Raw genomic sequence first — 56,581 nt, 5'->3', positions numbered from 1 at the left:
ACGCTGGCCAAGGCCGCATCCATTCCGGCGGCGGCAATGACGATTGGATGTGTTCGTATCTCTTCCAATCGTTCGGTGAGGCGCCAGAGACCGGCGACACCGACGTCGGTAATCACCGTCGCCCCGACGCCAGCATGACGGAGGGTTCGTTCTGCTTCCCGCGCGACGCCGGCATCGGAGGTGCCGGCGGCGACGATTGCTATGCCCCCTCGTTGTTCGATTGGTTTTAACGGTCCGAAAAACCCGGTGCGTGAAACCGCGCAGTAGTCAATTGCATCGCGGTTCGCGGCGGAGAGACCTTCCAGCTTTTCCACCGTCAGCCGCGTCAGCAGCAAGCCGGCACCGCGCGCTTTCGCCAATTCGAGGATGGCGCCAATCTGCTCCACGGATTTCCCGGCGCAGAAGATCGCTTCATCGAGGCCGATGCGATTGGTCCGGTCGAAATCAAGAACAGTTTCCGTTGTCATGATGTGCCGGTCCGCAGGAAGGCGCTGCCGTTCCGGTAGGGCGCAAAGGCAACAGATTTTCCGGCCAGATTGAGGGGCAAGAACGACATGATCGACGTCTCCAGCACTGTGCGGTCAGCCACCGTCAGCGATTGCAAGCTTGCTGCGTCAAGTTCGACGACCACCCCACTGCTGCGAACCCGGCAGCGCACTGTCCGTGGCCGGAGTTTCTCGGCGAGGAATGTCTCCACCGAATGGATAAAACCCAGTGTTTCCGGTTCGATCCGAATAGAAGTTTCCACACGGCTGGAAAGACAAGGCGAAGAGGCAAGCTCTGCGACATCGCCAAGTCCAAGTCCGCGCGCGAGTTGACGGACATCGTCCTTGTCCATTCCAGCTTCGACATAAGGGTGTCGCACTCCATGATCACGCGCCGCATCAAGGCCGGGACGATATTCGCCCAGATCATCGACATTGGCGCCGGACACGATCTGCCGGCTCGAATATCGGGCGATCGTGCCATAGAGATTGCCCTTGCAGAAAAAGCAGCGGTTGACCGGGTTGCTGCGATAGTTGGCGTCGGCGAATTCGCCCGCATCCACTACCTGAAGGTCCCAGTTTTCCCTGACTGCCCAATCCCGCACCCTTTGCGTGGCTTCGGGTGGCACCGCGGGCGAAGCAGCGTGAACCATATTCACGCCGTCACGTCCGCTCAGGCGATGTGCGGCCGCTGCGAGTGTCATTGAATCGACCCCGCCACTGACGGCGACGGTCAGCGGGCTTAACCTGACCAGTATGTCTTCAAGCGTCTTCTTCACGATTTCATTCCCGTCTTTGCCGCCGCTTCCGCCGCTTGTCTGCGTCTTTGCCTCGTCGCTGCATTGGCCGTATCGCCAACATCACTGGCCTCCGCTTTCGCGGTTTGTCCGCTCGGCCGCTTCACCAGCTTGACACGCATGGGACCGAACTCCACCTTTGTATCAACGATTTTGCGCGGCAAGATCGCGCGGTCGACAATAGCGTGACGAATGCCGATTGTCGTGGTTTCGTCGAAGGCCAAAGCTGCGACCTGCGCGACCGCCTCGGGCCTTGCCAGAATGCGCACGCCGGTCATCATCCGTCCCTTCTTGCCGAAGACAGGTGTCTGGACCACATCGAGCACATCCTTATGGGCTCGCAAGTTTTCGATCCCCTGGGCGAGATCCTCGCCGGTCTGGTCATCGATTTCAAACTGAAGAACCGCGACCCGATCGCTCCCGGCAACATCCGTTGCGAGGGACTCGAAACAAATCACACGCACGCAATTGCTTATTCCCGGCAGTTTGCGCGTGCCAAAGCCAAACCCCGATGCGACAAGCCGCCGTGGTTGCGGCGATATCGTCTCCTGCTTGCAAAGATAGCGCAGGATCGCCGCCCCGGTGGGTGTTACCCGTTCGCCGGGGATTCCATCATCTATGGTTGGCAGGCCCTCGAGCAGCAGAGCGGCTGCCGGTGCCGGCACCGGCAGGATGCCATGTGCAGTGCGCACTCTGCCTGAACCGAGTGGAGCGGCGCTCGACGTCCAGCGGGTCGCTTTCAACCGGGCGATGAGATAGGCAGCGGCGACGATATCGGCGATGGAATCCCATGCGCCGACTTCGTGAAACTCCACGGCTCCGGCGGCAGTGCCGTGCACGCGCGCCTCGGCATCTGCCAATAGCGAGAATACGCCGATGGCATGGCGGGTGGTTTCTGCGTCAAGCGATGAAGCTGATAACGCCGCCCGAATGTCGCGCCATGCCGTATGGTGATGGTGTCCGTGGGTTGTATCGGGATCTGACCGTTCGACGAGGAAGCGGCGGCCCGTCAAAATGCCATCGTCATGGCTGACGATCCTGCACGAAACACCCTGCAGCATCGGGGCATATGACAGTGCACTCAACAGGCCCGTCTCCAGATCAGGTCGCAGATCAAGGATGGCAGCAACGAACATGTCACCTGCGATGCCGCCAACAAGATCGAGATGCAGTTCCATGAACTTCTGAATTCCTGTCAATCGGCAGATGGTGCCGGGCCGGTCAGCGATACGCCATTGAGGCCTGCTACCACATCGGATAATGCGGGCACGAATTCCTCGCCGTGCCCGGTTGCAACAGCCGTCGCGAAGCAATTGCGCACAGCCGCGCCGATGGGATTGGCGATCGAAGCCGATTGCGCGAAGGAGGCGAGATAGGACATGTCCTTAAGTGCATTGACGATGGCAAAGCGTTGCGCGTTCTCATTGCGGTTGAGGACGAATTCAAAGAAGGCCTGATAGAACCCGCAATCCATCCTCGAACCGCGGATGACGCTGTCGAAAACTTGAGGCGTCAACCCGGCTTTTGCGCCAAGCGCAAGCGCTTCCGAATAGATCGTGGCATAGCCCATGGAAAGGAAGTTGTTGAGAAGCTTCATCGTGTGGCCGCTTCCCGTCGGGCCCGTGTGTATGATGCGCGCGGCGAATGCCTCGAGGATTGGCCTTGCCCGCGCCACCGTTTCTGCGGATCCGCCCAGCATCACGTCAAGCGCACCTTCCGCTGCTTCTTTCGGCGTGCGAGCCAGCGGTGCATCGATGAGGATGCTGCCTTGAGCAGCCAGTTCCGTTGCCAGTTGCGCGGTTATAGCGGGATTGGAGGTCGAGCAATCGATGATAAACAGCGCTTTAGCTGCTGCGAGCAATCCGTCCGCGCCCTTGAGAACCTGTTCGACCTGGGGCGAACCTGTAACGCAGAGAATGACGACATCCGATGCAAGCGCGAGGTCCCTCGGCGTCGCAGCCTCGGTCGCCCCGCCCTTGACCAGCCGCTCAAGTGCCTCGCGGCTGCGATGCGCGAAAACCGTGAGCGGCCAGCCCTTCGCAAGCAGGTTAGCGGCCATGCCCGACCCCATGTTACCCAGCCCAATGAAACCGATCCTGTCTTTCATACTGTCCTCCCAGGGACGGTGATCCTGTGGACCACGCCCGTTTTGCTTTTTTCCGTTCGTTGCGATAGCAACATTGTGATGAGATCTTTCAATGCGATTCCCAACGAAGGTCGTTTCACACGATGAAGGAGCAGGAAACCACGCTGTTCAATACGATCCAGCAAACGCCCAATCTGCGCAGCGGGTTGGTGGATACGCTGATCACACAGATTGAATCGGGCGACCTTGCACCTGGCCAGCGTCTGCCGACCGAACAGGCGATCATGACCGCGACCGGTGTCAGCCGCACAGTTGTGCGCGAGGCTCTGGCTTCGCTGCGTGCCAAAGGCCTTATCACCACCAGGCAAGGTCTTGGGGCGTTTGTTTCGGACGATCCGACCCCCAGATCCTTTTCCATCATACCGACGGACCTTGAATCGATCGACGATGTGCTCCGCATCCTCGAACTGCGCATGGGTATCGAGGTCGAGGCTGCGGGACTTGCTGCGCGGCGTCGCACGCAAAACGATGTGGAGCGGATGGCGTCGAGACTTGATGCTCTTGAGAAATCCATCCAGGCCGGTTGTCCGGGCGCTGAAGAGGATTTCGCCTTCCACCGTGCTATCCTTGTCGCAACCCAGAACTCTTACTATGCCCGGCTTTTCGACACGTTCGGCAGTGCCATGGTCCCGCGCCAATGGGTCAGGTTCGACACGATGGACACTGCGGAACGGCAAAAACACGTCGCCCGAATGCAGCGCGAACACCGCGCGATCCTGTCGGCGATCCGCGACCAGGATGAACGCGCTGCTCAAAAAGCCGTTCGAACGCATCTGACCAAAAGCTCCGCCCGCTTCGTCGAACTGCGTGACCGCGCCCGAAGAGGCAAAAGCTGAACGGTCAGGCGGCGAAACGCGGAACGACATAGGGGCCCTCCGGGATGATCGCGACCGCTGTATCGCCGCTATGGGCGATGCTTCTTTCGATGGCCTTGCCGATATCGTCAATCATGTGAACGCCTGTCAGCGTCCGGTCATCACCGGACAATCCGGTGGAATAGAGTTCGACACGCCCGAGCCGCATCGGCTTCAACTGCATCTCGGTCTGCCACTCGTCGATTTCGGCAAGGTTTTTCGCAGTCAACGTCGCAAGAAAGCGCTCGGGTCCAAGATCGACAAGGCGTGCCTGGGCTTGGCGAAACTCGGCCGAGCCAAATCCTTCCGAACACGCCGAGGCGATGATCAGCGTGCCGCCCGGTTCAAGAATATCGAGCGGTGTCACCATGCCCTTGATCGTCTGGTAATAGGTCTTGTCGAGCGGATAGCCGGCCGATGACGTGACGATTGTCGAGAATTTCCTCGGCGACGCAATTTGCGTAACCTCACTGACAAACGCCACGGCCGCTGCGTGGCTCGCTATGATCTCGCCAAAGCTGACGCACACCAGATCGCGATCTTCATCAAGGACTGTGTTGAGGCCATAGACATCGCCGAGCATCCGGACGATTTCCAGCTGCTCTTCGTGCAGGGGATTGCCGATCAGATTACACTGGACCGCGAGCGGATCTTCCATGAACCGGGCCGAATGGAACGTGCGGATGGTTTCATGATGTGCAACGCCCGGCGCAATCACTTTTCGTCCGCCAGACCAGCCGGCCATGAAATGCGGCTCAACCAGTCCAGTGGCAATGCGCAGGTCAGCTTCCACAAAGCGCCGGTCCAGCTTGACCGGAGTTCCCCGCGTCACCGTCGGCCCGAGGTCGATATGATCTTCCTCGTTGCGGGCATAGTGATTTTCCACCCGTGCGTTTTCGAGCACCCAGGGATCACCGACAAGTTCGGCAAGCTCATCGCCAAGATTGGGCCTGTGCAAGCCGGTTGCGATGAGAACAACAATCTTGTCACGGGGAATCCCCGCTTCGACCATGGTTTCGATCATCGGGCGCAGAAACAGCCGATTTGGCACGGGGCGGGTGATATCACAGATGAGAATGCATGCGCTTTTGCGTCCGCGTGCAAGTTCGGCCAGCGGTGGCGATCCGATCGGCTCGTTCAGAGCCGCTGTAATGGCGGCCGGCTGATCGGCAATCTTCGGCAAGGCTTGTTTGCGGATGATCGTCGGTCTCGCGATCCCCGGCAGCCTTAGGGACAGGTGGCCCCGACCGAAAGATATGGAGATTGTCTCATCCGTCATTTTCCTACCCCGCGACGCCGCCAAGATAAAGTTCGCGCATCAGTGACATATCTCTGAGCTCCTCGATCGGACCCGATGTGGCGATACGTCCGTTCTGCATCAGATACCCGCGGCTTGCAACCGAAAGTGCAAGGCCCGCATTCTGTTCAACCAGCAAAACCGAAGCGCCGAAGCGTTCGCCTATATCGAGGATAATCCCCTGGATTTCCTTGACCAGGAGCGGTGAAAGACCGAGCGATGGCTCGTCGAGCAGCAGGATACGCGGCCGTGCCATAAGACCACGGGCGATTGCCAGCATCTGCTGCTGGCCACCGCTGAGCGACCCACCCTTGTCGCGGCGCTTGACCGCGAGGATGGGAAAGAATGATTCCATGGTTTTGACATCCGCATCGATCGCGTCCCCGTCCCGGCGCGTATAGGCTCCGAGCCGGAGATTTTCTTCGACGGTCATATCGGTAAAGATGCGGCGGCCTTCGGGGACGAGCACCATGCCGCGTTTTGCCATAACATCGGGCGCCTGTCCGGTGACATCAGCACCGTCGAAAATGACCGAGCCACTGCGGGGTTTCACCAGACCGGCGAGTGTGCGCAACAGTGTCGACTTGCCCGCACCATTCGGACCGAGAACCGTAACAATTTCCCGCGTCGCCAGGGTCAGCGAAACGCCGCGATTGACGATCGTAGGGCCGTAGCCTGTGGTTATGTCGGAGATGGTGAGCAGCATTACAGCGCCCCTCCAAGATAGACTTCAAGCACTTTGGGATCGTTCAGCACATCCGCGGTGGGCCCGTCGGCAATCTTTGAACCGAAGTCCAATACGGCGAGGCGTCGGCACAGCATCTGCATCAGTTTCATGTCGTGATCGATGACGCAAACGCTTATGCCATGCTCCGGAAACTGTTCAACCAGGTGCACCAGCGTGGTTGTCTCGCGATCGTTCAATCCCGCTGCCGGCTCGTCCAGCAGTATGAGCGACGGCCGGGTTGCCAGCGCCAAAGCCAGACCCAGCAGACGAAGGCGTCCGAACGGCAATATGCCGGCTTTTTCTCCGGACAATCCTGACAGGCCGACGAATTCGAGAAGACTTGCCGGCGTCGTCCACGGACGGTTTGTAAGCGTATTGCTGCAATGCTCCGTCGCGATCTGGACGTTTTCAAAAACGCTCAAGCCCGGAAACGCCATGGCTTGCTGAAAAGTATAGGCGATGCCGGCGCGCGATACGGCATTTGCGGGGATTCCGGTGATGTCCCGGCCACGCCATGAAACCGTGCCGGCAGTTGGCCTGTGTACCCCTGTCACGGAGTTGAACAGCGTCGTCTTGCCCGAGCCATTCGGCCCCACGACACCGAGGATCTCTCCCTCGTTGACGGTCAGGTCCACGCCGGCGAGCGCCGTAACGCCGCCGAACTGCTTGCGCAGACCTTTGATATCGAGCAGCGCAGCCATTATTTGCCCTCCCGCTCGACGGCAGGCTCGCTTGGTTGAGCGGCACGGCGGTCGAACATCTTGTGCCAGCCAGCAATAATTCCGGCGATCAGACCATTGGGAAGAAGCAGAATCACCGCGATCAGGCAGACACCGTAGAGAATGCGCGACTGTACGGGATCAAGGTTGAGCAGTTCCGGCAGGAATGCGACAAGTATTCCGCCAGCGAGAGGTCCGAGCAAAAGCCGCGCCCCGCCTATCATCACCATCAGCGCGAGATAGATGCTTGGGAAAGACGAGAACTGGCTCGGAGAAATATGCCGCAGGAAATAGGCGAGAAGAACACCTGATACGCCAGCAAATACACCGCTGACAATGAAGGCTCCGATCTTGTGGCGGCCGACATTGATGCCAAGTGAAGCTGCGAGTTTTTCGTTCTCGCGGATCGCACGAAGGGTCCGGCCGTAGCGGGAGTTGATGATGGCCCAGCTGGCAATGGCACTCAACGCCACGAAAAACACCACCGTCAGATAGTAATGCGTTAGCACGTCGATCGACAAACCGAACAAGGCGACGGGCTGCTGCACATCAAGTCCGGACGCTGCCCCGGTATAGTCGCCGCCATTGGTCAGGATAATGGCCAGCAACTGCCCGAAAGCAAACGTCATGATGACGAAATGGTGGCCGCTGACGCGGAGCGAGGGGATGCCGATCAGTGCCGCCACGATGGCTGCCATGATCCCTGCCAGCGGGATGGAGAGCCAGAACCCTATGTTGAAATCGCGTGCGAGAATTGCGGCCGTATAGGCGCCAATTCCCACCAATGCGGCATGGCCCATCGAGAGTATACCGGTTTGGCCGAAGAGCACAGACAGACCGTAAAGCGCGATAACATTGATGCCGGCGGAGATGGCCAACGAGACAAAGCGGTTGCTCGGCGATAAAAGCGGTACCAGTGCCAACAGCACCAGCAGAATGAGGACTGGCAGAAGCGAGCGGAATGAATGGCTTGCGGGCATCACGGGTAACACTCTTCTATATATCGCGTTCATGCCATCTTCGGGCCGCTGGTCCCGCCAAAGAGACCATTTGGGCGGAAGAGCAAGACGAGAATCATCAGCCCAAACGAATACGCGTCGGTCCACTCAGAGAAGCCGTAACCGGCGCTCAGACCTTCGACGATGCCAAGAATGAGACCGGCGACGACCGCTCCCGTGAGATTCCCGAGGCCGCCCATAAGAGCCACGGCAAACCCCTTCATCACCATCGTTCCGCCGGTGAAGGGCGTGATCGGAAACAGTGCAATGAGGAGACCGCCGCCAAGACCGGCAAGCGCACTTCCGAGAACGAAAACACCGGTGATGTAGCGGCGAACCGGAATTCCCATCAACGCAGCCGTATCGCGGTCTTCGACGCTGGCCCGAAGGGCTCGGCCATAGCGGCTTCTGGTTACGGCAACGAATGTCATGGCGACGACTGCGGCGGTTATGAAGATCACCATGACACGCACGGACGCTATACGTACGCCGCCCATTTCCCATATCGTGTTGAGAGGCCGCGGAATGCTTTTCTGATTGGCGTTCCAGAAGAAGATGACGATGTGCTGCAACACAATAATCAGACCGAGCGAAACGATGAATCCATTTGTCGGCCGCTCAAGCGTAAAGCGGAAAAGACCGCGCTCCAAAGCAAAGCCCATCACTGCCACCACGATCATCGCAAGGAGGATTGCCAGCCAGAAGCTGATGCCGTTGGCGACCGCCAGCCAAGTCACGATGCTGCCGACCATCAGGAATTCGCCATGGGCAAAATTGATGATGCCCGTCAGGCCGAAGATCAGGGTGACACCGACGGCGATCAGCGTAATTACGCTGGCGATCGAGAGACCGTTGAGAATTTGTTGCAGGAGTATGTCCACAGTGGCTTCCGGTTCAGACCATCATTCGGATAGCGTTCCGGCCGCCCCGAAGGACGACCGGAGGTCCTTGGGGGGACTATTGTTTTGGCGCGTCAGCTGGTGGTTCCTGCATGGCGCAGGTGATATCGCCACCCGGTGCTGCTGCGCAAACTTCGGTCGCGTGGGTTACCTGATGCGTCGCGTTGAAGGCGAGGTCGTCGGAAACCACACCCTTGTGATGCAATGTTTTCAGCGCCTCAACCGTCTTGTCAGGATCGAGGGAACCAGCCTTTTCCCATGCTTCGGCAAGGAAATGCACATAATCGTAATAGAGCAGCGACACGGACGACGTCACACCCTTCGGTGCACCGGCCGCAAAATACGCGTCAAAGTATGCCTTGGCCTTCGGGTTGGATGACTCGCCCCAGCAGACTGGCACGCAGCTCATCGCTACGGGAACATCGGCCGACAACCCCTGCTCCTTCCAGATGCCGGGGTCGACACCGAAGAGAAAATAGCTCGGTGCAACACCGAGTTCCAGCGCCTGTGGAAGTGCAGTCAGCGTCGAGTCGCCATTGTACCAGAAATGGACGACGTCGGGCTTCAGGCTCTTGGCGCGCGTAAGAAAGGGCGAAAAATCCGTCGTGTCCGGAGGATAGAATATGATGTCCGGAACTTCCTGGCCTTCGGATTTCAATGCGGCGAGATAATAGGACGACAGGAATTGCCCGGTCGCATCGTTGCCGACAATCAGCACTGATTTTTTGAGCGGGTGACCGACAAGCGGCTCCAGCAGCTTGAGCACACCACGCGCGGTCGATCCGCTGCGCTGAAACTCCTGAGGCTCGGTCTGGAAGAGATAGTGATCTTCCCCGCCGCTGGCGACAGAACTATCTGTCAGCACTTTGGCAAGCGTACTGTTGCCGGCGAAATGCAGGACCTTGGCCGGTTGCGTGATCTTGGCCATGGCCAGGGTGAAGTCGTGCGTTTCCGATCCGAAGATGGCTGCGACTTTCTCGTCACGCACGAGTTCTTGCGTTGCCGCGATTGCCGTCGAGATATCAGTGCGGTCATCGCGCTTCAGCAGTTCGAGTTTGTAGGTCTTGTCGCCGACCTTGATACCGCCCTCGTCATTGATTTCCTTTACCGCAAGACCGACGCCCGCAGGCAGCGTGTGACCGGCGGAAACGAATGCTCCCGACTCTGCGGCGACCACGCCGATCTTGATTGTATCTGCCGCATCCTGGGCCAGCGCCGGGTATGCCACAGCGCCGAGGAACAGCGCCACAACAGCACCCCTCAATAGAACCGATTTCATGATACAGATCCTCCCGATCCATGCATTGCATTCTTACCGGGTTGTCGTACAACCATGTTCTCTGTTAATCTTGCAATCGCGAATTGTCAAGTCGTAGCGGAGCGAACGACCTGAAAAAGCGCGCCAAAGGTCAACTGACCAAATCCTCAGAGGATATGGTTCTGGCCGAAGAAGATGGGGGCTAGGTGGAACGAATGGACCTCCAGATGGGGATGTCAGGTTCCAGGTTAACGTAAAAGCCGAAGTACTTGACCAAGATACTCCTTATAGCAGCTCGAGCCGATGATAATCAGCCCGGCAACCAACGCCTTGTTAGGCAAAATCAGATCAGATCACCGGGTGTGCCAAGGATCAAAATATCCGCATCCATGATCTGTTTTCTTAAGGCGGGCCAATCATCGCCGTCGCCCTCATCAGATGTCACGCCAGGCTTGATGTTCAGTTGAGCCAACCGGACGCTCGACGTGGTGATATCCAATCCTTTGAAAGCTTCAATGACCAGATCAAGCATCCGTTGGTGGAAGATTCGCCGCTGGCCTTCAGGGTACAATTTATCGCTAGAACATTCAGGGGCATGTCGTTCCTATGAGCGTTGAGGGTTCGTCTGACGTTTGCCCAAGGAACTGTTGCGCATTAGGAAAAGTTCCACGTGGCCTCAATGTGACATCTTTTGCCTACGGAGTTTTCAAGGTCGATAGAAACGAGCAATGAGGCCCCCAATTTCTCCCACTTTGGAGCACGCAATCTCTCTTGCTGCGAGCGCTGATGCTGGTTACCTCGCGCCAAACGACAAACCCTATCTTCCCTTGCAAGTCATGCACTATTGGTTGAGTGGACATTCACGGCCGACAGAGATTGACGTCGTCGCGAGCCCGGACTCACTGATCCAAAATTTAGGTCCAGTGCGATTCCCCTGGCAAGTTTGGTTTTGGTCGCAGTTCCACGTTCCCCGACACGAGGCCTGCGTGTCACCCGGCCAGTGACAATCATCTCAAGTGGATCCGCATTCCGGTAAAGAATTATTTTGGCAAGCTTTTTTGAAACATCTCAACTGCAAGGTTCACTTTGTTGGAGAGTGTGGCGCTCTTTCGCACGGGGTCCGGTGTCGTTTTGGTTACCGCGCCGTCAGACCCCACCCCTTGACAAAACATAACATTCCCAGGTGCCTACTTGCCCATACGCTCAATGCTATCGCACCGGCCTGTTCTTACATCACGGGATATACGTTAGGGCGTTAGACTCCCACCTGATATTAATGGTGGGCAGGATCTCCCAAAAAAGCTGGCGTGGGCCCGTACATCAACGCGGAACGCGTCTTTGAATTTTCATCATTTGTCATGAAACAAGCCCGAGGTGTCCGGGGCTTAACCTTGGCGGGGCAGATTGCCCGATTAAGGCATGGCGACTTTCTCTCAGGATTTTGAAATGGGTTCGAGCCCTTGCTGCCCACCCAGAATGGAACACATCGTTTGCGATCTGGTTGTGTAATAAAGCTCAAGAATGGAGGGATGGCTGTGAATCCCACGGGCAAAGTTTCAGGTACAGGTACTCTGTTTGATAACGATACCGAAACGCTGGTATCGTATGCATTTGATGATCAGGGTGACGCCATCAAGCGGCGAAGCCCGATTGGCACTATTGAAAATATTGCGCCGGAGACACTATTGAAGTTTGAAAATGCTTCGTGCATCTCGCTGAGGCTGGAAAATGGTGACGTCCTCCAAATAAGCCTGGTAGGACCCGGATCTGATGGGACCGTCAAATTCACGGTTAGAGATTCGCAAGAAGCATAGTATTTATGAAGCAATGTAAGAATATTCAAGCCCGCGTTCGCGGAACCCACGGGGTACTCACGGACGCTGCCAATCTACAGATCGGGCGGCGTTGCCTCGCCCCGCGTCGGCCGCTCGTCGCCAAAACAGTCGTCTCCAAACATCGGTTGCTACCTGCGAAGAGCCGCGGCCACAGCCCAGGGCAACGACCGTTTGGCCGAAGACATGTCGCCCGCGGATCGCCATGCCGTATGCTAGTCCCCATATGGGTTCTTCAAATTGCAAATGACAGCGGCACCGATAAACTCTGGTCAGTTTCGCAGCTTGCAAAGCGCGTGGTCGAGCCCAAAACGTCGACCGGGCAATTAGCTTACGCGGTCTATCGGAGGTTTTTTTGACTGTTTTGGGTGCCTGCCAGCTCATCGCTTCCACCATTGCTTTTTTACTGGCCGCAACTACTGCGAAAAGTTGGGCGCTTTCTCCCACGTCGGGAAAGCTGATAGTCACCCTTGCCCTTTATTCTTTGGGAAATCTCATCATGCTGCGATTGGTCCGCGACTTTGGAATGGCGTCGGCGTTTAGTTTGTCAGCTGTCATTCAACTTCTCGCGGTCAATGTCATTGCGTTGACAGTTTTCGGCGAACGTCTTTCTACGGTCCAGACGGCAGGTATCGTTCTTGCGATCCTGGCCGTCGGCTTGATGACGCTCGGCCCCACTGGAAAATAAACTCTGGCCACTGGTTATGGCCAAAGTATTTTTAAAGACAACAAGCGGCGACCGAAAATCGTCCCATTATATTTATCGCAATCATCGCAAATCGCTGACAACGCCAGGCGTGCCGCCACGCTTGGTGGCGGCATGGGCAAGCGCAACACTTTGTGTCGTGCCCGACGTATCGTGGAGGAAACTACGGTTTGGACGTTGCGAACAAAGAACCAGTTCTGCAGGGCTGATCGAAGGAGGCTCGCTGACGACGGAACCCTGAGCGCCGGCCGCATTATGCGGGTTCGCTCGAGTCTAAAGGACTTGACGCCAGCCATGACGGAACTGCCTGATAAAAATATGGCGGCTGATTTCTCAGCCGATATGGCTGCACGTCGTTGGACCATTCGACTTCATATTCAAGAAGAAGGGCCCGATAGACAGGGCCCTTTTCCTCATTTCATTTTGACGTTAGGTTCACGCGACCAAATTCGCAAATTTCCGAGAAGTTCGATAAACGAGGCAACATCCTTTGGCGCAGCTAGCAGGATAACGCCCTCATCGAGACCTTCGAAAATGCCGGCCTTTTCAAATAACGGTAGGGCAGCGGCGGTGTAGGCAATGAACTTACAGTGAGCAAAAGCGTCCGCCACAAAATCCCGCGCCGTCGACTCTTTCAGCAGGTCAATCATGCCGCTTTCCGAGGGTAAAACGGCAACTGCATCATAAAGCACGGAAGGACCACCATCGATCATCTGGTGACCTTCGACGAACGAGCCGTCTGACGCTTGAGCGCCGCCAATTGTCGGAGTAATAATCTCGAAAGTCGCTTTCTCTGCGAGCAAGGCCTTTTGAAGTGTTAGAACCAGCTTGGCATCAAACCCATCCGTCAACAAAATGCCGAGCTTCCTGCCCTCAAAGCGTTGCGGACCTTTCTTGATTATGCTGAGTGCGGGTGATGGAGCAAGGTCGTGCCTTGTAGGAACAGCGGCGTCAGCCGGCGACGGCAATTCTTTCAGGCCTAGCCCTCGAGCGACTTTCCCCGCCAAGGTATCGTCAATGTTCAAAAGATGCGAAACGACGCGTTCACGAATAACCGGCGTTTTGACTTTACTGAGCTCAAACGTCAGTGCTGCCGCGATATGCTTTTGTTCCGGCAACGTCTGGGAGATGTAAAACTGGCGGGCCTGACTGTAATGATCTGCAAAGGATTCAGCCCGCAGCCGAACTTTTTGACCAGATTCAGCATCGGCAAATGCCCGGAAGCCCTTGTCCGGCGATTCTCTCGGACCTTCTCCCCATGAGTTAGGCTGGTAGTTCACCCGGCCGATAGGGTTGCGCATGGCCATATGTCCATCTTGCTGGAAATTGGCGAACGGACATTTGGGGGCATTGATGGGGATATGGGTGAAATTGGGTCCTCCGAGCCGTTTCAGCTGCGTGTCGAGATATGAGAAGTTACGCCCCTGAAGCAGTGGATCGTTTGAAAAGTCGATACCCGGTGGTACGTTTTGGGTCATGAACGCGACCTGTTCCGTCTCGGCAAAGAAGTTGTCGGGCATGCGGTCAAGAACAAGCCGTCCAACAGGGATCGGCGGCAGGATTTCTTCGGGGATGATCTTGGTTGCGTCCAGGATGTCGAAGTCGAAATTGTCGGCGAATTCTTGATCGAACAATTGCACCTGCAATTCCCATTCGGGAAATGCGCCTGATTTGATCGATTCCCAAAGGTCGCGGCGATGGAAATCCGGGTCAGCGCCATTGATCTTGACAGCTTCATTCCACCCGACTGATTGGAGGCCCAGTTTCGGCTTCCAGTGGAATTTCACGAAGGTGGATTCGTCCTGATTGTTGACGAAGCGAAATGTGTGAACACCGAAACCTTCCATGAAACGAAACGAGCGCGGGATGGCCCGATCCGACATGACCCACATGATCATGTGCATGCTTTCCGGGGTCAGGCTGATGAAGTCCCAGAAGTTGTCATGTGCCGATTGTGCCTGCGGAAAAGCCCGGTCAGGCTCCTGTTTGACAGCATGGATTATGTCTGGAAACTTTATGGCGTCCTGAATGAAAAAGACCGGGATATTGTTGCCGACGAGGTCCCAGTTCCCCTCCTGAGTGTAGAGCTTGACGGCAAATCCTCTCACGTCCCGTGCCAGATCGAACGAGCCTTTGTTTCCGGCAACTGTTGAAAACCGCACAAATGCCGGGGTTCTCTGGCCGGCTTTTTGAAACAGATCCGCCCGCGTATATTTTGCAAGAGATTCGTAAGTCTCGAAGAAACCATGGGCTCCGTACCCACGAGCATGCACAACCCGTTCCGGAATTCGTTCGTGGTCGAAGTGAAATATTTTCTCGCGAAAATGGAAATCCTCAAGAACCGTAGGGCCCCTTGCGCCAATCTTCAAGGAGTTTTGATCATCTGCAACTGGACCGCCCTGAGCGGTCGTTAATATGGGTGTGGTGCCTTCAGCAACCTGATGCAGTTCGCCACCATTGCCGCGGCGTAATTTCTGATCGTGCATTGTTGCTTCATCAGTAAGTTTTTTTGGTGTTTCAGACATGGTCTAGTCCTCTTAGGGAGAGTGCATGGGTGATCCAAGTGGATTATCTTTTCTTGTTTTTGCCTCCTCCAGCAGCATCGGAGATGGCGTCGAGATCGGCGTCGGTCTGCATTTCTTCCTGCAAGGTGGCATCGAACAGGTCGACGGCATCAGTTAGCCCCAGCGACGTTGCCAGCTTCTTGAGTGCTTTGTATTTGACGATCTCGTAATGCTCGACCGCTTGGGCACCGGCGATCAAACCAAGGTCAAGTGCCGGACTATCCGCATACTCCGCGATGATTTGCTCGCCCTCTTCGATGATGGCATCTATGGCAGGGCAAGTCTTGCCCTTTGCCGGTTTCCCCAAGGCATCGAACACTTGTTCCAAACGTTGGATATGTGTCCTGGTCTGTTCGAGATGTTTTTCGAAAGTGCCCTTGAGACTTGCCGCCTTCGCCACGGCCGTCATTTTTGGCAGAGCGGCAACGATCTTGTTCTCACCATAGTAAATATCTTTCAAACCATCATAGAAGAGGTCTTCGACAGTTCTGATTTGCATGAGGATGCTCCTTGTCAATAGTGCAAACCTAACTTGCCGCCGCCGAAGATGTTCCCCTGTCGTCTTGATTTAGCGTGATTTTCAGGTGTTGAGCGACCGGGGCCTCTTAAATGCATTTAAAATAAACCTGGCCGTGACCGATTTCGCCCATCCAGCTCGCGGTGAGACAACACCTGGTTCAGCAGTATCATTGCCTCCCGAGCAGCGGCACGGAATGGGGCGCGCGAATGTTCGAGCATCGGAGGCAGCTCAAGTGACGAATAACCAAATTGCCATCGCATCTTCGTACTCCGGCCCGCCTTTGTCAGGCCAGTGGTTAAGCATCAAGAACAAGGCTTCTAGTGGATCCTCAATGTTGCATTCACCGCCGTCCGATCGGACAGTGACTGGGATTTGCCACAACAAATTTTCCGCTTCGTCGACCAACGTCGTCCCCCGCAGTTAAGCCGAAACATCATTTAGAGATGGGCAACGGTTTTACGACGAGGTCTGCCTCTATTTTCTTCCTGTTGCCATCGTACTTAGCTATCAACTTCTCGGCGTCTCGTTGAGCATGAGGGACTTGAGATAATCGACTTCATCCTTCTCACCAGCGGCGACTCTCGCGGTCTGTCGATCTTCGTATTGACTTATCGTCAGCCATAATTTTCCTCCAACTTTCACCAAGCCACCAACCAGCGAGGCCCGCCACGTTACAGTCAGGGGAGACAGGGCTGCGACGGGCCTCTGTCGGTAAGGTGTCAATGCTTCCGACTACCCCACAAACTTCAGTCACAGGGAATTGTTCCGCGGTCTTTTTGCGTTTTCTCGGTACCAATCAAGGGTGCGACGTTGGTGGTTTCAGATATGCAGCACTACTACGATCTGCTCCTTGTTACGGGACGGTTGTTGCTTCTCGTATTGATGCTCTCGGTGCCAAGGCGCGATGGTGGCCGTGCCTCACCTGAAGTCCCCCTCGGCATTTCTCAAATGCATCGAATTTGGTCGAATAGACGGTTTTGGCGTCTCAACTCCTCGGCGAGAGGAACATACTCCTCGCGGCGGCCGTTATCCGGAAGGGTTGACAGAAGACCATTTCGGCACATGCGATCATCATCCCAGCCAAGATGGTCAAGGATAGGATAAAGGCAAATACCTTCCAACGGCACACCAGCAGACATAGCAATGCGGGCTTCCGAGCAGACATGTCGTAACCATGCCGGCCGCGCTTCGTCCTCGATCCCGGTCTCTGCTATAAAAATCGGCTTTCCATACCGGGTGAATGTATCCAGCAACATTGAATTCAAGGGTCTGTATCGCGGATCGTCTGAGCTGAGAGCGCCGCCTTCGAAAACCCACTGATTGTGTCGATAGTAATTCACCCCAATGATATCGAGAAAGCTTTGCTGGCCGCCAAGTTGGGGCCAACTGGTCCCACATATCATGTCCCAGGCTTCGAACTGTGCCCGGCGGTGACCTTCTGCAGCATCACGTTCCCATGGCCGAGCCGGGTCCACCACGACGTTGATGATCGGATCGCAATGGACAAAACGGGCGCGAGGATCGATGTCGAGAATGGCATTCATAGCTGCAATCGACGATCGCACCAGTTGGACCTTCAGTTCTAAACCTCGGTCGTGGGCAAATGGATTTAAATAGGCAACGTCGCCGCCGCCCCACGCCATGAAGGAAATTTCGTTTATCGGAGCATAAAACGGGATATCGTCACTATATTCCTTTACTGTTTTGGCAGCCGCAGCGGCGAATAATGCAAATCGCGTCACGAATTCCGGTTTCCAGATATCGAGGCCGCTCGGCCAACCGTAATGCAACAGGTCCCAAATGACTTGGGTTCCAGCCTCCCGGGCGGCTTGCAGCATCGGGAGGAAACTATCCCAGTTGTACTTCCCGGTGCCACGGTCGATCAAATGCCAGCGAATACCATCACGAACCGTCGATATGGAATGCTCATTCAATTGCGAATAATCAGCTAGTGTAGAAATATCGTGTTTCGTCGAAGCGAGTATGTCGAGGCGGCGTCCAGAGGTCAATTGGTGGGTGGAGCATTCAAACCCGCCTTGAAAGAAGGACTGGAATAGACCTGCGGGCGACATCATATCCGCTGCGTTGGGCTCAGTATTTTCAAGAAACAATCCTTCTCCCAAGCGTCAATGCGAGCTGGTCAGCGTTTGCTGAAAAAGTTTTGAGACACCCGCTCATGATCGAGAAGCCACTTTCTCATCGCTCGTGACAGCCTGCAAGCGGCGATAGGTAGCCAAGGCTTGGCCGACAACCTGATCCATATTATAGTATTTATACGTGCCAAGACGCCCGACGAAAGTGACATTGGGACTTGCATTGGCAAGTTGCTCGTACCGCTTGAAAAGGGCCTGATTTTCCGGACGCGGGATCGGATAGTAAGGGTCTCCCTCTGCGCAAGCAAACTCATAGCTCACGCTGGTTTTCGGGTGAACTTGTCCGGTAAGGTGTTTGTACTCTGTAATCCGGGTATACGGAATTTCTTCTGATGGATAGTTTATCACGCCCACAGGTTGGACGCGTCGCTTATCGTGCGTTTCATGTTGAAACTGCAAGCTTCGATAGGGCAGCGCTCCAAACCTGTAACCGTAATATTCATCGATTGGCCCGGTAAAAATCGTATGAGCTGCCTTATAGTCTTTACGCACATCAGAAAACTCTGCCTCCAGCAGGATATCTATATTGTCATGGTCAAGAATATTTTCAAACATTCGCGTATAGCCATGGAGGGGCATGGCCTGGATACTGTCCTGAAAATAACGGTCGTCAGTGTCTGTGCGTGTCGGAATCCGCGCAGTGACGGATTTATCGAGCTCGGAGGGGTCGAGACCCCACTGCTTGCGGGTGTATCCCTCGAAAAAAGCACGATAAAGGTCACTACCGACAGTGGCGACAACGACATCTTTTGACGAAATGATCGCCTCCAGGTTTTCCGCGCGACTGGCCAGAAAAGCCGCGGCTTGTACGTCATTGCGAAGGTCAAGTCCATAAAGTCCATTGAGCGTGGTGCGATTGATCGGGATCGGAAGCAGGGTTCCCGCCACATCCGCAAGAACGCGATGTTCGTAAGAACGCCAAGCGGTAAACCTGGAAAGATAAGAAAAAATTGCGTCGCTGTTAGTATGAAATATGTGCGGGCCGTATTTGTGGACAAGGATGCCACTAGCATCGTGGAAATCGTAAGCATTGCCACCTATATGAGGGCGACGATCGCAAAGCAGCACGCGTTTTCCACCATCAGAGGCCAGTCGCTCCGCCAGCACCGAGCCGGCAAAGCCAGCGCCGACAATGAGATAGTCGTACCGCTTCCCGGAACTGTTGCGATGACTGAGCGGCGAATGGGAATGATCTTGTCCAGATTGCGCTCTGCGAACCATTGCGGCATCGAGATGCGCGTTCATACGGTTGAAAGTTTCATCCCAGGTACAGGACGCGAGGACTTCATCAACCCCCGCCAACCAAGGACCATCCGACTTTTTGAGTAAAAGCGCCCTCTCACAGAGCTCGATAAATTCCTGACTATCTTCGGCGATGAATACGCCTTTGACTCCACCATAATGACGAACCACATCCTTGATTGGCGTCGAGACTACGGGTCGCCCCGCGGCAAGGTACTCAGGCGTTTTTGTTGGGCTTATGAAACGCGTCGCGTCGTTCAATGCAAACGGCATGATCGCCACGTCCCACCCGGCGAGATGGGCGGGAAGGTCCGCATAGGGGACCTGGCCAACGTAGTGGATATTGGGGGCACGCGGCAAATCACTTCGGGAGATTTTCACAACTGGCCCAATCAAGACAACAGACCATTCCGGTCGAGCCGCCGCCGTCGCCGCGATCAACGCCAAATCCAGGCGTTCGTCGATAACTCCATAGTAACCCAAGGTAGGACGGCCCATGGTTGTTGCGCCAGCAGGTTGAGAACGTCCGCTGCGGGCAATGCGAAAGTGCTCGATGTCAACGCCAGAAGGAAAAGGATGGATGTTATCGTGGAGAAGCCGCTTTGCTTCGAACAGACTGTATCCACCTGTGAATACGACATCTGCCCTTCTTATTAATTCAGTTTCCAAAGAATGCAGACGCGCCGGCGCGCCTAGAAAATTCGCCAATTCGTCCATGCAGTCATAAATCACCAGTTCAGCGTCGATCCCCCCTGCAAAATCGTACATCATCGGCGTGTAAAACCAGAAGGTTGGATTTTTGCCCCCGCTCAAGTCAATCAATTGGCGCACGAGTTCCTCCAACGCATCCCGGGTGCGGGTATCGGAAAATGAATGGGGAATGCGGGGGCGGATGCATTTGACACCGGACCCCTTAAACGCGTGGAATTCGAGGTAGGCCGCGTGGTGATCGGTGCGGATCATTTCTTCAAAGAAGAATACTTGCCTATTGATTGCAAACCGCTCCATGAGATGCTGGGGGCGTTGATAGACAAAGTCCCATCTGAGGTGAGAAAAACATATGATTGGGCCGTGCTCGTCGACGCTGTTGTGCTGAAATATAGTGGCGTTCTCGCGTATGTTCATCAGGACTCCTAATGGTAGGTTTGTCCTTCGAACCGCTGGCTACCAACTAGGTTCCTTAAACAGGGCTAAGTGTACCATACCGCACAATAATTTAGCCCGTACGATTTGGATATAGTGTCGAGCGGTTCTGCGTCAGGCCCATGATGAGGCCGACCAGCCGAGCGGACAATGGGAAGCTCGTTCCTATCGAGTTCGGTCACGCGGAAGACGCCACCGATTGGGCGCGCTATCATGCGGTCTAATGGGCCCGTTTTTGGCTCGGACTCGCGAAGCTCGACCTGTTATCGGTGGACATAGAGAACATTCTACTTCGGATATGCGGAGGCAGATTTTTGCGCTTAAGGCAAGCGCCCACCCATAGCTTTCTCCATCCTGCCTCGAACTTCCGGCGCTGCGTGGATCACGTGCTAAAAATCGTCGAGCTATCTCCAACTCTCCGTCTTACAAATGCCCCCTGCGCCGCATCGCCATTTGGACGATGTGAAGCTCTTGCGCTGTTGCGACGCTGCTTCAACGGCGCTTTATTGTGTAGGATCGAGCTCGTTTGCGTCCAGTGCTCATGTCGCGCGTGGCTACGCGTTTTACTTCTTCATCCTCGGTATCAGACATCGGTCGGTCGATGTCTTCCCCTGCTTCGTCACCTGATGAACTCGCGACACCCTCCACGGTAGAAACCTGCGGATCGCCGGTTCGGTCGTACTGCGACGGGGGCAAGTCTTCCGACGCTGTTGGCGACCAGCCTTCCGAACGCCACGACTGGGCTCTTTCGTCGATGTCGACGCTGCCCTCGTCATCGAGAATGTCAAGGGCTTTGTCGGCCAGTTCGCCGCTCACATCCGTGACTGTGACCAAAAACCCGCCGCGGCGAACGCCCTCGAAGTACGCGTCCCTGTCCTCGGCGGGAAAAAAGAAATCGCCAATAGATTCCCAAAAGCCCATACGGCGCTCGTCGGACGTTGCATTGGGATCCAGGGTGTCGTCGCCTTCGACAAGACGAACTTTATCGTGATCGATTCCGGCATCCACCAACCGCAATATGGCTCGTTCCGCCATTTCGCGATCTTCGTAAAACGCCGTCAATGTATTGGAAGCACTTGGGTCATGATCCGCGCTTGAGACTTCGTTATAACTGGACATTTTGCAGCCTCCGATTGTTTGATCTCACTCTCATGGCCGCCGTTCTGGATGTGACGTATAAACGCAACGGCACGTTCCGAAAGTCGGTCTTGCGCTGCTAACAAACGGCTTCTCAAATGGTTCCCAGAGCCGCAACATTGGAGACTTTCCTGGACTGTCCCGAGCCACATAACTGCCCAAGGCGGAATGTTCAGTGGCATGATCACCCAAATTTGCCTTCGAGATGGGTGGATTGGGTGCCCGCCACGCCCACGGCGTAAAGCAGAGCCACCGCCCATCGGCTCGTCTGGTCGGGCGGCGAAAAACTGCTCCAAAGAAGATTCTTGCACCCAAGAAGCGCAGTTGCTGATCGTGGCTGTCGTATGAGTTTGTTCATTGATTTCGTGTTGAGCCGCTTCTGCGCCGGCCGATTTTTGTTGCGATTGAGCAGCTTGCCATCGCCAATTTATTGGTGGTCAAATTTCCGTAGCGATAGTAGCTTCGATACGCTGTGGATGGTTTTATAAAAACGGCTGCGTCGCCTTTATTGCTATCGTTCGCGGCCGGGACGGATCGATACAAACACAGGACGAATTCCATGCTAGGATTCACTGCGCTTGAGCTGGCCCGAATTCAGTTTGGTTTCACGAGGCCGCATGGGCTGTGATCGCGCCCATTATGATTTAATGTTATTCTGTTACTTATTCACCCAGGACCCTCGTGATGTTCAACCCTGACGCAAAAGTACGCATATTCATCCCGGATGAAATACTAACAAGTACCGTCAAAACGTTCAGCAATGCCAAGGATGCCCTTGCAGCGATGAGCGGGCATTTAGTCCTCAAGGTAGAAGTTCACGGACACGGCCCAATGACCCCGGATCAGTTTATTGCTTGTTGCGCCGAACTCGGCTTGACCAAACAATAGCTGGCTCCACGTCTTAAACGTCGTTTGCGCATGGCCCTTCCTTCCCGTTAATCTTTGCTCCAGCCGCGCGGTAGCTGATGCCATCAGACGCCATCGATCGGCAAAATTGCAAATGGACTTGCTTGAACAATGCTCAGCTCAATTGACTTATAATTATAACCATCCATATTGATAATAATAAACTGTGCGAGGTCATATGAGCAGCGTTGATCAATCGCTGGCTGACGAACTTTACCGCGATCTACGGACGCTAACGACGGATGGAATCGTTGGTAAGAAATCAGCGTTTCCGCGTGAATGGGCTGAATCGATGCGCGAAGATATGATGACCGCTTTTTGGTCGGCGATTCAGCAGCCAGGCGGAGCAGTAGGACGCGGCCCGCGGCGCTGGTATGTAGAAATCCATCCTGAGGAGTTTGGAGGATTTGTTGATCTTGTTACGCACCCGTGGGTTGTGGGGATGTGTGAAAGGACCCTTGGAAAGGACTACCAAATTGTCGAGATCGGTTTTGATGTTCCGTTCCAAGGTGCCAAATATCAGCCCTGGCACAGAGATTTCCCTTCGCCGGCAGAAACCTATGCTGATCGGCGCATCACATCCTTGGCTTTTAACTTGACCGGCGTGGATGTCACCGAGGACATGGGGCCGTTTGAAGTCGCGCCTGGCACTCAATACGTTGATGGTCGAGACTGGAAGCATGAAATGTTTCCACCCAAGGAAAGCTGGCCGGAGTTTCAGAGCAAAGCCGTTCGCAAGTTTCCCCAACTCGGTGATATTTCGTGCCGTTCGGCGCTGACCGTGCATAGGGGTACAGAGCATGCATCACCGATTGCTCGCCCGGTGCTGGTGCTAGGGGTCGATGCTCCTGGAGCAGGACACGCGGAGCTGCATGACCTGATGGTGACACAAACCTATTTCGATGCCTTACCCGATTTAGTGAAAGAGCATTTGGTATGTCGTGTGGTAGATACGTTGGAACCTGTGATTCAAAAGCACGACATCGAAGGATTGGTCATGGGTGCGGATCCTGAATAATCTGCTGAGTTGAACTATATCGGCATATTGCTTACGTCGGTAAGGCTGGTATTGGCTGGAATTGATTGTAGATGGAGTACTTGACGTCGTTCCAGTCTTGGGTGCCTCCGACACCTGTTGCGCCTCAAAAGCTTTCGCCGGATCTCGAACTACGTGCCGGAGACGTAAACCTCGGAACCGTCTAGGGGAAAATCAATAGCACGGTCGATTTTACCTAATCTGTCAACTCGCCGAGGGTGTCTGCAACCACCGCTCCCCGCTCTCCCATGGGACGGGGTGCTCCGGTGGTGCTGTCCTTCGCAGTCTGCTGCTCGAGTTCTGCGTTGAGTTCCGCTCCGAGGATCAGGATTATCAACGAGATCCAGGTCCACATCATCAGGCCGACGACCGCGCCCAAGGTCCCGTAGGTTGCGTTGTAATCTGCAAAGTTGGCGAGATAGAACGTGAAAGCGGCGGAGGCAATGATCCACACCAAAGCGGAGAAGATAGCTCCGAAAGAGAGCCAGCGCCACTTTGCGTATTCGCGGTCGGGGCCGAACCGATAAAGGACAGAGACAGCAAGAGCGGCAATTACCGCCATGACCGGCCATCTGGCTATGTTGATCAGGGCCTCGCTCCAGCCGGTTAGTCCAAGTGACGCCAACAGCGCGGGGATGGCTCCCAGAACGGTAATGAGGACAATCCCGAAGAACAGGCCACCGGATGTAAAAAGGAATGAAATCAGGTTCAACCTCAAGAAACCGCGGCTTTCGTCTTCCCCATATGCGACGTTTAGAGCTTCGAATATGGCCTTGAAACCGTTGTTTGCGCTCCACAGGGCCACCAACAGTCCCAGCACAAACCCGACGCTGAGCGCTTTCACATCCTGGGTTGCCAAGGCCTCAAGCTGAGCTTGGATCAGGTCAAGGGCATCGTTCGGCAGAACTCCCGCAAGCAACGATATGTTGCCGGCAACCGTGGCGCGATCCGCCAGAAAACCATAAAGAGACACGAAGGCCGTAAGTGCGGGAAACAGCGCCAGCAGCAGATAGAAGGTCGAACCAGCAGCTATCAGCATGACCCGATCTTGTTCCAAGGAATGGTAGACCCTGAAGAGAACATCCTTCCATCCACGTGCCGGAATTTCGCCTGGGGACTCCGCCTCGCGACCCCTCGCAGGCCCAAGCGGCTCCTCCTGCTGGCCCGCCGCTTTGTCGATTGAGTAAGACCCACCCGTATTCCGTCGGAGCGTGATCGATACGGGTGCTGTCTGGTGTTGGAGGACGCGCAGTGCCGTTAACAACGCCAACGCGTAAAGCGCGAATGCGATCCGCTTCATATCAATTCCTCGTTTGCCATCCGGGCAGTTGAGGAGATAACCGCTATGGAAAACGGTTGGTTACCCGCAATGCAAGGTTTCAATGAAACGAGCGTGAAAACGCCCACGAAGCCCATTTTTTACGTGAGCCTAACGGTAACCGGCTCGCGCGCTACGTTGCCATCATTCAAGCTTTCGAGGATCGACAGGCCATGGGTGGGCGCTCGACGGAGTTAGAGAAAGCTCAAGGCGATTGGTCTTTGTTCTCGGGTTTTTGGTCGTTCATCTAGGGCCTTTGCCCAGGAATACCAGACGGACATTCCGCCCGCGATCACCATTCCCGATCAGGTCGACACGCGGCTCGAAACGTTGAAGCTCAGGGGCGGGTTTCCGGTGACGCGACTGTCGAGAACGTCTACGACATGATTGTGTGCTTGAGGTTTGTCGGGAACACCGTTGCGTGCCGGTAGTGCTGCCCTGGACCTTGCTCTAACGATGTTTCGTACAGGGTGAGTATCTGCTGAAATACAGACAAACAAAATGGAGATCACGGAGATCGATTAAGGATCCGTTTTCGCAAGCACATAATCGACATCAAGGATGCGCTTGCTCATGCCCGTCATCGCTACGACGGGCTCGATCTGATATTGGAGTCGGTCTCGGACTCCAAGCTTCGCGGGGCCTCACAGGAAATTTTTACGTCGCGGGCGAAAAGTTGGATGTCGTTGATGATATGCTGGACGACCTCTATCGACAGCTGTCTGATGTCGATAGGATGCCGGAAGCTTTACGCGTCGAAACGAGAATGACACGTCTGAGGCATCAGTTCAAAGTGACTTCGGCCACATCTTTCTTATAGTCTGCTTTCGGATCTACTCCGATAAGCACTTTGATACCTGCCAGAATACTCGATCCGTTCAACCATATTTCAGCGCGGTCCGCCTCGAAGCGGAGCAGAACAAGTTTAGGATCGTCTTTTCCGTGCTCGTACCACGCCGCCACAAAGGCGTTCCACAGTCGATCGATTGTGGCGCGATCGTTGTGGACAGCAACCGATCCATGAACGGAAGCAAAAAGATCGTGGCCTTTTGCGGCGAAGGTTGCTACGGCCCGGCTGTTTTCCCCAAGGTTTTGGACAAGCGAGCTTTCAGTTGAGGTAAAGAAGAAGATGGGCCCATGATCTCCCTCTATCTGGGCCGTCATAGGTCGCGTGTGGCTCTCTTCCACCCCCACCAGGCCCAACATCATTGTCATGTCGGATTTTAGCGTTTCCCAAAATTTTTGCTGCAGTTCTTGAGGGGTTGTCATCTTCCGATCCTTTCTGAAATCGGATTGTAAACTGTCCCGGTGGACAAAAGTTCCTGCCGTTTGAGCTGATAAGATGGGCACACCCCGGTCCTGGCGTCCGTCGCTGATAGAACTACATATCTCCCAAACCCAACTGATCGCTAAAATTGAGCGATTTCGATCTGGGGGAGGTCGCGATCCAAATCTCGCGAATGCTAATGTTAGATAGGGTAGCCTGGAGCCTGGACGTTTTCGGCCTATTTGTGGCGAACTGATACGAAACTTTGCCGGCTGTAACGAATTTTGGCAAACTTGTCAGAAAGCTCTAACACTCTGGCTTTTGTATCTGACAGGCTGCGCCCTCGCCTTCGAACGCGGGACCATGCAGATCAACCAGACATTGGCATCCAAGCGCAAGCGTGGTTTATCCGCCCTGCCGCAGACGCGGGCGGATCTGTATCGGGAAACCGCTTGTCGCCAATGCGCATGAATTCTGATAAAGGCGAGTGACTCCTGTCGAGCAAGGGTCCTTGTCATCGCACTGACGTGCGGTCGCAACTCGTCTGCAAAGGTGATAACCATTAAAAGCACTCAGATAACGACCGATCAAGGGATGCTATGAGATCAACTTGCTATGCACTTGCCGCTGCCCTCGCCGCTTCGACCTCATGCACGACCCCTGACACGATCCCGGATACTCAAGGCAGTTCCTTTGTCGACAGCAATGTCGCGGTCAACTCTCTCCGGAACTCGGTATATGACGAGTGCGGATGGGCCGCGGAGCCTTCAAGTCTCAGAAACTTGGTACCAGGCATTACCGTGGGCCGGGACGGGTTTCAAAGGATAACCAATGCGATTTGCGCAGCGGCACAGGGTACGCCGGCACCGGCATTATCGGGGGATTCTGTCACGGTTGAGGTCGAGCGGACGCTGGTGCGCGGAAGGTTTCTCGAACCGGGCGAGGCATTTGCGGTTGCGCAAGACTGAGAGTTGGATCCAGCAAACGGTACAGGAGGGTGCGTGCCGCCCCGAAGTTGCGCGAGGATCAGTCTCGGCCAGCCTCAACGAGAATCGTTACGACCTCTACCTCGGCGTTGCCGGATTCTCCCCGACCACCCGTTGCCTAGACTGCCGACAATTCTTCCGGCGTTTTGGAATAATCCGGCATTGTTGCTGGACCTCAGCAGCGACGGCATTGCCTACCAACGCGCAGCACCTCCAGTCCACTTCATAAGCCTATCCTTTCGATTGTTTTATGTGACGCTGCTGGAGAAACCAGGATAACGCCGTCCGGTCCTCTCACATATGCCAACTTGGGATGCCACTCGAATGGCGCGCTATCTCGCGATAAAATGCGCTGGCGTTTGGCGTGGGCTCGCGACGCACAGCCTGAAGTGGGAGGCTATGGTCCTCCGACGATTCTGTTTCAATCCGGCGACGTACCGGAACTGGAGTAGCCATCAAGCGATCAAGATGACGTGGGAAACAAACATTCAAAACCTCGTTAAAGTTGGCGCGGTCAAAATCACGCGGCGCGATGAAGCTGTCATTCACCAGCGCCTGGCCGACGCCGAGGCATATTTAACGGACGCTCGACATGTTACGACCACGCAATCCCGCTTCCTGCTGGCCGTTGAAGGCGTGCGCCAAGTAAGCCTCGCGGTAGCCAACCATGCCGGGATCAAAGTTATTCCCAACGCCCAGCACAAGGTTGACATATCGCAGCTGGCTGCAATGATTGCACAGCTTGAAACCGTCGCTCCCGGTGCTGCAAAGACCTTGGGAGATTTCCGGCATATCCGCATACAACGCAAAAGCGTGTCGCCTGCCCCACCGATCTCGCCGGAACAAGCAACCAAGGCAGTGGATATCCTGGAGCAGCTTCTCGCCCGTGCGCGAATTCTAACAAATGCAGGTAAAGGCCCTTAGGGGGTGCACACCTACTTATTGATCGCGGTTACGGCCAAATTGGTGAGTTTGTTGTTGGCTGCCTTTTCCTGGTCGAGAATCTCGCTCAGGAGAACATGAGCCTGTTCATTTCCAAGAACCTTTGCCCATTCGCGCAGAGAACCATAACGGGCAATTTCATAATGTTCCAGGGCCTGGCAGGCAGCCAATGCACCAGCGTCCAAGGCAACGCCCTGAGCTTCCGCAAGAACACCGTCCGTCTCTTTCAGGAGACCATCCATGGCATCACATTTCTCCCCCTCGGCCTTTACGCCAATGCTCTTGAAAACCTTTTCCAAGGTTTTGATCTGGCCCTTTGTTTCTGCAAGGTGCTCATCTAAACTCTTTTTAAGCGCTGCGTTTTTTACCGCGCTGGATACTTTTGGGAGCGCCTTTGCGATAGCATTCTCGGCGTAATAAACATCTTTGAGAGTGTGCTCAAATAACTCGGCGAGTGTTTTCATAGTTTGGTGCTCCAATTGATATCTGCACCTCAACAACTCGCAGTTACATTTATCGTTCCGGCTTCAAATAGTTTGTCCATTATCTGGCCGAGTGGCGGATTGTTGAAACGCTTCTGCCTGCTGAGCGTGGAAGAAAGTCCCGTCCAGCTCTGGACAATCGCCGTTTTTTGAACGGCATCCTGCATGTCTTGCGCATTGGTTGCCCTTGGCGCGACATGCATGAACGCTATGGCAAGTGGAACTCTGTTCTATGTCCGCTTCCGGCGCTGGGCAGAGCAAGGCGTCTGGGAAGCATTGCTCGAGACCCCTTGTCGAACTTGGGGCGGCCGACGACTGGCAGCATATGATCGACAGCACTACAGTCCGGGGCCATTCACAGGCTGCTGGTGCTAAAGGGGGACTCATGAGGCTTTTGGTCGATCACGCGGCGGCTTTACGTACAAAATCCACGCCCGCACAGACGGTCAGGGCCGCCCTCTTGGCTTTGTCCTGACGGGCGGACAAGTCTCGGATTACACCGCGGTTCCCGATCTGCTGGCAATGGCAGTCAACAGACCCAAGCTGTTCCTCGCCGACAAGGGCTATGATGCAGATGCGGTGCGCGAGAAACTGCTCATCCAAGGCATTTGCCCTGTCATTCCTCCAAAGGCCAATCGGAAAAATCCGCCCGTCTGCGATTTCAGAGCCTACAAGGACCGAAACCGTATCGAGCGCATGTTCAACAGGCTCAAGCAGTTGCGCCGGGTGGCTACTCGATACGATAAAACCAAGTGCTCGTTCGGCGCTTTCCTTGCCCCAACCGGCGCAAAGATTTGGCTCCCATATTCTGTAATGCTACGCTAACTCCCGTCCCCATAAACTGTATTCAATGTTCTTGCCGTCATTATAGCTATAAGTAGGATCATCAGCAGCATAAGACGGTTGGAATATATGTATATTTTCGAAACATTGGGTTTATTATAACGCTTATCCCGGTTGCTCAGGTTGTAACCTATTTGGATGTCAGGCGCGAAGCCTCTCCTCCTCCGGTATTTGGCGCGCCATGAAGGGTCTATTCCCTACGCGCTGGAGGCACGACCGACCTCCCTCGTTCCAGAAGTTCATGGCTGACTTCTCGGACGACCGCGCAAGTATCTGTTCAAGAAACGCTGGCCAGAGGGATTCAAATGCCCGCGTTGCACCCAAAGGAAGGGATGGCGTCTCGAGTCGCGGCCGTGGCTGTGGGAATGTTCAGCTTGCGGCCGCCAGACATCGTTGATTGCCGGCACCGTGATGCACGACCTATCTGACCTCTTGCCGCTGCCGCTTCTTACACGCCAATCCTACGCGCTCATCTCTGTATGCCGCATGTCGCGCGCTGGGGGGCTACCAAACAAACGGCCATATTCGCGGGTGAACTGCTGTACGCTTTCGTAACCAACGGCAAACGCCGCTGAGCTTGTGCTCATGCCATCTGCCAGCATCCGTCTGCGCGCCTCGATCAGGCGCAAGTGCTTTTGGAACTGCAATGGCGATAGAGTGGTGATTTCGCGAAAATGTTGGTGGAACGATGAGGTACTCATGCCCGCCGCAGCAGCTAACTCTTCTACGCGTATGGGTCTGGCATAATACTGTCTGATCATTGAGACGGCGCGCGCGATGCGTTGTGCGTGGCTGTCAGTGATGCCGAGACGGCGAATTGCCGTGCCATGCTTACCTGTCAGCAGCCAGAAATGGATTTCGCGAAGAAGTTGTTTTCCCAGTACTGGCAGCGCTGCGGGTCGGTCCAAAAGCCGCATCAAGCGCAGTGCCGCATCGGAAACATCTTCATCTGTTGGTTCGATCCGCACGGGGCTGTCGTCCCCATCGGGAATGGCCGCGATCTCGACTGAAAGCTCTCGCACCAAGGCTGGGTCGAGTTCAAGCACCAGCGAATAATACGGCGCAGCGGGGCTTGCCTGTATGATCTGGCTGACCGTGGGAACGTCTGCCGAGATCAACAGCGACTCGCCTGGCCCGAATTCGAAACTGTCGGCCCCCATCGAAACGCGTTTCCTGCCTTGCAGCAGTATGGCCACCAGCGGTTTGTTGACAGCGACTTGCAATTCGTCTGTCTGAATCGCGCGTATCGCGGCCATCCCGGGAATGGGAGTCGGGGCAGCGCCGAAATGGTCGGCACGAGCGTCGGCGTATCGCCGCACAAGATCCAGCAGGTTTCCTGTCATGCCATAAGAATGGAACTTGTCGTAGCTTCAGGCAAGGAGATATCTGGGATCAGGCGAGGTTATTCGACGTTTTCCGCACGACAACGAGTATGACCAACGCTACATTTGTAGGATCAGGCAAAGTAGCGCGAGGAACGGGCAACACGAGACGCAGCATTTACTCCATCTTCCCGACATCACTTTTGATGAAAGGAAACTACTATGACCAGCATCTCTCTCGTAACAGGCGCAAACCGCGGCCTCGGACGAAACACGGCCGTCAGCATCGCCAGACTTGGCGGGGACGTAATCATTACCTATCGCGGCAACGACGTTCAGGCCCGTGAAGTGGTGGCCGAGATCGAGGCTCTAGGTCGCAGGGCCATCGCGCTACAACTCGACATCGCCAGAATCGACAGCTTCCCCGTCTTTGCGGAAACCTTGCGCGCAGCGCTGCTACAGACCTGGGACCGCGACACGTTCGATCATCTGATCAACAACGCTGGCCATGGCGAATTCGCCATGATCGGCGAGACCACCGAGAGCCAGTTCGATGGGCTATTCGATGTCCATGTCAAAGGAGTCTTCTTCCTCGTACAGACTCTTTTGCCTCTTATCGTCGATGGGGGGCGGATCGTGAACTTCTCCTCCGGCTTGACCCGGGTCTCTTATCCAGGTTTTTCTGCATATGCCGCCGCGAAAGGAGCGATTGAGATTCTGACCGTTTATATGGCTCGTGAGTTGGGCAGTCGCGGAATCACGGTAAACACCGTCGCTCCAGGGGCTATAGAGACCGATTTCGGTGGCGGACTTGTCCGGGACAATGCCGACGTAAACGCCCAATTCGCAGGTATGACGGCACTTGGCCGAGTGGGGGTGCCAGACGATATCGGGCCGATGGTTGCAGGCCTGTTAGGTCATGACAATCGATGGGTTACCGCGCAGCGGATCGAGGTATCAGGTGGTCAGGTGATTTGACCTGACCACTTGTCGTCCAAGGCAACTCATTTCCTGTAAGTGCCGGCCCGATAAGTCGAGTTATCGGGCTGCACAGCGGCAAAAGGGAAAATTATAAGACTTATCCCGCTGGCTCAGGTCCTACAGTTCGATTACGTCCCAGAGCCACCAGAGGCCCGCCCCAGTCATGCAAAGTGTGAGAACGAGGCGGACCCGTCTGACGTTGCGGACGAATCGTTCTCCGCCCGGTGTAGCTTTGAATTTTTGATATCGCCGATGCCACCAATCAATGGCAGCTATAAACGCGGCGAAGGAGAGGACAGCGCCGACATACAAGCCTCTCTGGTAAGCCACTCGTCTCGATTATGCAAAACGAATAGTTTTTAAATTCCGTATAAGCAACAGTTTCTTATAGACCCATTTGGAAGATGCGCCCGACACCACTTTGTCAACACGGCCTAGGAGAATATCATTTGGCTTTGGAGTTGCCGGCTGCCACCATCAGTAGCGATAACCGCCACATCACGCTATTCGATAGCGCCGTCAAACAATCTGAGCGTCTCAACACGGCTGATAGGAAGCGCAAGAGGCGCTCCCTACCGTATACTGCCGCCGTAGTTTAGGCCATCGGACGGTAGTCTCGGGCTCGTTCGCGCTCCCGCATCAATTCCTCTTCGGTAAGATCAGCGCTAGTTTCATCAAAGCCCTGCCAACCTTCCTCTCGATACATCGCGCGCCGCGTATTGAGATCGACCGGAACTTTGTCGTTGATGATCGAGCGCGCAAGTTCGACCTGATCATCCTCTACTCGCGCAGAAACCAACGTGCCGCCTCTGCGGACGCCTTCTGCGTAAACGTGAGCATCGTTTTCATCGACGCCTGCGCTCGTCATTGAACCGATGATGCCTCCTGCAGCACCGCCAGCGACAGCGCCCGCAACGGCACCCGTGGCCGTGGCGACAAGCCAGCCTGCGGCAACGACTGGACCAACACCTGGGATCGCTAGCATGCCGAGGCCCGTTAGCAGGCCGCCTGCGCCGCCTACGACGGCACCGACGCCAGCCCCGGTTGCAGCACCCTCGCCTGCATTGGATTCACCAGCTTTGCCGTTACGACCCACGATGCTGATATTGGACGGAGAAATCCCTGCGTCCTCAAGTGCGCTGACGGCGGTTTTGGCATCACCGTGATTATCATATAGTCCTGTTACAGTTTGCATAGTACCTCCTGATTATCGCTAGCTGAGTTATTTGGCGGCTTCGACAATGTTGCCTTGAAAATCGAGTTTTACCTCGACTGACTTGCCATCTTTCATCGCAGGGCCGGTCCAGACGCCATCTTCACCTTTCGTCAAAGTACCGACGCCAGAATAACCCTTGGCTTCGATGCGTTCCTTGGCCTGAGACTCGGTAAAACTGTTAGCCCCTGCAACTGGAGCCGCCGGATTTTTGGTATCCGGTGTCGCGACTGCTGGTGTTTGCGAGTCCGTTGCAGGCTTTGTTGCCTCTTGGGCATGCGCCGCAGAAAGAATCGAGAGAACGCCGAGCGTGATTGCTATACGTTTCATGGTGCCTCCTTATTGACCGATGATCGATCGGTGGAATGACAACCCACCGCTGCTGCCAATGTTCCCGATGCACGTTCTAAATATATTTTTGCGCCGGCATGGAACTAAAGATGGCGGTGATGAGCTGAAGGAAACGCCATATCGGCTAACCACCAACTCATAGCTCTCGGAACCATCCACTTATTCTACCGTTTCGGAATGACACCCTGTCGTTCCCATCCCACTCACCTGAGAAGCAGTTCCCGATGCGCCTCTTTACCTGCGACAACTGCAAGAATGTTGTCTTTTTTGACAATCGCCAATGTGTCCAGTGCAAATCCAGGCTGGCCTATGAACCTGTGAGTATGACAATGCGAGCAATCAACTCCGAGGCGGAAGGGTTGTGGCGATTTGTGAGAGGCGAAAGATTGGAAGCATGCATGTGCGCAAACGCATCCTATGACGTTTGCAATTGGCTAGTCGATCCCTCGGAGAGCCAGGGTTTCTGCCTGTCTTGCCGTCATAATCGCCTGGTGCCATCCGTCAAAACAGCAGAGGGCTTAAACCATTGGCGCAAAATCAGTCGGGCGCAGCAGCACCTCTTCTATTCCATTTTGCGCTGGAATCTTCCCCACCCCGATCGCATTGAGGATCCGACGGGCGGCCTGGTTTTCGATTTCCTCGAAGATCAACATCTTCCCGGCGGAATGATTGTACCTGCGATGAGTGGCCATGACGAAGGTCTCATCACCATTCGTGCCGCCGAGGCCGATGATGCGACGCGTGAAGAGGCGAAGCAGTCCGTCCATGAATTATATCGAACATTGCTTGGTCACCTTCGTCACGAAAGCGGGCATTTCATGTGGAACAAGCTTGTCCGCGACGGCAATGACCTGGAGAACTACCGCTCGGTGTTTGGCGATGAGCGGCCAAATTATGAAGAAGCTCTCCAGCACTATTATGCCAATGGTCCCCTCTTGGGGTGGCAGGAAAGCTTCGTCTCGGCTTACGCAAGCTCCCATCCATGGGAAGACTTTGCCGAGTGCTTTGCACACTATATCCATATCGTTGACAGCCTCGAGACCGCACGCGAATTTGGCGTCGCAGCAAAACCGCCAAAGCATCTGGCAATGGCAGCATCAATCGATTTCGATCCTTATCAAGCGGGTACCGCCGAACAGCTTGTGAGCACCTGGGTCCCACTCAGTATCGCAATCAATTCCATACAGCGCAGCATGGGGCAATCCGATTCGTATCCGTTCGTCTTGTCGTCGCCGGTCATCGCCAAACTCGAATACCTGCATCGCCTTGTTCAGAGGTTCCAGCGGCAACCTTGATTAAGCAATCACTTATCACGTTGATGCGAACAATGGCGACTGAACCTACCAATCTAAAAAAACGTCTGGCCAGAAACCTTCGGGTCACAAGCGGCGTCAAAAGGCAGCAAGAGATGCTGTACAGCGCCGGTCGCGGGCGAGGACACCTCGATCAATTGCGAGAACGCCCAGAATGTTTCGCGGCAGGACGTCGAGGACTACGCCTCTGTCAGAGATTGAGGGATGGAAGCCACCTCTTCAATCAAGCCGGCGAACGAAGGACTGCCGGTCTGCCCGCTTGGAATTTCATAATGTATCTTTTTCTTCCGGAACAAATTCTTCTTCTCAGGGTTGCGTTTTTGACATCGTGTCAACTGGAGAACTTGAAATGGAAAATGCCGGAATTGGTTGGATTGCCGCAATCATCATAGGTGGTCTTGCAGGCTGGTTTGCTGAGATGTTTATGAAGAGCAATACAGGCGTAGTCATGAACGTCATTTTGGGAATCGTCGGGGCCGTCATAGCCAATGCGTTGCTGTCGTTTTTTGGCGTTATCCTGACGGGGTGGCTGGGCTATCTGGTCGCCGGATTTATCGGAGCATGCATTCTCATCGCGGTGGGCCGGATGTTTCGAGGAACCACGGCCGTGTGAGACTACCCTAGCACTCGCCCGGTGTAGGAGATTTCGCCGGGGTTATTCAGCGGGCTCGAGAAGGCAACACGTCTTCAAGACAATACAGGATTGATCAATGCAGACCGAACCCACGCGCGATACAGGTGAAGCCGAAGTTGAAAGCGATACTTACTTGGTTGACCAGGTTCTCGAACAACGCAAGAAAGACCCGGGCGAAGCTATATCGCAAGACCTGCCTATGTCGGATCAACTGGCGGCACTGCGGGCGGAGATTGGCCGTCTGGCCGAGTCGATAAGTCTTATCGCTGAGGAAGCAACCGCAATCGTGGCCCGAGCGCCAGCACGGTTACGTTCCGAGGCAGAAAGACAATTTCATAAGCGCCCTTTAATCTCACTGCTGGCAATCGGCATTTTGAGCTTCCATCTTACACACGCGCTCTTTGGCAGCTCTCGCAGAATGAGATGACAACCATGGAGGCCCCCCCGCTTGAACGAAAGCTCGTTGCAATTCTGGCGGCCGATGTCGAAGGGTATTCGAGATTGATGCATCGGGATGAAGAGGCGGCCTTGCAACACTATCGTCGCACCGTTCAATCATCGACGCCATAATTATTCAGGGCCGTGGAGAAATCTCCGGGACGGCGGGCGACAGCGTTCTGGCAGAGTTCGCCAGCGTCGTCGATGCCGTTCATTCCGCCGTCTCGATCCAGCAAGCCCTGACCAAAGCCAACGCCGCTTTACCCCCGGACCGGAGTATGATGTTGCGCATCGAAAATCCGCGGTGCTTCACAGGAAATTTTTGCCGTGGCGGGCGAAAAGATGAACCTCGTTGATGATATGCTGGATGAACTCTATCGGCAGCTATCTGACGTCGATCGTATGCTGGAAACTTACGCGTCGAAACGAGAATGATACGGCGACGTTGACGCCGGTTGTCTCCCCTGATCAGAAGATCATCGGGCTCCAGACGATCAAATGGAAAGCCGCCAGGGAGGCAGTATGAGAAAAGTCAGTGTAACCAACTCTGCGCTGTGGGGGCATGTTTCGGGTTCCTCTGCATGGCAGCGATAATCCTTCTTACGCGAGAGCTCGTAGCGTGCCTATGGTTGGGTACTCGATCGACCTTCACGGTGGTGCTGTAGCCGGACAGGTTGTTCTCCCTGTGGCATGGATTCGGAATTTGACCATGCGCGCGAAACAGCAATGCATATCTCCATTCAGAACGGTTCCTAAACATCGGACTGCGTGCACGGCAACAACCGGCAATCATCGACCACGTTATGGCCACGCCGAAGACTGGTGTAAAATTGAAGATTAGGACGTCCAAAACGGAGCACGCAGGCGCGGTGCCCGCCGTTCTGGACGATGCTTATGATGTCTATTGGCCACTGCCAGAATTGGGGTGTCCCCGACTCAGTTGCACCTCGTCGCCGGTCCAGCGCCGCAGCCCTTCTCGGCAGGTTTTCTCACACCGCTTGGCCCGGTCAGCGCACCGACCTGACGCCCGTAGTTGTCGCGGGTGTTTTGATCGACGACGGCAACGGGAGCGGCCAGGATCAGTCCGGCAGCATTACCCGCTGCGGCAGCAGTGCCCGTTGTCGCCACAAGTATCTGGTCGCCGAAGCCTACCCTGTTATCCGTGAGCGTCTGGCCTTCCGAAATACGTTTACCGATGAGCTGGACGACCTCCGGAGACTGGGCGAACTTGCTGTGATGAAGGTCGTCGCCGACCTTGATCTTTGTCAGGTCAATGACGGCGATCTTGTTGTCTTCAAGTTCCTGTTTGAATGGCGGCTGCTCTGGGTCGATGGACCCAAGCCGGGCCACGTTTCCCCACACCCGCCGTGAAAACGCCAGCGCGCGGTCGTCGCGGGAAACGAACAGCGTAAACTGCGGATGCTGCTTTCCCATGTCGACGATCTGCGAGCGGAACACGTCGACATCCACATCGGGAGCTGCCAGCATGACGTTCTTGAATTTCGCCGGCAGCTTACCGTTGCGGATCGCCATCTGACGCAGGGATTCCAGGGCAAGCCAGTTTCCCATCGAATGGGCCAGAACCGAGACTTCCTTCACCTCGGGATCCTTCGCCAGATACTGGAACAGGTTCTCCAGAGCGTTGCGCGTGTAATTCGTGCTCTCGCGGTCATAGCCGTAAGCAAGCAGACTGCCGCGCGAAGGCCACGTCACCAGCACAGGGGCACTATGCACGCCGGAATCCTGGACAATCTGCGCGAAACGGTAGACTGAGTCTTCGAACCGATTGTTGAACCCGTGGACGAAGACGAGAACGCTGTGGTCCGGGCTTTTCTTGACGGAGACGTTCAGCCATTTTATCGCCCCCTCCCGCGTCAATTCATCTGCTTTCAAGGTGGCGAAGTCCGTCGCCGGGTTCGGCGGCAACCTTTTCGGCCAGGCGACCTCCCCCTCCTTCCGAACATTTTTTGGCGGGATCGACACGATGATGTCTGCAAATGCTGGAGCCAAACCGCGCTCCCCCGTAAACATCTCACCGCGATTGGAGGAGCGGCTGCGGGTCGTCGTAACCAGCATTTCGACCCTGCTCGACGTAGGCGCGGTGTCGGCAACTGGCAACAACACGTTTTTTGGACGACCAGCACAACCTGCCGCGAGCACGAGGACGCCGCAGACCAACACCCATTTGGGCCACTCGAAGAAAAGAGGCGACTTAGGGACCATCAGTGAACTCCCCACACCGTCGCTTCACAGATTGAACAGAACCCCCCAGTTCTTTTTCGCTCAAACGTAAAGTGCGATCACATTTAAAGAATAATTTAAGTTTGAAACAGGTAAATACCCATACCAGAGGAACGCTACTGCCGCAAACGTCATTGGTGCCACGAATGATCGGACTGCCATTGATTTCGGCAAAGGGCGGCGTTGCGAATTTCCGCTGTGCTATCGGTATCATTGTTTTTGCGGTGCAGCCGGAGACGGCACATCGATTCTGATCAGTCGGGAGAACTCCGGTGACAATCCCGCTGCCTTGGCCCGCTCGGCAATATGGGAGCGTTGCCGCAAATCCGCGAGCGGCAGACTGGTATCGAGCGCGCCCCGCTCATAGGCGTATTCTGGAAGATAGCCATTGACGATCAGCCGCCAGTCGAGAGGAACCACGTCGCCGACGGCCCGCATCATCTTGACGATCGTTGTCGTGCAGTTCGTCGTGATCGAGTTGTAGATTCCGGCGTCGTGGAAAGCGCGTTGGCATCCTGAACATACTCAAGCAGCAGCGCGCGGGCCGCTTCAGGCGGCGCTCTGAGGCGATAGATCTGGACATCTTCGCCGCGAAAGTTCGATCGCACCCCGACCACATCGCGCTCATCCGACGCTATGATCACCAGCGGATCGCTCTTGAAGAGGTCGGCAACGGGCGAAAACGCGCCCCCGACGCGCCGCCTCACCTCAACCGACCAGGCGATATAGTCCCCGTCTTCGAAGCCGAAGCTTAGAATAACATGGGCGATGTTGGGATTTCCCCATTGTGACAAGAAGAGATCAGCCGTGCGAAGCTTGTTCAGATTATAGGTCCGCGTCACCCAGCGCTCGGTGAAATCTGTTTTGCTGTGCCATCCGAAGTCGCGGACGTTGTTCAGCGTCAAGACATCACCGTTACGCGTTCCGGTGACCTGCCGCGCCACCTCCGGTGCCCAGTCCGCATGTTCCAGCGGCTTGATCGTGCTCCACCACGTCAGCAGCAAGACAAAACACAATAGAAACAGGAGCAGCAACCAGTTCCTGAGCCTCGTGAAGATGGCGACTATCGTTGCAAGGCCAAAAACACCACACAAGAAGGCAGCCACAATTCTCGCAGACGGTGGCACGGGCAGCTGGTACCACAGTGCTCCCACCGCCCACGCCGTGGCAACAAGGATGATTGAAGCCAGAATGCCGGCAAACAGCAAACGCCCTATAAGTCGCATAGTCCGCTACTTGATCCTGTCGATTTGCCTGCCCATGACTTTGCCAACAACCAATCTCGGGCCCCGCTTGCCTGCGGCATGATCAAGGTGCCGGGTTCAAAGTGACGGTCGTGACCCCTCCGGCGAAGTTGATGCCCTCTTGGCCCTCGACCGAAATCGGCTGCAGGGAAAACGCCTTGCCCGTACCCCCGACAAGGATGTTTGCACCTGCTCCGGGCCCGACCGAGGCATTGGCTCCTATACCTGCATAGGTGCCTGCGAGCGCTCCTGCGGCAAGTCCGCTGGTCGCCGCAACGACGCCCCAGATCAGGTGGCCCGACGCGACCTCGCCGATTGCGATGCCGTACTCGTCGATCGATCCGGTGTAGTTCTCGGTATTGCCGCTCTTCTGTTTGAACGAGCAGGTCAGTTTCTGCTTCTCCACGACGAACATTCCGATCCCTTTGGAGACATCGCAGGCGAGCGTTCCAATCTGGACTGACTCCGCATTTGCATCGAAGGGCATGAACGCGGCGGCACTGGCAAGCACCTTATGAAAGAAAGTCATTCGCAACTCCTGTTCTTCTTTGGTCAGTTGAAACACCATCCAGTCAGTTCCGGCGAACCCCATAGGTTCGTGCCAGAACCAAGAAGTGAAGTACGTAACCGTTACAGGTCCGCTACTTCATCCGCCCGAGGTTGATCAATTGCACGCGCCGGTTGTCCGCCGCCTTTGGGTTGGCTGGATCCACCGGCATCTCCTGGCCCACACCGACGGAATAGAGCCGGTTGCGCGGAATGGCGAATGTCGTTGCCAAGGCTTCCGTGATCGCATCCGCACGCTCCTGGCTCAGTTTGAGATTGTGTTTGGCGTCGCCGGTAGAACTTGTGTGGCCAACAACGAGAAACTTGTAGAACATCAAATTGGGATGATGCAGGGCATCGGCGATCAGGCCGACCGTGCGGTATGACTTCGGTTCGATGGCAATGGAATCGTTCTCGAAGTCAATTTCGACAAGCAGCTGCGACAGGTTGGCGAGCTGGCTCCAGTTCGGTTGGCCGGAAACGCCTTTGCCAACGTTGGCATTTGCTTCCTGCATGAGTAAAGCCGGATCTATGACAGGTGCAGCTTTGGAGATTTGGCTCAGACTGCTGAGCAGCTGCTGATTGCTGAGTTGCTGAGCCGAGGCGATGCCGGCCATCAGCAAAAGACCCAGCGCCACACCGGCACGAAGTTGACGAATGAACATTTTCTTTCCCCCGAGTGTGGTCATGATCTACCGCCATCCTGCATCTGTGATCGCTTGGTTGCACTTGCCGTTGTCGACGCGTTTCGACTTCAGCAGGCAAGCAAGAATGTTGCCTTCCCCCTTCATGCCTCCACAATACTGCGCCGCGTCGTGCGCACAAATCTTGAAGAACCCGGTCTGCGCCGCCTGTCGCTGCTGGATCGAAGTGGTCACCTGGCCCAGCGTGGAGGTACAGGTCGACGACACCTTTGCTTGGTTTTTCTGCAGGCAGTCCTGAATCCGGTTGTTGCCTAGATTGAGGCCTTTACAGACTTTCTTGATGTCCGAGCCACAATCCTTGGCAAGCGCCGTTACCGCATCGGCGTAGCTCATCGTATCCGCTCGCCCAATCGCGGTTGAGGAAAGCGAAGCGACAACGATCGCCGTGCCCAACAAATAAAGTCTGTTCATTGCTCAAAACTCCCGGGTCTGATTCCTGCGGCAGTCTATCGAATGGCCGAGAAGTGGCTATTGTCCTTTAGGGAAGGCGTCATCCGCCTAAGCGGCCAAGCCTCGTCGACGTGCCAGGGATGCACATTGCCCTCGGGGCTGTATTCTGACTCTTCATAAGGACAATAGGATGGACGAAGTTTCAAACACCAACCCTGTTCTGGAAATTGTCGTCGGCACGCTGATATTGATCGTGGTCATTTTCGTCCATGGTGCAGGTATCAGGGTCATAAATCGACAGTTCAGCAAATCGTGGATTCGTATCACCAAAAATACGTCACACTGGCGGCCGAACTTGTTGCTCGCCGCCACCATTGCCTCCCTTGCGACCTTGCATTTTGCCGAAACTCTTATCTGGGCCGTTCCGATATCCGTGCGCGGTTTGATTCCGCCGATGCGCGATAGCTATTATTTCGTCCTGGAAAACTATACGACCCTCGGCGAAGGCACCATCAGATTGCCCGATCAATGGCGGTTGCTTGGGCCAATCATAGCGATATCGGGTTTGTTCACCTTCGGATGGACGGGCAGCGTTCTGGTAAGCATCATGACCGAATTTGGCAGACTAGATAGAGATCGGGCCAAGAACTCAGACGGTGGCATTTCTTCAGGTGATGCCGATGTGGATGGATAGGAAATAATCGTTGCCCCGTACGATCCTTCACATAGATTGCGTGAAGGTTGTTCGGCCTGCGGTCAATTGAGTTGGCTGAAACATGGATTACCTGGACGTTCAATCTCGAGTGGTCGCCGATGCCTCCCCAAGGGCTTTGATCAACAACGCGCTTGGAAACGGCTTGCGCAGATAGGCAACGCAGCCCGTACGCGCCGCTTCCGCTTCAAGAGCAGCATCCTCAAGTGCGGTGACGAATATCACCGGAAGCCTGGATCCGGACGCCCTCAATCGGCGCTGCAGTTCGATCCCCGACATACCGACAAGATCGACGTCGAGGACAAGGCAATCAATTTTGGTGTCGGGGCGGTCCAAGTAAGCTTCGGCCGACGAATATCCTTCTGTCGTATAACCATGGGCATTCAGCAGGCGTTGGACACTCCTCAACATACTCGGATCATCTTCAACGACAGCAATCCTCCATGGGAGCTTTTCCACCTCGTCCTCTTTTCAGCCGGCCTCTGAATGTCACCAGCTCGACCGATGATAGGATTGACAGGTAGCGTCGTATATTGTCCTAAGGGGAAGTATCAAAGCGGCGCTCTGGCTTGGGCGAAGTATCCAACAATCCCTTTCTCTCGGCGATCGACACGGCCTCCGCCAGCGATTTGGCTCCCAGTTTTTCCATGACGCAGTGCCGATGAGCTTTGACGGTTCGCTCCGACGTGCTGATGGTGTAGGCGATCTGCTTGTTGCGGTTGCCCCGGACCATAAGACTGAACACCTCGTATTCGCGTGGGGTCAGGCTCGCCACGAGGACCTCGAGCGCATGAACGCGATCGTGTTCAAGTTGACGCCTCTCGGACTCCAACAGCGCCCGGTCTATCGCCTCCTTCAGGGTCTCGCCGGAAGCCGGCTTCTCCAGGAAATCTTCGGCACCCGCCTTGATTGCACGCACGCCGGCCTGGATGTTGCCCGCGCCGGTAAGATAGATGATGGGCAGCAGCGGCGCTGTTTCGGCAAGACGCTCTTGCAGGGCCGCACCGCTCAAGCCGGGCAGTTGGAGGTCGAGGAGAATGCAACCGGGTTCCGCATTCGGCAGCGTCGTCAGAAACTGATCGCCCGATTCATAGAACGCCACGCGGAAGCCATAGGATGCGATCAATCGGCCAACGGCAGTTCGAAACGAGTTGTCGTCGTCGACAATGTGAATAACGGGATTCATGTGACGCACCCGCTTTGCACGAGAGGCAGGTTGAAACGAATGACAGCGCCCCCGTCAGGCCGGTTGTCTGCCCATATCTTGCCTGCATAGGTTTCTACGATCATCCGCGCGATGGAAAGACCAAGCCCCGTTCCAGTCGGCTTGGTCGTGTAAAATGGATCAAAGATGCCGACGAGCTGTTCGCAGGGAATGCCACATCCGGTATCCGAAATCGACAACTCAACCTTGCTTTCTTTGGTCAGCCGGGTCTGGAACACCAGCCTTCGCTCGGTCGCCGCCACGTCGAGCATGGCATCCATCGCATTGGTGGCAAGATTGAGAATGACTTGCTGGATATGGACCCTGTCGGCCCGCACCCGCAATTCCTCCATTGCGCCTTTGGAACTGACGATGATGTTTCGCCGCTCGGCTTCGGGGCGGAGGATTTTGATTGCGCTGCTGATCACTTCGTTAAGGTCGAATTCCTGCCAGTCGATTTCACTGCGCTTCTTCAGCAGTCCCCGCAACCGCGTGATGATGTCGCCGGCCCGCTGATCGTCGTCTTTTATGTCAACGAGGATCTGCTTGATCAGATTGAGATCGGGTGTCTCGCCCCGGAGCAACATTTCCCCCGCCTCGGCGTTGCTGCGGATCGCGCCGAGCGGCTGGTTGAGTTCATGCGCGATCGAGGCGGTCAACGCGCCGGCCGTTGCGGACTGGTTGAGATGCACGAGCTCGAGGAGACGGACGCGCAATTCCAGTTCGGCGGCACGGCGGCGGCGGCGTTCGACAAGAAGGCCGGCAATCACGACACCTTGCGCCGCGATGACGGCGAGTGTGGTCAGGACCGCCGGCCAGTGCTCTTCCCAGAGAGTTTTCTCCCTGAACCATTGGACAGTTCCCGCGGGAAGATCGCTTTCCGACAATCCCCAACGCTTCAGTTGTCTCGCATCGGCAATATAGATCGGCGCAGCGTCAACATTGACAATCGGCTTTCCGGCAATCGCATCGAGGGCGAGGTCTGCAACGGCCAGACCCAGAGACTCGAAAGTGACCATGTTGCCGCCGACGATGCCGTGGTCGATGTAGGTGGGATAAGGGCCATAGATCGGTGCGCTGGCCGTCGCCGCAATCTGCCTGAGCGCTTCGCGCGGAATGAAGTTACGGCCGGTGCTGTCTTTAAAAATAGTCAGGGCGAGAACGATGCTGTCCGGGGGAAAGCGAGCGGCCCGCTCGACGAACTCGTCGATGGTCAAGTTCTCCAGGTAAGTGGTGTCATAGTTCTTGGCCAAAACCGCAAGATCGGCACGGGCCGTTGCCAGCCACGCACGGTCCAGATCCGCCGATCCCCCGATAATAAAGAGATGCCGCGCCTTCGGCTGCAGGCTGCGGGCCATCTCGAGGGTCTTCACTATGTCGTCTTTGTTGAAGACACCGAACACGTCGCCCGGCAAGCCTATGTTCTCGGCGGTGGATCTGCTGAGGCCCGTGGTGACGATCCGCGCGCCGGGAGCGACGGTGTCGCGGTGGGTGGCAATGAAGCTTGCCGATTCGTCACTGAGCGCAATCACCACATCCGGCCGACGGTTGCGATACTTGTCGGTGAGGAAGTGCGCCATTTTCTCGACATGGGCTTTTTCCGGAAATCTTGTGAGGTCGAGAAATTCCGAGAAAATATCGACCTTGCCCCCTGTCCCTTCCCGCAGCCGGTTTCGCACTGCCTCGCCGGCTTCGGTCGTTGCCGCTATCCGTTCGTCGTAAGGATAAAGAATAAGGACACGGGGCACCCGGCCAACGATCTCCATCGAGACGGCCGGTCCAGCGGCCAGCATCGGGAGAACCAGGAAAAAGAACGCGACCGATATCCCGACAAGCCGGCTCGAACGAACCTTCCAATTGCGCACCATGAACGTTCTTGCCCCCAACAAGACGGACCCATAGTAGCAGATTGAGCAGAGGACGGTATCCGTGGAAGTGTGTAGGTGATCCCAAGGGTATGCCCGCTCCGACGTGCACCCCGGAATGGTTGCCGAATTAACGGGCCACCGGCTGCGTATCTTATTCGACGTCGACTCGTTTGCCCCTAAGTACAATATCTCCTCGCACCGCTCTTTCGTAGGATGCCGCCGACCTGCGCACCGGGAGGCACGCGGGTTCGAATGTCGAAGTGCAGACGCATAAAAGGTGAACACGTCGGTCGCGGCGTTCTTGTCCTGTCCTGGGGGTTGGTCAATCATTGCGTTCGTTCGCATTCAGGCTGGAAGCTTCAAACGGAGGAACTGACAAATGAACGGCAAAATCTTAAGTTACGGCCTTGGCGCATTGACTGCCACAGCCGTTCTCTTGGGCAGCAGCGCTCTTGGGCCCGCCGAGGCGCAGGAGACGCAAAACAAGCCCAACATCCTCTTCATCATGGGCGATGATATCGGCTGGATGCAGCCCAGCATCTATCACCAGGGCCTGATGGTCGGCGAAACGCCGAACATCGATCGCATCGGCCAGGAAGGTGCGAAATTCATGACCTATTATGCCGAGCAGAGCTGCACGGCTGGTCGTACTGCATTCATCACGGGCATGCAGCCGGTGCGCGTGGGTATGGTCTTGCCGGAAATTCCCGGAAGCCCGTCCTACCTGCGGGCCGGCACACCTCATCTCGCCAGATTCCTGTATGACCTCGGCTACTCGACAGGCGAGTTCGGCAAGAACCATCTTGGAGATACCACCGAATCCCTGCCGACGGCCCACGGGTTCCAGGAATTCTGGGGTTATCTCTATCACCTCGACGCCATGCAGGGTGTCAGCTTCCCCGACATCAACAAATCGCCGACAGAGCAGGGGATCGCGCCACCTTGCATGAATACGCCTATCCCCGGAATGTCCGAGGTTCCAGGCGCTGTCGATCCGAAGACAACGACCTGCCTGACGCCACCGCGTCCGATGCTCGCATGCGCATCGTCCGACGGGACCCCGGCAAATCAATCCTGCAAGGACGAGGGCCCGCTGACGCTGGAGCGGTCAAAGACTATTGATGAGGAAATCTCCGCCAAGGTCGTCGACTTCCTCGACCGTAACGACCCGAAGAAGACCGATAAGCCGTTCTTCGTCTGGTACAACCCGGCCCGCATGCACATCACGACGGTGTTGCCTGATAAATATTTGAATATGATCGGCGAGCCCGGCGGCAAGGACTGGGGCATGAACGAAGCCGGCATGAAGCAGATGGACGACAATATCGGCGTCGTTCTCAAGAAGCTGGAAGACATGGGCCAGCTCGACAATACCATCGTCGTCTTCACCACCGACAACGGAGCCGAGACGATTACTTTCCCGGATGGCGGCGTCACCCCGTTCAAGGGTGGAAAGCTCAGCACCTGGGAAGGCGGCATGCGGGCCCCGCTGGTCGTGCGCTGGCCGGGGCACATCGAGCCCGGCACGGTCAAGAACGACATCTTCTCGTCGCTCGACTGGGTGCCCACCTTGGTCAACATCGCCGGCGGCCCGAAGGGCGACGAGCTGAAGAAACAGATCGAGGCGGGAACATATCCGAAAGTCGTCAAGACCACGCTCGACGGGATCGATCAGCGTGACTTCCTGGAAGGCAAGTCGCCATCCGCGCGCGACACGTTCTTGTACTATTCCGGCAAGGAGCCGTCGGCGGTCCGTTACAAGAACTGGAAGATGTATTTCGCCATGGTCTCCGACGACCCGGCTGGCTTCATCGCTGGCGTGCAGCCCTACTCCTGGACGCAGGTCGTCAACATCAAACGCGATCCGTTCGAGACTTCTGTCGGACAGCAGATCAAGACACTCTTCGGTATGGGCGGCTCCATCGCGTCACCGTCCACCGCCTACGTCTATGACTGGAACATCCTGCCCATCGGCCAGGTGCTGTGGCTGAAGCATCTCGAGACCTACATCAACTTCCCGCCGCTCCAGGACCCTGCAAGCTACAATCTGGAGCAGGTGATGGCGCAGGTCCGCAGCATGAAGGTAGGTCACGACTGACGCATCCTCCAATGGTGGACGCCCTCGGGCGTCCGCCTCCTCGATCCCGTTCGTGATGGAGAACCCTCATGTTGTCGTCAAACGCACCCTTAAAGACCGTACTCGCCGGTGTTCTCATCTTGCTGGCCACCACAATGGCGCAGGCTCAGATAGACCCCTTGCCGTCTTGGAGTGATACGGCACCGAAGGCGGCGATCGTCGCCTTCGTCGAGAAGGTGACCAAGGAGGGCTCAACCGACTTCGTCGCGGAACCAGAACGCATCGCCGTGTTCGACAATGACGGCACGTTGTGGACCGAGCACCCGATGTATGTCCAGCTTGCGTTCGTCCTCGACCGGGTGAAGGCCGAAGCCGCATCGCACCCTGAATGGAAGAACACACAGCCATTCAAGGCGGTGCTCGAGGGCGACATGAAGACCCTGGCCGCATCGGGCGACAAGGGGCTGTTGGAGCTCCTCATGGCGACGCACTCCGGAATGACCAACGAGGAGTTCCAGGCGATCGTCACCGACTGGATTGCAACCGCGCGTGATCCCCGGTTCAAGAAACCCTACACCGAGCTCGTCTACCAGCCGATGCTCGAACTGCTCGCCTATCTGCGCGCCAACGGCTTCAAGACCTTCATCGTATCGGGGGGCGGCATCGAGATGATGCGGCCATGGACCGAAAAGGTCTACGGCGTTCCGCCCGAACAGGTCGTCGGTTCATCGATCAAGACGCAGTTCGAGATGAAGGACGGCTCACCGACCTTGATGCGGCTGCCGCAAGTCAACTTCATCGACGACAAGGCCGGCAAGCCCGTTGGCATCAACGAGCACATCGGCCGCCGTCCGATCGCCGCTTTCGGCAATTCCGACGGCGACCTCGAGATGCTGCAGTGGACGACTTTGGGCGAAAAACCAGGATTCGGGCTGATCGTCCATCACACGGATGCCGAGCGCGAATATGCCTACGACCGGAATACGGAATTCGGCCGCCTGGATACGGCGCTCGATGCCGCCGCCGTGAACCAGTGGACCGTCGTGGACATGAAGGCCGACTGGAAGCAGATTTTTCCCGAGAAGTGAGGCACCCCATCACGTCTCGGCTCCATCCATATGCCGAGGCGCACGATGCTCAGGCGCTCGCTCAATTTAGAAGGACAATTGTCATGAAGATCAATCGCATCGGACGCCTTGTGGCCGTTGTCGGAGGTTTGGCGTTGATAACGACGGGCGCACTTGCCCAGGATTCCGCCAAGAAACCGAACGTACCTCTGGAAAAGACCATCGGGACGGTCACGCCGACCGGCCCGGTACCATCACTGGCAGTCATCAATTCGGCGGGGGCCAAGCTTGACGGCGGCAAGCTTGTTCTCACCGGGGTGTCGGCGAATTCCATCGTCTTTGCCGATCGTCCGGTGCGGGCCGCAGGACATGTCGCCACCGAACAGTTCATCATGCAGTGGGATGAGGGCAAGGACAACTTTGCCGTTGATCCGCCGAATGCCACAATATCCGTGCTGGGCGGCGACGGATCAGGTGTGAGTGACGCCGTGGTCACCCTCAAATCTCCTAAGCTCGACGGCGGCAATCTCACATTCGACGTTGCGGTTCTCGAAGGAAGCCTGGATGGTGGGACTGGACCAGCAGCGCTTTTCATCGATCATTTCGGTGGCGGATTTGGCGGAGGCGGATTTGGCGGAGGCGGTTTCCGCGGCGGTGGCTTTGCGGGTGGCGGCTTTGCGGGTGGCGGATTTCATGGTGGTGACCTTGGCGCCGGCGGGTTCCACGGGAATTTCGCCCACGTCAATGACATCAATGTTGCTCATGTCGGCGGGACTTACTGGCATGCTCCGATCTACCACGGAGCGTGGTATGGCAGCGGTGCGGTAGCAGCCGGTGCGGTAGCAGGTGCCGCCATAGGTGCGGCGGCTGCCAATCCATATTACTACCCGCAATGCGGCTATTATCCGCTTCCACCGTGCTATTGAGTTATTCGCAAAGTTCAAGCCGCTTTGGCGCAGCGTGAACTTTGCGTTTGCCGCTTCCCGCCTCAGAAATGCATGACGACGCCGAAGATCGGTCCCTGCTGGACGATGTCGAGGACGAATCCGTCATCGCTGTAGTCGACGCCGAGCGCGCGATAACCTGCAACGGCCGAGATCTTGTCGTTGAAACTATAGCCGATGCCGCCTGCGACATCCCAGTCGACATTCGCCCCGCCGCCGCCGACAAGGCCCCACCCGGTCAGATATACCTTGTCGGTGATGGAATATTTGCCGCGCAGTCCGGCCAGACCGTCAACCCAGGTCGCCCCGTCGCTTCGGCCGCGGCCGTCAAGCAAGCCGCCGCTGAACGAAATGTCGGTGCTCGCGTGCCAGACCCTCAGGCCTCCGACGACATCGAGGTTGCCCCTTTCGTTCTGCAGCACCGAATAGCCGGCACCGATAAGGCCGGCGAATGTTTCGGATGAGACGTCGACACTTCCGGCAATTATGCCTCGCGGCGTGGCGCGGCCGGTCGAGATCTTGGTGTACAAGATGTCGGTGAACAGGCTGTAGCGGTCGTAGCGCGCCTCGCCGATCGCCATAGCGGCAAAGTCGAGATTCTTCAAAATGTCGCCGAAGTCCATGTCGAGATGTACAGTGGGCAAGCCGAAAAGCCCGGCGTCACCGGACATGCCCGCAGCCCAGAAATACGGGGCAATGGCAAACGTCCAGCCATCCCTCTCGGTCTGCTTGAGTTCGGGTGCCATCGGCGACGTGATGTCGGCCGCCCGGGCCGGGCTCGCAGCCATGAGACCTGCTGTCAGCAACGCCGCAAGGGCAATAGAGTGTTTCATGTTGTCCCCCTCTTATTTTCTAAGACTTGGCCCTGTATAATGCTGCTGTAATTCGTTTACGATCGCTTATCGTCATTTAGGAAAAAAATGTGACGGCCAGCCTCGCGCCGAAGCCATCCGGTCCATTGTCCGGGCTATCGGCCCAATAGCGGACACCAGCCGCAAGTTGAAGTGGCTGTTTGTTGACCTTCACCAGCTTTGATACCACGAAGTTAGTTGGGACGGACCAGTCTTCGGTCTCCCAATTATAGGTGCTTTCGGTGTTGAGAGCGAAAGTCCCGGCCTTCGGTGTGGTGTAGGAAATGAACGGCTGCAGGGTGGCTCCGTCGCGGATGAGACGAATACGGCAAAGGCGGGAGTGTGCTCTCGCCATTACTTGGAAAATCTCATTGCAATCACCAGACACTGAACGGCATGCGAAACGTGAAGCACGTGGAGGTGACTGATGAGTTCACGGTCAACGTGTCCCCATGAGCCTTGGCAATTTCAGAAGCAATAAGAGCCCAAGTCCAAGCTCCTGTTGGCGGCGCGAACCTTCCCGGAAGAATGGCAGGAACAGGTGTTCCATCGTCGCGTCGGGATTGGATCACCGCCATTTTCAATGGCAATTTCCAGGACACCCTTTCCCCTTGTCGCTTTCATCTCACAGGCTCGTCGGCAGAACCGTGGGTCAGGGCATTGCTCAAAAGGTTGGACACCATCTGCCCGATACGCGGTTGATCGCAGTCGATCGGTTAACTCAGGTCGAAGGTTTCGATGACGTGGTCGAGCGACCCAACAGGCAACTCCGCTACGACCTGCTCCAGTACAGGACGTAAAGGCAGCTCAGTATTGCGATCAAGCGCAATTCCACCACCAAGACGCCCTCGGGCGAAGTCCGGCAGAATATGAATTAATCCGGACATGCGGGTGGCGCTTCCCTGCATCAAGGCAATAACACGGCCAGCCTTCTCGCTCATCGGCTCTCTTTGGAGAATCCGTGCACCCCCGCTGATCGAGGCCAGCGGGTTTCGCAAATCGTGACCGAGTGCAGCGATGAACTGCTCCCGCAATTCTGCAATCTCTTTTTTAGCTTTGAGTCCCTTTTCGACTTCCAGACGTTCCGCAACAGCCTCTCTGAGGCGATCTTCCAGGGAGGCATTCAGCTCCTGCAATTGTCGCTTTGCCGTTTCAGCTGCCGCCCGTGCATCGACAAGTTCCCGCTCGTAACGCGCCGGCGTTCCGTCGCCCGAAAGATTGTCAGCCGCGTGAAAAGGAGGCCGCCGTCCAGATTTCGTTCTCCACGGCATTCACGAGGACGGGCAGCTTCGTCCCGTCTTTGCTGACGAAATCGAGTGCAACTTCGTGGAAGAAACCCTGCATCCGCAGCAACGGCGCAAAGTGGGTTTCGTAAAACATGCGTCCCTCGGGATGAACGGCTGAATGTCCCCGATGCGCAGAAGCAGAAGCTTTTATTCGTGAAGGCCGACCATCTGAACACAGATGGTTGTAATTTTAGAGCACCAACGCTTTCGCTATGTGGGCCGCCAAGTCAGCTTGATTGTAGGGCTTGGCAAGTCGAGGCAGGTCGATATCCGCTCCCGGCGGCAAATCGGCATAGCCGGTGGCTATAAGGATAGGCAGGTCTGGTTTCAGTACGCGTACAGCTTTGGCAAGTTCCGCACCGGTCATTTTTGGCATCGAATAGTCTGTGATGAGAAGGTCGAACTCTTGCCCGCTTTTAAGGATTTCCAGTGCATCCAGACCGGAATGTGCTTCCATCACTTCGTGCCCCAAGTCCTCGAGCATGTCTGCAGTGCTCATAGCGATCAACGCATCGTCATCCACCATTAATATCCGAAACTTTGCCTCAACTATCGCGGGAACAGTGTCGTCTGCCGCCACAACATCGTTTTTCACACTTGTGCTTATGGGTAGCCACAACTCCGCTGTTGTTCCTGCCCCGGTGGAACTCGATAGTCGAAGTGCGCCACGCAGCTGCACCGCCAGACCATGGATCATGGAAAGGCCGAGGCCAGTACCCTTTCCGAGTTCCTTCGTGGAGAAGAACGGATCAATCGCCCTTTTCAATGTCTCAGGCGACATTCCTTGACCAGTGTCTTGAACGGAGAGCACGACATAACTTCCCGCAGTCAGATCGCCTGTAGCCGAAGCGATTTCCGTATTCTTGACGCCGATTGCTATTTCTCCGCCATTCGCCATTGCATCGCGTGAATTGACCACAAGATTTAGCAGGGCCAGCTCAATTTGATTGGCATCTGCCAGCACAGGCGGCAGCGCGGCAGGCAGGTCGTAGTTGATCTGGATCTTGGATCCGACCGACCTCCATAGAAGATCAGTCATCCCTTTCACCAGTTCTACAAGATCGACGGGTTCAACCTTAAGATCCTGGCGTCGAGCAAAAGCGAGCAATCTTTGCGTCAATGCTGCCCCTCGCTGCGCGCCCTGCAACGCCCCGTCGATCAGCCGCGCTGCCTTGGGATCGTCGGCAAAATGCTTGCGCAGGAGATCGAGATTTCCAAGGACTGCCATCAGCAGATTGTTGAAATCATGCGCGACGCCCCCGGTAAGATGGCCTATTGCTTCCATTTTCTGGGCCTGCCTGAGCTGTTCCTCGGCGACCTCCCGTTGCTTCACCTGATCGAGAAGCGACTGGTGCGCATTTTTGAGTTCCAATGTGCGCTCAACAACGCGCTCTTCGAGCGTCCCATTCAATTCAATCAGCTCTTTTTCAGCGGTCTTGCGCGCGGTTATGTCAGAGGCGACCCCGACAAGGCGTGAGACATTGCCGTCGCGGTCTCTTACGGCTCTTCCTCTGAACTCCGCCCAATGCGCGCTCGAGTCCAACCAAAGCGTCCGATACTCGATTTCAAAGTCCCGGCCGGTCGAAATGGCATTTTGCATCGATGCTTGCATCTTCCCACGATCATCGGCGTGGATGCTGTCGACCAGATGATCAAATTCAAAACTATCGCCCCGACTTCTCCCGAACACCGCCTTGCATACATCTGATGTGAAGAGCGCGCCGTCGGTGACATCATATTCCCAGGAACCAAGCTTTCCGGCGCGCAGTGCTGTTTGAAGCCTGCGCTCCCCCTCGCTCAATTCTTCCATTCTGTTCAGCGCTTCGTATTGGCGAGCCCGTGCCCTGAGAGCGGTTTTTGCAACGCTTACGAAACTCGTCGCGTGAAAGGGACGTTCCAAGAAGGTGACGTTGCGGAGAATTTCGGACAATCGTGCCGCCGCAGGGTTGCGCTCCGGTCCGCCGCCACGATGTGTCAGAACAACGAAGGGCAAGTCGGACCAGCTGGGCTGACTCTCCACCCATGATGAAAGCGGCTTCAGGTCTGCGCCAAGGATTGCTTCCTCGGTGATCACAACGAACGTAACGTGTTCTCCGAGGGCGTGGCAAAGGCTTTCAAGATCCAAAAATATCCTGGAGGCAATGTCAGCTTCCGTAAGAATGGAGGCAGCAACCATCGCGTCGCGACCAACTGGTGCGTATATGAGGGCCGATTTGCTGTCGTTGTCAGGAATGATCGACACTCACTTGGTTAGGGGTCAACAGGGGTTCGATCTTGCCGACGAAATTGGGTACTCCGCGCAAAACCCCCTGGAACTCGTCGAGGGGTTCGCCAAGGGATAACCCTTTGTCGGATATTCGAAATTCCCTGATCGTGTCCTCGTGGTGGCCAGTTCTCTTCTTGATGACAGAGACGGCTCTCCTCACTCTCCCACGCGCCTCGAAATAGCGGAGCAGGACTACGGTATCGGCGAGGTAGGTAACATCGACAGGAGTCTTCATGTCCCCGACCAGACCATGCTGCGCAACAGTCAGGATGGTCGTCGCTCCCTGACGATTGAGATACTGCAGCAGTTCATGCATGTGGAGGACAAGCGCGTTTTCTTCCGGCATCGACGCCTGGTAACCATTGAGGCTGTCGATCACCACGGTTTTGGCATTCGCGCTATCGACGCGCTCCCTGACACGATGCGCAAACTCTCCCGGGGAGAGTTCCGCCGCATCGAGTTGTTCTATATGAAGATTGCCTTCGCCGCGCATTTTTTCGAGATCGATGCCAATTGCCTTGGCACGCGCGAACAATAAACCCAGTTCCTCATCGAAAACGAAGACCGCGGCTCTCTCGCCTCGCTTGATGGCGGACATGACAAACTGCAGTGCGAATGTGCTTTTGCCTGTGCCGGCTGGACCAAGTACAAGGCAGCTCGAGCCCCTTTCCAAACCACCTCCAAGAAGGTTGTCGAGTCCGCCTATACCACTGGTAAGCACTTCGCGGGAGAATTCCCGACGGTGCTCCAGCGCGACAAGGCGCGGGAAAGCAACGACGCCGCCGGTCCTGATTATGAAATCATGGAAACCACCGCGAAATGCCTGGCCTCTGTATTTGATGACCCGCAGGCGCCTTCTTTCCGAGCCATAGTTTGGCGCAAGTTCTTCGAGCTTGATGACGCCGTGAACGACACTATGAACGGTCTTGTCGAGACTATCAGACGTCAAGTCATCGAGGAGCAGGACCGTTGCGTTCTGCCGCGCGAAATAATGCTTGAGCGCCAATATCTGCCGGCGATATCGCAGCGAGCCTTGGGCCAGAAGCCTGATTTCGGAGAGGCTGTCCAAAACCACTCGTTTTGGCCGGATGCGTTCAAATTCCTCAAAAATGGCTTTGGTCGTTTCGCCCAGTTCGAGATCTGACGAGTAAAGAAGGCTTTGCTGTTGCTCCGCATCAAGAAGACTTTCCGGCGGCACAAGTTCGAAGATCTCGATGTTTGTGTCGATCGCCAGGCCGTGCGAAGCCGCGCCGTCACGAAGTTCATTTTCGGTCTCGGATAGCGTGACATACAGGCCTTGCTCGCCCGCCGCGGCTCCTTCCATCAAAAAACTCAAAGCGATCGTTGTCTTGCCTGTGCCAGGATTTCCCTCCAGCAAAAACACGCGGCCTTCGCTCAGTCCCCCCGCAAGGATTTCATCTAATCCTGAGACGCCAGTTCGAGCTTTTTTCGATCTGGGAATAGGCTGCATGTGTTTGCTCCATTTGGGCTATCGGACGATTAGTCGGAAAACGGTAGGAATTTTGAAGATTTCCCCTTTTCTAGGACTACAGACGGTTACCCCTGCCGGCTGTGGTAAACGACATGGCGATTGATTGGTTCCGACGCCTCTGTAAGAACATTGCTTCTAAGGAGCACTACACTGCTCAACGAGCGGCGGTGTAGCCTTGCGCACTTATCTTCGAGCGTCATGGAGGAAGAATTGGGATACCGGCTTTGTTACTGGCATGCGGTCAAGGAGCCAGAAGACAATGTCGTGCCACCGGACAAAGGTATGATTCTGCACTTGAGGCGTACCTCATCCAGGATTTGATCCTTTGTCAGCTAAGTCTGATCAAGGCAACCATGGCCTGCTACAACGACATGACTGCGTCCGTGAAGTCGCAGAATGCCAGACATCGGTTCCGATCGAACAGCGCCCAATGATGTCGCGGCTGGAAGATCGGCAGACGGTCATGCCGATGGGATGTCTGAACCTTGGCGGTGACGGCGAGGAATACTGAGCGTCTCCTGACGGATCGCTGTCAGGAAGGCTGTCCTGGACTTCTCATCCCCTGGCTCGATCTCGCGCTGGGAGGTGACGCCAGCTTGCCTGCCCTAGCGCAAATAATTGTGCAGTGCAGCAACGATTGCTTCCGAGACGCGTTAGCCGTGTATCAGCGTCATCCCGTCGTTGACCAATGAGGACGCTGTCATGAGGAATATTGCCGATACGATCAACCGCCTGAATAGTCAGCGCCGCCTAGCCGAGCCGACCTGGACGAAGGCGAACACGCGTCTATGTATTTTGCCGGACTTCGGTTCAAATCCAGGCGACCTGCTCGCGTGGACGTATATTCCGAAGAGGTTCCAGCCTGGATCGCCACTGGTGGTTGTCCTTCATGGCTGCACACAAACGGCAGCCGACTATAGCGATGGCTCAGGATGGTCGGAGCTCGCCGATAAATTCGGATTTGCCTTGCTATTTCCCGAACAGCAACGGAAAAATAATCCCAATCTTTGCTTCAATTGGTTTGCCACCGAAGACACGGCTCGCGGCCAAGGTGAGGTCTGTTCAATCAGCCAGATGATTGAAGTCCTAAGGGACAGGCTTTCCACAGACCCGGCAAAGATCTATGTCACCGGCTTATCAGCGGGCGGTGCTATGGCCGCGGCCATGCTTGCCACCTATCCCGAGATGTTCAAAGGAGGCGCAATCATTGCAGGTTTGCCTTACGGCAGCGCGTCAAGCATCCCTGAGGCATTCGACCGAATGCGAGGCCACGGCTTGCAGGAAAGCCGTGTTCTCGCTGATCGAATCCGGCGCGCATCGGACTACCAAGGACCATGGCCCTCCATTTCCGTTTGGCACGGCACCGCCGATAGAACCGTCGATTCACTCAACATGGAAGCAATCCTTGGACAGTGGCGCAGCCTGCACGAACTTGACCAAGCGCCGATTACGGGAACGGTGAATGGCCATCGGGTGCGCAAATGGAGCAACACAGAGGGTACCACCGTCGTTGAAGCCTACACAATCAATGGAATGGGCCACGGCACTCCAATTCAGAGAGTGGGTGCACACAGTTACGGGTCTCCCCGTCCCTTCATGCTTGATGTCGGCATCTCATCCACTTGGCATATCGCCAATTCGTGGGAACTGCTTGGCAATGAGAGAACCCCTATCGTTGAGCAGGAAGTGAATGCCCCCGCTCAACCTGAGCGGCGATCTCCACGACATGCCAACCGATCGGTCAGCGATGTGATCGAAGATGCCCTGCGCAAAGCCGGATTGCTGAAGTGACCATATCTGTCCTCTTTTAGATGAGAGGCTAATGCGTCGAGAAACAGCGGTGCACCAGTCGGGCTCTACGCTATCCAATATTTCAGATTATTTGGGTCGTGAAGAACAAAATAATCAGTTGCGAGTTCGTTCCAAAGAAGGATGAACGAGAGCCGTTGGATCCAGCGTTCGGCGCTTCTGCTCAACAAGGTCTTCGAACTTCACGTCACGTTAAGTGTTATGGTAGGCCGCCGCTATCCAAGGAGTATGCTTATCAACACCTATGTTGTCCTTCTCGCGCTGTTTGGCGTGGTTGTTCTGTTCACCGCTTGGCTGCCGATGCTGCTCAAGGACGTTCCCCTGTCATTGCCCATGATATGCATTGCCTTCGGAACATTGTTTGTCTGGAC

52 protein-coding genes and 5 pseudogenes (1 of these 57 cut by a window edge) are annotated in these 56,581 nt (G+C 55.8%); 21 read left to right on the top strand and 36 right to left on the bottom strand.

Annotated features, from left to right (window positions below; genetic code table 11):
* The 4 genes in view from larB to FHS21_RS24295 are tightly spaced (at most 17 nt apart) and all read right to left on the bottom strand, a layout consistent with a single transcriptional unit that may run on beyond the window.
* On the bottom strand, positions 1-467 hold the 5' portion of the coding sequence (gene larB / locus FHS21_RS24310; RefSeq protein ID WP_183664543.1) for a nickel pincer cofactor biosynthesis protein LarB. 211 nt of this gene lie to the left of the window's left edge; 467 of the gene's 678 nt are visible here — the first part of the coding sequence; the start codon lies at positions 465-467; its stop codon lies off the left edge, out of view.
* A complete protein-coding gene (gene larE, locus FHS21_RS24305) occupies positions 464-1,264 on the bottom strand; it encodes an ATP-dependent sacrificial sulfur transferase LarE (RefSeq protein WP_312879926.1) in 801 nt (266 codons plus the stop codon). Before larE ends, larB begins: the two co-directional genes overlap by 4 nt.
* Positions 1,261-2,460 carry a nickel pincer cofactor biosynthesis protein LarC gene (gene larC / locus FHS21_RS24300; RefSeq protein WP_183664541.1) on the bottom strand — a complete coding sequence of 400 codons (1,200 nt, stop codon included), beginning with the start codon at positions 2,458-2,460 and terminating at the stop codon, positions 1,261-1,263. The genes larE and larC overlap by 4 nt, the downstream gene beginning before the upstream one ends.
* Positions 2,461-2,477: 17 nt before the next feature.
* Entirely contained in the window at positions 2,478-3,389 is a 912-nt protein-coding gene (locus tag FHS21_RS24295) for an NAD(P)-dependent oxidoreductase (protein ID WP_183664539.1), read from the bottom strand.
* A gap of 122 nt (positions 3,390-3,511) precedes the next feature.
* On the opposite strand from FHS21_RS24295, the gene FHS21_RS24290 reads away from it, so the two are divergent.
* The gene (locus FHS21_RS24290; RefSeq protein ID WP_183664537.1) at positions 3,512-4,264 is read left to right on the top strand and encodes a FadR/GntR family transcriptional regulator; all 753 of its coding nucleotides are present in this window, start codon (positions 3,512-3,514) and stop codon (positions 4,262-4,264) included.
* Between the two features lie 4 nt (positions 4,265-4,268).
* Here the strand turns inward: FHS21_RS24290 and FHS21_RS24285 are convergent, their stop codons facing one another.
* From FHS21_RS24285 to FHS21_RS24255, 7 genes are all read right to left on the bottom strand, one after another.
* The gene (locus FHS21_RS24285; protein WP_112529831.1) at positions 4,269-5,561 is read right to left on the bottom strand and encodes a nickel-dependent lactate racemase family protein; all 1,293 of its coding nucleotides are present in this window, start codon (positions 5,559-5,561) and stop codon (positions 4,269-4,271) included.
* A gap of 4 nt (positions 5,562-5,565) precedes the next feature.
* Positions 5,566-6,285 (bottom strand): ABC transporter ATP-binding protein, encoded by a 720-nt coding sequence (locus tag FHS21_RS24280; RefSeq protein ID WP_112529829.1) that lies wholly within the window; start codon positions 6,283-6,285, stop codon positions 5,566-5,568.
* Positions 6,285-7,007: an ABC transporter ATP-binding protein gene (locus tag FHS21_RS24275; RefSeq protein WP_112529827.1), complete on the bottom strand. Its 723-nt coding sequence runs from the start codon at positions 7,005-7,007 to the stop codon at positions 6,285-6,287. Before FHS21_RS24275 ends, FHS21_RS24280 begins: the two co-directional genes overlap by 1 nt.
* Positions 7,007-8,005 (bottom strand): branched-chain amino acid ABC transporter permease, encoded by a 999-nt coding sequence (locus FHS21_RS24270; protein WP_112529825.1) that lies wholly within the window; start codon positions 8,003-8,005, stop codon positions 7,007-7,009. Before FHS21_RS24270 ends, FHS21_RS24275 begins: the two co-directional genes overlap by 1 nt.
* 29 nt (positions 8,006-8,034) lie before the next feature.
* A complete protein-coding gene (locus tag FHS21_RS24265) occupies positions 8,035-8,904 on the bottom strand; it encodes a branched-chain amino acid ABC transporter permease (protein WP_183664535.1) in 870 nt (289 codons plus the stop codon).
* 76 nt (positions 8,905-8,980) lie between these two features.
* Complete coding sequence (locus FHS21_RS24260; protein WP_112529821.1) at positions 8,981-10,201, bottom strand: ABC transporter substrate-binding protein; 1,221 nt, start codon at positions 10,199-10,201, stop codon at positions 8,981-8,983.
* Between the two features lie 322 nt (positions 10,202-10,523).
* Positions 10,524-10,712, bottom strand: coding sequence for an NAD(P)H-dependent oxidoreductase (locus FHS21_RS24255; RefSeq protein ID WP_246411187.1), 189 nt, complete (start codon positions 10,710-10,712; stop codon positions 10,524-10,526).
* A gap of 997 nt (positions 10,713-11,709) precedes the next feature.
* Here FHS21_RS24255 and FHS21_RS24250 point away from each other — a divergent pair.
* Positions 11,710-11,994 carry a hypothetical protein gene (locus FHS21_RS24250; RefSeq protein ID WP_183664533.1) on the top strand — a complete coding sequence of 95 codons (285 nt, stop codon included), beginning with the start codon at positions 11,710-11,712 and terminating at the stop codon, positions 11,992-11,994.
* A 373-nt stretch (positions 11,995-12,367) separates the two neighbouring features.
* Complete coding sequence (locus tag FHS21_RS24245; RefSeq protein ID WP_183664531.1) at positions 12,368-12,700, top strand: hypothetical protein; 333 nt, start codon at positions 12,368-12,370, stop codon at positions 12,698-12,700.
* A 431-nt stretch (positions 12,701-13,131) separates the two neighbouring features.
* Here FHS21_RS24245 and katE read toward each other — a convergent pair whose 3' ends face one another.
* The 5 genes from katE to FHS21_RS24215 all read right to left on the bottom strand — a co-directional run bounded on the left by katE (position 13,132) and on the right by FHS21_RS24215 (position 21,459).
* Positions 13,132-15,243 (bottom strand): catalase, encoded by a 2,112-nt coding sequence (katE, locus tag FHS21_RS24240; RefSeq protein ID WP_112529813.1) that lies wholly within the window; start codon positions 15,241-15,243, stop codon positions 13,132-13,134.
* A 43-nt stretch (positions 15,244-15,286) separates the two neighbouring features.
* Positions 15,287-15,781, bottom strand: coding sequence for a YciE/YciF ferroxidase family protein (locus FHS21_RS24235; RefSeq protein ID WP_183664529.1), 495 nt, complete (start codon positions 15,779-15,781; stop codon positions 15,287-15,289).
* A gap of 965 nt (positions 15,782-16,746) precedes the next feature.
* Positions 16,747-17,913, bottom strand: a complete 1,167-nt coding sequence (locus FHS21_RS24225; protein WP_376772202.1) for a glycoside hydrolase family 1 protein — start codon at positions 17,911-17,913, stop codon at positions 16,747-16,749.
* Positions 17,914-17,976: 63 nt separating this feature from the next.
* Positions 17,977-20,322 carry a UDP-galactopyranose mutase gene (gene glf / locus FHS21_RS24220; RefSeq protein ID WP_376772201.1) on the bottom strand — a complete coding sequence of 782 codons (2,346 nt, stop codon included), beginning with the start codon at positions 20,320-20,322 and terminating at the stop codon, positions 17,977-17,979.
* A gap of 510 nt (positions 20,323-20,832) precedes the next feature.
* A complete protein-coding gene (locus FHS21_RS24215) occupies positions 20,833-21,459 on the bottom strand; it encodes a hypothetical protein (protein ID WP_112529805.1) in 627 nt (208 codons plus the stop codon).
* 702 nt (positions 21,460-22,161) lie between these two features.
* Here FHS21_RS24215 and FHS21_RS24210 point away from each other — a divergent pair.
* Together FHS21_RS24210 and FHS21_RS24205 are read left to right on the top strand one after the other, a co-directional pair.
* A complete protein-coding gene (locus tag FHS21_RS24210; protein ID WP_183664525.1) occupies positions 22,162-22,365 on the top strand; it encodes a hypothetical protein in 204 nt (67 codons plus the stop codon).
* Between the two features lie 196 nt (positions 22,366-22,561).
* Entirely contained in the window at positions 22,562-23,401 is an 840-nt protein-coding gene (locus tag FHS21_RS24205; RefSeq protein WP_112529803.1) for a phytanoyl-CoA dioxygenase family protein, read from the top strand.
* A 214-nt stretch (positions 23,402-23,615) separates the two neighbouring features.
* On the opposite strand, the gene FHS21_RS24200 is transcribed toward FHS21_RS24205, so the two are convergent.
* Both FHS21_RS24200 and FHS21_RS24195 read right to left on the bottom strand, forming a co-directional pair.
* Positions 23,616-24,719 carry a YihY/virulence factor BrkB family protein gene (locus FHS21_RS24200; protein WP_183664523.1) on the bottom strand — a complete coding sequence of 368 codons (1,104 nt, stop codon included), beginning with the start codon at positions 24,717-24,719 and terminating at the stop codon, positions 23,616-23,618.
* An 801-nt stretch (positions 24,720-25,520) separates the two neighbouring features.
* Complete coding sequence (locus FHS21_RS24195) at positions 25,521-26,087, bottom strand: pyridoxamine 5'-phosphate oxidase family protein (protein ID WP_312879925.1); 567 nt, start codon at positions 26,085-26,087, stop codon at positions 25,521-25,523.
* A gap of 516 nt (positions 26,088-26,603) precedes the next feature.
* On the opposite strand from FHS21_RS24195, the gene FHS21_RS24190 reads away from it, so the two are divergent.
* Together FHS21_RS24190 and FHS21_RS24185 are read left to right on the top strand one after the other, a co-directional pair.
* Positions 26,604-26,972, top strand: a complete 369-nt coding sequence (locus FHS21_RS24190; RefSeq protein ID WP_183664521.1) for a hypothetical protein — start codon at positions 26,604-26,606, stop codon at positions 26,970-26,972.
* Between the two features lie 342 nt (positions 26,973-27,314).
* Positions 27,315-27,914 (top strand): hypothetical protein, encoded by a 600-nt coding sequence (locus FHS21_RS24185; RefSeq protein WP_183664519.1) that lies wholly within the window; start codon positions 27,315-27,317, stop codon positions 27,912-27,914.
* An 11-nt stretch (positions 27,915-27,925) separates the two neighbouring features.
* Here the strand turns inward: FHS21_RS24185 and FHS21_RS24180 are convergent, their stop codons facing one another.
* On the bottom strand, positions 27,926-28,396 hold the full coding sequence (locus FHS21_RS24180) for a YciE/YciF ferroxidase family protein (protein WP_112529789.1): 471 nt from the start codon (positions 28,394-28,396) through the stop codon (positions 27,926-27,928).
* Positions 28,397-28,479: 83 nt separating this feature from the next.
* On the opposite strand from FHS21_RS24180, the pseudogene FHS21_RS31655 reads away from it, so the two are divergent.
* Positions 28,480-29,239, top strand: a pseudogene (locus tag FHS21_RS31655) (IS5 family transposase).
* Positions 29,240-29,438: 199 nt separating this feature from the next.
* Positions 29,439-29,674 (top strand): annotated as a pseudogene (locus FHS21_RS31650) (transposase family protein); the annotation flags it as partial.
* Between the two features lie 44 nt (positions 29,675-29,718).
* Here the strand turns inward: FHS21_RS31650 and FHS21_RS24165 are convergent.
* Positions 29,719-30,600, bottom strand: a complete 882-nt coding sequence (locus tag FHS21_RS24165) for an AraC family transcriptional regulator (protein WP_183664517.1) — start codon at positions 30,598-30,600, stop codon at positions 29,719-29,721.
* A gap of 201 nt (positions 30,601-30,801) precedes the next feature.
* Between FHS21_RS24165 and FHS21_RS24160 the strand changes: the two genes are divergently transcribed.
* The gene (locus tag FHS21_RS24160) at positions 30,802-31,557 is read left to right on the top strand and encodes an SDR family NAD(P)-dependent oxidoreductase (protein WP_112529785.1); all 756 of its coding nucleotides are present in this window, start codon (positions 30,802-30,804) and stop codon (positions 31,555-31,557) included.
* A 598-nt stretch (positions 31,558-32,155) separates the two neighbouring features.
* Here FHS21_RS24160 and FHS21_RS24155 read toward each other — a convergent pair.
* Positions 32,156-32,755 carry a general stress protein gene (locus FHS21_RS24155; protein WP_183664514.1) on the bottom strand — a complete coding sequence of 200 codons (600 nt, stop codon included), beginning with the start codon at positions 32,753-32,755 and terminating at the stop codon, positions 32,156-32,158.
* 27 nt (positions 32,756-32,782) lie between these two features.
* Positions 32,783-33,103 carry a PepSY domain-containing protein gene (locus tag FHS21_RS24150; protein WP_112529781.1) on the bottom strand — a complete coding sequence of 107 codons (321 nt, stop codon included), beginning with the start codon at positions 33,101-33,103 and terminating at the stop codon, positions 32,783-32,785.
* Between the two features lie 245 nt (positions 33,104-33,348).
* Between FHS21_RS24150 and FHS21_RS24145 the strand changes: the two genes are divergently transcribed.
* From FHS21_RS24145 to FHS21_RS24130, 4 genes are all read left to right on the top strand, one after another.
* The gene (locus tag FHS21_RS24145) at positions 33,349-34,419 is read left to right on the top strand and encodes a zinc-binding metallopeptidase family protein (protein ID WP_112529778.1); all 1,071 of its coding nucleotides are present in this window, start codon (positions 33,349-33,351) and stop codon (positions 34,417-34,419) included.
* A gap of 367 nt (positions 34,420-34,786) precedes the next feature.
* Complete coding sequence (locus FHS21_RS24140; RefSeq protein WP_112529775.1) at positions 34,787-35,050, top strand: GlsB/YeaQ/YmgE family stress response membrane protein; 264 nt, start codon at positions 34,787-34,789, stop codon at positions 35,048-35,050.
* Between the two features lie 97 nt (positions 35,051-35,147).
* Positions 35,148-35,498, top strand: a complete 351-nt coding sequence (locus FHS21_RS24135) for a hypothetical protein (protein WP_112529773.1) — start codon at positions 35,148-35,150, stop codon at positions 35,496-35,498.
* Between the two features lie 378 nt (positions 35,499-35,876).
* Positions 35,877-36,035: a hypothetical protein gene (locus tag FHS21_RS24130; RefSeq protein WP_183664512.1), complete on the top strand. Its 159-nt coding sequence runs from the start codon at positions 35,877-35,879 to the stop codon at positions 36,033-36,035.
* A 410-nt stretch (positions 36,036-36,445) separates the two neighbouring features.
* Here the strand turns inward: FHS21_RS24130 and FHS21_RS24125 are convergent, their stop codons facing one another.
* The 5 genes and pseudogenes from FHS21_RS24125 to FHS21_RS24105 all read right to left on the bottom strand — a co-directional run bounded on the left by FHS21_RS24125 (position 36,446) and on the right by FHS21_RS24105 (position 40,655).
* Positions 36,446-37,732: an alpha/beta hydrolase gene (locus FHS21_RS24125; RefSeq protein WP_183664510.1), complete on the bottom strand. Its 1,287-nt coding sequence runs from the start codon at positions 37,730-37,732 to the stop codon at positions 36,446-36,448.
* A 228-nt stretch (positions 37,733-37,960) separates the two neighbouring features.
* Positions 37,961-38,976: pseudogene (locus FHS21_RS24120) on the bottom strand (Lnb N-terminal periplasmic domain-containing protein).
* 82 nt (positions 38,977-39,058) lie between these two features.
* The gene (locus FHS21_RS24115) at positions 39,059-39,523 is read right to left on the bottom strand and encodes a DUF992 domain-containing protein (protein ID WP_158482215.1); all 465 of its coding nucleotides are present in this window, start codon (positions 39,521-39,523) and stop codon (positions 39,059-39,061) included.
* A gap of 112 nt (positions 39,524-39,635) precedes the next feature.
* Positions 39,636-40,205 (bottom strand): OmpA family protein, encoded by a 570-nt coding sequence (locus FHS21_RS24110; protein WP_246411186.1) that lies wholly within the window; start codon positions 40,203-40,205, stop codon positions 39,636-39,638.
* Between the two features lie 27 nt (positions 40,206-40,232).
* The gene (locus FHS21_RS24105) at positions 40,233-40,655 is read right to left on the bottom strand and encodes a hypothetical protein (protein WP_183664506.1); all 423 of its coding nucleotides are present in this window, start codon (positions 40,653-40,655) and stop codon (positions 40,233-40,235) included.
* 169 nt (positions 40,656-40,824) lie between these two features.
* Here FHS21_RS24105 and FHS21_RS24100 point away from each other — a divergent pair, with 169 nt between their 5' ends.
* Entirely contained in the window at positions 40,825-41,328 is a 504-nt protein-coding gene (locus tag FHS21_RS24100; protein ID WP_112532677.1) for a two pore domain potassium channel family protein, read from the top strand.
* 99 nt (positions 41,329-41,427) lie between these two features.
* Here the strand turns inward: FHS21_RS24100 and FHS21_RS24095 are convergent, their stop codons facing one another.
* From FHS21_RS24095 to FHS21_RS24085, 3 genes are all read right to left on the bottom strand, one after another.
* Positions 41,428-41,805 (bottom strand): response regulator transcription factor, encoded by a 378-nt coding sequence (locus FHS21_RS24095; RefSeq protein ID WP_183664504.1) that lies wholly within the window; start codon positions 41,803-41,805, stop codon positions 41,428-41,430.
* 79 nt (positions 41,806-41,884) lie between these two features.
* A complete protein-coding gene (locus tag FHS21_RS24090; RefSeq protein WP_183664502.1) occupies positions 41,885-42,532 on the bottom strand; it encodes a response regulator transcription factor in 648 nt (215 codons plus the stop codon).
* Positions 42,529-44,418 carry a sensor histidine kinase gene (locus tag FHS21_RS24085; RefSeq protein ID WP_183664500.1) on the bottom strand — a complete coding sequence of 630 codons (1,890 nt, stop codon included), beginning with the start codon at positions 44,416-44,418 and terminating at the stop codon, positions 42,529-42,531. Before FHS21_RS24085 ends, FHS21_RS24090 begins: the two co-directional genes overlap by 4 nt.
* A gap of 379 nt (positions 44,419-44,797) precedes the next feature.
* Between FHS21_RS24085 and FHS21_RS24080 the strand changes: the two genes are divergently transcribed.
* From FHS21_RS24080 to FHS21_RS24070, 3 genes are all read left to right on the top strand, one after another.
* A complete protein-coding gene (locus tag FHS21_RS24080) occupies positions 44,798-46,516 on the top strand; it encodes an arylsulfatase (RefSeq protein WP_281386155.1) in 1,719 nt (572 codons plus the stop codon).
* Between the two features lie 68 nt (positions 46,517-46,584).
* Positions 46,585-47,583, top strand: coding sequence for an HAD family hydrolase (locus FHS21_RS24075; RefSeq protein ID WP_183664497.1), 999 nt, complete (start codon positions 46,585-46,587; stop codon positions 47,581-47,583).
* 83 nt (positions 47,584-47,666) lie between these two features.
* Positions 47,667-48,488, top strand: coding sequence for a hypothetical protein (locus FHS21_RS24070; RefSeq protein ID WP_183664495.1), 822 nt, complete (start codon positions 47,667-47,669; stop codon positions 48,486-48,488).
* Between the two features lie 62 nt (positions 48,489-48,550).
* On the opposite strand, the gene FHS21_RS24065 is transcribed toward FHS21_RS24070, so the two are convergent.
* From FHS21_RS24065 to FHS21_RS24045, 6 genes and pseudogenes are all read right to left on the bottom strand, one after another.
* A complete protein-coding gene (locus FHS21_RS24065) occupies positions 48,551-49,339 on the bottom strand; it encodes a hypothetical protein (RefSeq protein WP_112532640.1) in 789 nt (262 codons plus the stop codon).
* Between the two features lie 76 nt (positions 49,340-49,415).
* Positions 49,416-49,655, bottom strand: a pseudogene (locus tag FHS21_RS24060) (transporter); the annotation flags it as partial.
* Between the two features lie 418 nt (positions 49,656-50,073).
* Positions 50,074-50,493: a histidine kinase dimerization/phospho-acceptor domain-containing protein gene (locus FHS21_RS30910; protein ID WP_246411185.1), complete on the bottom strand. Its 420-nt coding sequence runs from the start codon at positions 50,491-50,493 to the stop codon at positions 50,074-50,076.
* Between the two features lie 85 nt (positions 50,494-50,578).
* On the bottom strand, positions 50,579-50,737 hold the full coding sequence (locus FHS21_RS30905; protein ID WP_246411184.1) for a hypothetical protein: 159 nt from the start codon (positions 50,735-50,737) through the stop codon (positions 50,579-50,581).
* A gap of 96 nt (positions 50,738-50,833) precedes the next feature.
* Complete coding sequence (locus tag FHS21_RS24050; RefSeq protein WP_376772200.1) at positions 50,834-52,885, bottom strand: ATP-binding protein; 2,052 nt, start codon at positions 52,883-52,885, stop codon at positions 50,834-50,836.
* Complete coding sequence (locus FHS21_RS24045) at positions 52,869-54,380, bottom strand: ATPase domain-containing protein (protein WP_183664491.1); 1,512 nt, start codon at positions 54,378-54,380, stop codon at positions 52,869-52,871. The genes FHS21_RS24050 and FHS21_RS24045 overlap by 17 nt, the downstream gene beginning before the upstream one ends.
* A gap of 346 nt (positions 54,381-54,726) precedes the next feature.
* Between FHS21_RS24045 and FHS21_RS24040 the strand changes: the two genes are divergently transcribed.
* The 3 genes and pseudogenes from FHS21_RS24040 to FHS21_RS24030 all read left to right on the top strand — a co-directional run.
* A complete protein-coding gene (locus FHS21_RS24040) occupies positions 54,727-54,912 on the top strand; it encodes a hypothetical protein (RefSeq protein WP_158482335.1) in 186 nt (61 codons plus the stop codon).
* A 191-nt stretch (positions 54,913-55,103) separates the two neighbouring features.
* Positions 55,104-56,192 (top strand): extracellular catalytic domain type 1 short-chain-length polyhydroxyalkanoate depolymerase, encoded by a 1,089-nt coding sequence (locus FHS21_RS24035; protein WP_183664489.1) that lies wholly within the window; start codon positions 55,104-55,106, stop codon positions 56,190-56,192.
* A gap of 141 nt (positions 56,193-56,333) precedes the next feature.
* Positions 56,334-56,581 (top strand): annotated as a pseudogene (locus FHS21_RS24030) (hypothetical protein); the annotation flags it as partial.

This window comes from Phyllobacterium trifolii (assembly GCF_014192095.1).
In the GTDB taxonomy this organism is placed as follows: Bacteria; Pseudomonadota; Alphaproteobacteria; order Rhizobiales; family Rhizobiaceae; genus Phyllobacterium; species Phyllobacterium trifolii.
Note: the sequence above shows the minus strand (reverse complement) of the source record. Positions and strands in the feature narration are given on the sequence as shown.

What these genes read in the sequence shown, in the direction of transcription:
- larC (WP_183664541.1), bottom strand. Translation starts at nt 2,460, where the DNA reads ATGGAACTGCATCTCGATCTTGTTGGCGGCATCGCAGGTGACATGTTC.
- FHS21_RS24295 (WP_183664539.1), bottom strand. Translation starts at nt 3,389, where the DNA reads ATGAAAGACAGGATCGGTTTCATTGGGCTGGGTAACATGGGGTCGGGC.
- FHS21_RS24290 (WP_183664537.1), top strand. Translation starts at nt 3,512, where the DNA reads ATGAAGGAGCAGGAAACCACGCTGTTCAATACGATCCAGCAAACGCCC.
- FHS21_RS24285 (WP_112529831.1), bottom strand. Translation starts at nt 5,561, where the DNA reads ATGACGGATGAGACAATCTCCATATCTTTCGGTCGGGGCCACCTGTCC.
- FHS21_RS24280 (WP_112529829.1), bottom strand. Translation starts at nt 6,285, where the DNA reads ATGCTGCTCACCATCTCCGACATAACCACAGGCTACGGCCCTACGATC.
- FHS21_RS24275 (WP_112529827.1), bottom strand. Translation starts at nt 7,007, where the DNA reads ATGGCTGCGCTGCTCGATATCAAAGGTCTGCGCAAGCAGTTCGGCGGC.
- FHS21_RS24270 (WP_112529825.1), bottom strand. Translation starts at nt 8,005, where the DNA reads ATGCCCGCAAGCCATTCATTCCGCTCGCTTCTGCCAGTCCTCATTCTG.
- FHS21_RS24260 (WP_112529821.1), bottom strand. Translation starts at nt 10,201, where the DNA reads ATGAAATCGGTTCTATTGAGGGGTGCTGTTGTGGCGCTGTTCCTCGGC.
- FHS21_RS24255 (WP_246411187.1), bottom strand. Translation starts at nt 10,712, where the DNA reads ATGCTTGATCTGGTCATTGAAGCTTTCAAAGGATTGGATATCACCACG.
- FHS21_RS24250 (WP_183664533.1), top strand. Translation starts at nt 11,710, where the DNA reads ATGGCTGTGAATCCCACGGGCAAAGTTTCAGGTACAGGTACTCTGTTT.
- katE (WP_112529813.1), bottom strand. Translation starts at nt 15,243, where the DNA reads ATGTCTGAAACACCAAAAAAACTTACTGATGAAGCAACAATGCACGAT.
- FHS21_RS24235 (WP_183664529.1), bottom strand. Translation starts at nt 15,781, where the DNA reads ATGCAAATCAGAACTGTCGAAGACCTCTTCTATGATGGTTTGAAAGAT.
- glf (WP_376772201.1), bottom strand. Translation starts at nt 20,322, where the DNA reads ATGAACATACGCGAGAACGCCACTATATTTCAGCACAACAGCGTCGAC.
- FHS21_RS24215 (WP_112529805.1), bottom strand. Translation starts at nt 21,459, where the DNA reads ATGTCCAGTTATAACGAAGTCTCAAGCGCGGATCATGACCCAAGTGCT.
- FHS21_RS24210 (WP_183664525.1), top strand. Translation starts at nt 22,162, where the DNA reads ATGTTCAACCCTGACGCAAAAGTACGCATATTCATCCCGGATGAAATA.
- FHS21_RS24205 (WP_112529803.1), top strand. Translation starts at nt 22,562, where the DNA reads ATGAGCAGCGTTGATCAATCGCTGGCTGACGAACTTTACCGCGATCTA.
- FHS21_RS24200 (WP_183664523.1), bottom strand. Translation starts at nt 24,719, where the DNA reads ATGAAGCGGATCGCATTCGCGCTTTACGCGTTGGCGTTGTTAACGGCA.
- FHS21_RS24190 (WP_183664521.1), top strand. Translation starts at nt 26,604, where the DNA reads ATGAGATCAACTTGCTATGCACTTGCCGCTGCCCTCGCCGCTTCGACC.
- FHS21_RS24185 (WP_183664519.1), top strand. Translation starts at nt 27,315, where the DNA reads ATGGCGCGCTATCTCGCGATAAAATGCGCTGGCGTTTGGCGTGGGCTC.
- FHS21_RS24180 (WP_112529789.1), bottom strand. Translation starts at nt 28,396, where the DNA reads ATGAAAACACTCGCCGAGTTATTTGAGCACACTCTCAAAGATGTTTAT.
- FHS21_RS24165 (WP_183664517.1), bottom strand. Translation starts at nt 30,600, where the DNA reads ATGACAGGAAACCTGCTGGATCTTGTGCGGCGATACGCCGACGCTCGT.
- FHS21_RS24160 (WP_112529785.1), top strand. Translation starts at nt 30,802, where the DNA reads ATGACCAGCATCTCTCTCGTAACAGGCGCAAACCGCGGCCTCGGACGA.
- FHS21_RS24155 (WP_183664514.1), bottom strand. Translation starts at nt 32,755, where the DNA reads ATGCAAACTGTAACAGGACTATATGATAATCACGGTGATGCCAAAACC.
- FHS21_RS24150 (WP_112529781.1), bottom strand. Translation starts at nt 33,103, where the DNA reads ATGAAACGTATAGCAATCACGCTCGGCGTTCTCTCGATTCTTTCTGCG.
- FHS21_RS24145 (WP_112529778.1), top strand. Translation starts at nt 33,349, where the DNA reads ATGCGCCTCTTTACCTGCGACAACTGCAAGAATGTTGTCTTTTTTGAC.
- FHS21_RS24140 (WP_112529775.1), top strand. Translation starts at nt 34,787, where the DNA reads ATGGAAAATGCCGGAATTGGTTGGATTGCCGCAATCATCATAGGTGGT.
- FHS21_RS24135 (WP_112529773.1), top strand. Translation starts at nt 35,148, where the DNA reads ATGCAGACCGAACCCACGCGCGATACAGGTGAAGCCGAAGTTGAAAGC.
- FHS21_RS24130 (WP_183664512.1), top strand. Translation starts at nt 35,877, where the DNA reads ATGAACTCTATCGGCAGCTATCTGACGTCGATCGTATGCTGGAAACTT.
- FHS21_RS24125 (WP_183664510.1), bottom strand. Translation starts at nt 37,732, where the DNA reads ATGGTCCCTAAGTCGCCTCTTTTCTTCGAGTGGCCCAAATGGGTGTTG.
- FHS21_RS24115 (WP_158482215.1), bottom strand. Translation starts at nt 39,523, where the DNA reads ATGACTTTCTTTCATAAGGTGCTTGCCAGTGCCGCCGCGTTCATGCCC.
- FHS21_RS24110 (WP_246411186.1), bottom strand. Translation starts at nt 40,205, where the DNA reads ATGTTCATTCGTCAACTTCGTGCCGGTGTGGCGCTGGGTCTTTTGCTG.
- FHS21_RS24105 (WP_183664506.1), bottom strand. Translation starts at nt 40,655, where the DNA reads ATGAACAGACTTTATTTGTTGGGCACGGCGATCGTTGTCGCTTCGCTT.
- FHS21_RS24100 (WP_112532677.1), top strand. Translation starts at nt 40,825, where the DNA reads ATGGACGAAGTTTCAAACACCAACCCTGTTCTGGAAATTGTCGTCGGC.
- FHS21_RS24090 (WP_183664502.1), bottom strand. Translation starts at nt 42,532, where the DNA reads ATGAATCCCGTTATTCACATTGTCGACGACGACAACTCGTTTCGAACT.
- FHS21_RS24085 (WP_183664500.1), bottom strand. Translation starts at nt 44,418, where the DNA reads ATGGTGCGCAATTGGAAGGTTCGTTCGAGCCGGCTTGTCGGGATATCG.
- FHS21_RS24080 (WP_281386155.1), top strand. Translation starts at nt 44,798, where the DNA reads ATGAACGGCAAAATCTTAAGTTACGGCCTTGGCGCATTGACTGCCACA.
- FHS21_RS24075 (WP_183664497.1), top strand. Translation starts at nt 46,585, where the DNA reads ATGTTGTCGTCAAACGCACCCTTAAAGACCGTACTCGCCGGTGTTCTC.
- FHS21_RS24070 (WP_183664495.1), top strand. Translation starts at nt 47,667, where the DNA reads ATGAAGATCAATCGCATCGGACGCCTTGTGGCCGTTGTCGGAGGTTTG.
- FHS21_RS24065 (WP_112532640.1), bottom strand. Translation starts at nt 49,339, where the DNA reads ATGAAACACTCTATTGCCCTTGCGGCGTTGCTGACAGCAGGTCTCATG.
- FHS21_RS30905 (WP_246411184.1), bottom strand. Translation starts at nt 50,737, where the DNA reads ATGTTTTACGAAACCCACTTTGCGCCGTTGCTGCGGATGCAGGGTTTC.
- FHS21_RS24045 (WP_183664491.1), bottom strand. Translation starts at nt 54,380, where the DNA reads ATGCAGCCTATTCCCAGATCGAAAAAAGCTCGAACTGGCGTCTCAGGA.
- FHS21_RS24035 (WP_183664489.1), top strand. Translation starts at nt 55,104, where the DNA reads ATGAGGAATATTGCCGATACGATCAACCGCCTGAATAGTCAGCGCCGC.